At 48.2% G+C, this 57,671-nt stretch carries 47 protein-coding genes and 1 riboswitch (1 of these 48 running past the window's edge); of the genes, 26 read left to right on the top strand and 21 right to left on the bottom strand.

The window, feature by feature from the left end:
- Window positions 1–1,149, top strand: the 3' portion of a protein-coding gene (locus AC6R0R_RS12000; RefSeq protein WP_500626851.1) for a glycoside hydrolase family 32 protein. It extends 471 nt beyond the left edge of the window; 1,149 of the gene's 1,620 nt are visible here — the last part of the coding sequence; the start codon falls outside the window, past its left edge; its stop codon occupies window positions 1,147–1,149.
- Window positions 1,150–1,179: 30 nt separating this feature from the next.
- The gene (locus AC6R0R_RS11995; protein ID WP_500626850.1) at window positions 1,180–2,454 is read left to right on the top strand and encodes an EAL and HDOD domain-containing protein; all 1,275 of its coding nucleotides are present in this window, start codon (window positions 1,180–1,182) and stop codon (window positions 2,452–2,454) included.
- Between the two features lie 79 nt (window positions 2,455–2,533).
- On the opposite strand, the gene cscK is transcribed toward AC6R0R_RS11995, so the two are convergent.
- Entirely contained in the window at window positions 2,534–3,460 is a 927-nt protein-coding gene (gene cscK, locus AC6R0R_RS11990) for a fructokinase (RefSeq protein ID WP_500626849.1), read from the bottom strand.
- 190 nt (window positions 3,461–3,650) lie between these two features.
- On the opposite strand from cscK, the gene AC6R0R_RS11985 reads away from it, so the two are divergent.
- Window positions 3,651–4,655 carry a LacI family DNA-binding transcriptional regulator gene (locus AC6R0R_RS11985; RefSeq protein WP_500626848.1) on the top strand — a complete coding sequence of 335 codons (1,005 nt, stop codon included), beginning with the start codon at window positions 3,651–3,653 and terminating at the stop codon, window positions 4,653–4,655.
- Here the strand turns inward: AC6R0R_RS11985 and AC6R0R_RS11980 are convergent.
- Window positions 4,620–5,078 carry a hypothetical protein gene (locus AC6R0R_RS11980; RefSeq protein ID WP_500626847.1) on the bottom strand — a complete coding sequence of 153 codons (459 nt, stop codon included), beginning with the start codon at window positions 5,076–5,078 and terminating at the stop codon, window positions 4,620–4,622. The genes AC6R0R_RS11985 and AC6R0R_RS11980 overlap by 36 nt on opposite strands.
- Before the next feature lie 38 nt (window positions 5,079–5,116).
- Window positions 5,117–6,457: an MATE family efflux transporter gene (locus AC6R0R_RS11975; protein ID WP_500626846.1), complete on the bottom strand. Its 1,341-nt coding sequence runs from the start codon at window positions 6,455–6,457 to the stop codon at window positions 5,117–5,119.
- 137 nt (window positions 6,458–6,594) lie between these two features.
- On the opposite strand from AC6R0R_RS11975, the gene AC6R0R_RS11970 reads away from it, so the two are divergent.
- Complete coding sequence (locus tag AC6R0R_RS11970; protein ID WP_500626931.1) at window positions 6,595–7,548, top strand: LysR family transcriptional regulator; 954 nt, start codon at window positions 6,595–6,597, stop codon at window positions 7,546–7,548.
- 18 nt (window positions 7,549–7,566) lie between these two features.
- Here AC6R0R_RS11970 and AC6R0R_RS11965 read toward each other — a convergent pair whose 3' ends face one another.
- The 4 genes from AC6R0R_RS11965 to AC6R0R_RS11950 all read right to left on the bottom strand — a co-directional run bounded on the left by AC6R0R_RS11965 (window position 7,567) and on the right by AC6R0R_RS11950 (window position 12,915).
- The gene (locus tag AC6R0R_RS11965) at window positions 7,567–8,523 is read right to left on the bottom strand and encodes an AEC family transporter (RefSeq protein WP_500626845.1); all 957 of its coding nucleotides are present in this window, start codon (window positions 8,521–8,523) and stop codon (window positions 7,567–7,569) included.
- 187 nt (window positions 8,524–8,710) lie between these two features.
- The gene (locus AC6R0R_RS11960) at window positions 8,711–10,339 is read right to left on the bottom strand and encodes a polysaccharide lyase 6 family protein (RefSeq protein WP_500626844.1); all 1,629 of its coding nucleotides are present in this window, start codon (window positions 10,337–10,339) and stop codon (window positions 8,711–8,713) included.
- Between the two features lie 143 nt (window positions 10,340–10,482).
- Complete coding sequence (locus tag AC6R0R_RS11955) at window positions 10,483–12,264, bottom strand: sodium:solute symporter family transporter (RefSeq protein WP_500626843.1); 1,782 nt, start codon at window positions 12,262–12,264, stop codon at window positions 10,483–10,485.
- A 510-nt stretch (window positions 12,265–12,774) separates the two neighbouring features.
- Window positions 12,775–12,915, bottom strand: coding sequence for a hypothetical protein (locus AC6R0R_RS11950; protein WP_500626842.1), 141 nt, complete (start codon window positions 12,913–12,915; stop codon window positions 12,775–12,777).
- Between the two features lie 326 nt (window positions 12,916–13,241).
- Between AC6R0R_RS11950 and AC6R0R_RS11945 the strand changes: the two genes are divergently transcribed.
- The 5 genes from AC6R0R_RS11945 to AC6R0R_RS11925 all read left to right on the top strand — a co-directional run bounded on the left by AC6R0R_RS11945 (window position 13,242) and on the right by AC6R0R_RS11925 (window position 19,144).
- Window positions 13,242–13,397 (top strand): hypothetical protein, encoded by a 156-nt coding sequence (locus AC6R0R_RS11945; RefSeq protein ID WP_500626841.1) that lies wholly within the window; start codon window positions 13,242–13,244, stop codon window positions 13,395–13,397.
- Window positions 13,394–14,503 (top strand): alginate lyase family protein, encoded by a 1,110-nt coding sequence (locus AC6R0R_RS11940; RefSeq protein ID WP_500626840.1) that lies wholly within the window; start codon window positions 13,394–13,396, stop codon window positions 14,501–14,503. Before AC6R0R_RS11945 ends, AC6R0R_RS11940 begins: the two co-directional genes overlap by 4 nt.
- 60 nt (window positions 14,504–14,563) lie before the next feature.
- A complete protein-coding gene (locus AC6R0R_RS11935) occupies window positions 14,564–16,492 on the top strand; it encodes a methyl-accepting chemotaxis protein (protein ID WP_500626839.1) in 1,929 nt (642 codons plus the stop codon).
- An 820-nt stretch (window positions 16,493–17,312) separates the two neighbouring features.
- Window positions 17,313–18,032, top strand: coding sequence for an oligogalacturonate-specific porin KdgM family protein (locus AC6R0R_RS11930; RefSeq protein WP_500626838.1), 720 nt, complete (start codon window positions 17,313–17,315; stop codon window positions 18,030–18,032).
- Window positions 18,033–18,109: 77 nt separating this feature from the next.
- Window positions 18,110–19,144 (top strand): polysaccharide lyase family 7 protein, encoded by a 1,035-nt coding sequence (locus AC6R0R_RS11925; RefSeq protein ID WP_500626837.1) that lies wholly within the window; start codon window positions 18,110–18,112, stop codon window positions 19,142–19,144.
- A 45-nt stretch (window positions 19,145–19,189) separates the two neighbouring features.
- Here AC6R0R_RS11925 and AC6R0R_RS11920 read toward each other — a convergent pair whose 3' ends face one another.
- From AC6R0R_RS11920 to AC6R0R_RS11905, 4 genes are all read right to left on the bottom strand, one after another.
- Window positions 19,190–20,068 (bottom strand): DMT family transporter, encoded by an 879-nt coding sequence (locus AC6R0R_RS11920; RefSeq protein WP_500626836.1) that lies wholly within the window; start codon window positions 20,066–20,068, stop codon window positions 19,190–19,192.
- A 30-nt stretch (window positions 20,069–20,098) separates the two neighbouring features.
- On the bottom strand, window positions 20,099–20,815 hold the full coding sequence (locus AC6R0R_RS11915; protein WP_500626930.1) for a 3'-5' exonuclease: 717 nt from the start codon (window positions 20,813–20,815) through the stop codon (window positions 20,099–20,101).
- A complete protein-coding gene (locus AC6R0R_RS11910) occupies window positions 20,815–22,683 on the bottom strand; it encodes a DUF294 nucleotidyltransferase-like domain-containing protein (RefSeq protein ID WP_500626835.1) in 1,869 nt (622 codons plus the stop codon). The genes AC6R0R_RS11915 and AC6R0R_RS11910 overlap by 1 nt, the downstream gene beginning before the upstream one ends.
- A gap of 209 nt (window positions 22,684–22,892) precedes the next feature.
- Window positions 22,893–23,612 (bottom strand): FadR/GntR family transcriptional regulator, encoded by a 720-nt coding sequence (locus AC6R0R_RS11905; protein ID WP_500626929.1) that lies wholly within the window; start codon window positions 23,610–23,612, stop codon window positions 22,893–22,895.
- Window positions 23,613–24,148: 536 nt separating this feature from the next.
- Between AC6R0R_RS11905 and AC6R0R_RS11900 the strand changes: the two genes are divergently transcribed.
- Together AC6R0R_RS11900 and AC6R0R_RS11895 are read left to right on the top strand one after the other, a co-directional pair.
- Complete coding sequence (locus AC6R0R_RS11900; protein WP_500626834.1) at window positions 24,149–24,859, top strand: FadR/GntR family transcriptional regulator; 711 nt, start codon at window positions 24,149–24,151, stop codon at window positions 24,857–24,859.
- A 75-nt stretch (window positions 24,860–24,934) separates the two neighbouring features.
- On the top strand, window positions 24,935–26,290 hold the full coding sequence (locus tag AC6R0R_RS11895; protein WP_500626833.1) for an MATE family efflux transporter: 1,356 nt from the start codon (window positions 24,935–24,937) through the stop codon (window positions 26,288–26,290).
- A 23-nt stretch (window positions 26,291–26,313) separates the two neighbouring features.
- On the opposite strand, the gene AC6R0R_RS11890 is transcribed toward AC6R0R_RS11895, so the two are convergent.
- From AC6R0R_RS11890 to AC6R0R_RS11860, 7 genes are all read right to left on the bottom strand, one after another.
- The gene (locus AC6R0R_RS11890; RefSeq protein ID WP_500626832.1) at window positions 26,314–27,045 is read right to left on the bottom strand and encodes a BUD32 family EKC/KEOPS complex subunit; all 732 of its coding nucleotides are present in this window, start codon (window positions 27,043–27,045) and stop codon (window positions 26,314–26,316) included.
- Window positions 27,046–27,294: 249 nt separating this feature from the next.
- Complete coding sequence (locus tag AC6R0R_RS11885) at window positions 27,295–28,788, bottom strand: tripartite tricarboxylate transporter permease (RefSeq protein WP_500626831.1); 1,494 nt, start codon at window positions 28,786–28,788, stop codon at window positions 27,295–27,297.
- A 9-nt stretch (window positions 28,789–28,797) separates the two neighbouring features.
- A complete protein-coding gene (locus AC6R0R_RS11880; RefSeq protein WP_500626830.1) occupies window positions 28,798–29,241 on the bottom strand; it encodes a tripartite tricarboxylate transporter TctB family protein in 444 nt (147 codons plus the stop codon).
- A 65-nt stretch (window positions 29,242–29,306) separates the two neighbouring features.
- Window positions 29,307–30,233 carry a tripartite tricarboxylate transporter substrate binding protein gene (locus tag AC6R0R_RS11875; RefSeq protein WP_500626829.1) on the bottom strand — a complete coding sequence of 309 codons (927 nt, stop codon included), beginning with the start codon at window positions 30,231–30,233 and terminating at the stop codon, window positions 29,307–29,309.
- A 23-nt stretch (window positions 30,234–30,256) separates the two neighbouring features.
- Window positions 30,257–30,730, bottom strand: coding sequence for a hypothetical protein (locus tag AC6R0R_RS11870; protein WP_420378181.1), 474 nt, complete (start codon window positions 30,728–30,730; stop codon window positions 30,257–30,259).
- A 341-nt stretch (window positions 30,731–31,071) separates the two neighbouring features.
- Window positions 31,072–33,225, bottom strand: coding sequence for a heparinase II/III domain-containing protein (locus tag AC6R0R_RS11865; protein ID WP_500626828.1), 2,154 nt, complete (start codon window positions 33,223–33,225; stop codon window positions 31,072–31,074).
- 22 nt (window positions 33,226–33,247) lie between these two features.
- A complete protein-coding gene (locus tag AC6R0R_RS11860; RefSeq protein WP_500626928.1) occupies window positions 33,248–35,413 on the bottom strand; it encodes a heparinase II/III domain-containing protein in 2,166 nt (721 codons plus the stop codon).
- Window positions 35,414–35,724: 311 nt separating this feature from the next.
- Here AC6R0R_RS11860 and AC6R0R_RS11855 point away from each other — a divergent pair, with 311 nt between their 5' ends.
- From AC6R0R_RS11855 to AC6R0R_RS11805, 11 genes are all read left to right on the top strand, one after another.
- Window positions 35,725–36,060, top strand: a complete 336-nt coding sequence (locus tag AC6R0R_RS11855; protein WP_334550598.1) for a cupin domain-containing protein — start codon at window positions 35,725–35,727, stop codon at window positions 36,058–36,060.
- 31 nt (window positions 36,061–36,091) lie between these two features.
- Window positions 36,092–37,024 (top strand): 2-dehydro-3-deoxygluconokinase, encoded by a 933-nt coding sequence (kdgK, locus tag AC6R0R_RS11850; RefSeq protein ID WP_500626827.1) that lies wholly within the window; start codon window positions 36,092–36,094, stop codon window positions 37,022–37,024.
- A gap of 58 nt (window positions 37,025–37,082) precedes the next feature.
- Window positions 37,083–37,706, top strand: a complete 624-nt coding sequence (locus AC6R0R_RS11845; RefSeq protein WP_334550595.1) for a bifunctional 4-hydroxy-2-oxoglutarate aldolase/2-dehydro-3-deoxy-phosphogluconate aldolase — start codon at window positions 37,083–37,085, stop codon at window positions 37,704–37,706.
- Between the two features lie 188 nt (window positions 37,707–37,894).
- Window positions 37,895–39,976, top strand: a complete 2,082-nt coding sequence (locus AC6R0R_RS11840) for a DUF4962 domain-containing protein (protein ID WP_500626826.1) — start codon at window positions 37,895–37,897, stop codon at window positions 39,974–39,976.
- Window positions 39,977–40,270: 294 nt separating this feature from the next.
- A complete protein-coding gene (locus AC6R0R_RS11835) occupies window positions 40,271–42,019 on the top strand; it encodes a sodium:solute symporter family protein (RefSeq protein WP_500626825.1) in 1,749 nt (582 codons plus the stop codon).
- Window positions 42,020–42,309: 290 nt separating this feature from the next.
- Window positions 42,310–45,627, top strand: a complete 3,318-nt coding sequence (locus AC6R0R_RS11830; protein ID WP_500626824.1) for a PAS domain S-box protein — start codon at window positions 42,310–42,312, stop codon at window positions 45,625–45,627.
- A 14-nt stretch (window positions 45,628–45,641) separates the two neighbouring features.
- Window positions 45,642–46,667 carry an HD domain-containing phosphohydrolase gene (locus AC6R0R_RS11825; protein ID WP_500626823.1) on the top strand — a complete coding sequence of 342 codons (1,026 nt, stop codon included), beginning with the start codon at window positions 45,642–45,644 and terminating at the stop codon, window positions 46,665–46,667.
- Between the two features lie 193 nt (window positions 46,668–46,860).
- Window positions 46,861–47,838, top strand: coding sequence for an isopenicillin N synthase family dioxygenase (locus AC6R0R_RS11820; RefSeq protein ID WP_500626822.1), 978 nt, complete (start codon window positions 46,861–46,863; stop codon window positions 47,836–47,838).
- A gap of 135 nt (window positions 47,839–47,973) precedes the next feature.
- Window positions 47,974–48,213: a hypothetical protein gene (locus AC6R0R_RS11815; RefSeq protein WP_487902401.1), complete on the top strand. Its 240-nt coding sequence runs from the start codon at window positions 47,974–47,976 to the stop codon at window positions 48,211–48,213.
- 203 nt (window positions 48,214–48,416) lie between these two features.
- Window positions 48,417–49,685 carry a GGDEF domain-containing protein gene (locus tag AC6R0R_RS11810; RefSeq protein ID WP_500626821.1) on the top strand — a complete coding sequence of 423 codons (1,269 nt, stop codon included), beginning with the start codon at window positions 48,417–48,419 and terminating at the stop codon, window positions 49,683–49,685.
- 143 nt (window positions 49,686–49,828) lie between these two features.
- Entirely contained in the window at window positions 49,829–50,749 is a 921-nt protein-coding gene (locus AC6R0R_RS11805; RefSeq protein ID WP_500626820.1) for a dienelactone hydrolase family protein, read from the top strand.
- Window positions 50,750–50,815: 66 nt separating this feature from the next.
- On the opposite strand, the gene AC6R0R_RS11800 is transcribed toward AC6R0R_RS11805, so the two are convergent.
- On the bottom strand, window positions 50,816–52,297 hold the full coding sequence (locus AC6R0R_RS11800; protein ID WP_500626819.1) for a carboxypeptidase M32: 1,482 nt from the start codon (window positions 52,295–52,297) through the stop codon (window positions 50,816–50,818).
- A 205-nt stretch (window positions 52,298–52,502) separates the two neighbouring features.
- Here AC6R0R_RS11800 and AC6R0R_RS11795 point away from each other — a divergent pair, with 205 nt between their 5' ends.
- Window positions 52,503–53,144: a LysE family translocator gene (locus AC6R0R_RS11795; RefSeq protein ID WP_500626818.1), complete on the top strand. Its 642-nt coding sequence runs from the start codon at window positions 52,503–52,505 to the stop codon at window positions 53,142–53,144.
- 111 nt (window positions 53,145–53,255) lie between these two features.
- Here the strand turns inward: AC6R0R_RS11795 and AC6R0R_RS11790 are convergent, their stop codons facing one another.
- A complete protein-coding gene (locus AC6R0R_RS11790) occupies window positions 53,256–54,626 on the bottom strand; it encodes an alanine/glycine:cation symporter family protein (RefSeq protein ID WP_500626817.1) in 1,371 nt (456 codons plus the stop codon).
- A gap of 102 nt (window positions 54,627–54,728) precedes the next feature.
- Window positions 54,729–54,836, bottom strand: a riboswitch (glycine riboswitch).
- A gap of 325 nt (window positions 54,837–55,161) precedes the next feature.
- A complete protein-coding gene (locus AC6R0R_RS11785) occupies window positions 55,162–55,500 on the bottom strand; it encodes a YggL 50S ribosome-binding family protein (protein ID WP_500626816.1) in 339 nt (112 codons plus the stop codon).
- Window positions 55,501–55,717: 217 nt separating this feature from the next.
- Here AC6R0R_RS11785 and AC6R0R_RS11780 point away from each other — a divergent pair, with 217 nt between their 5' ends.
- The 3 genes from AC6R0R_RS11780 to AC6R0R_RS11770 all read left to right on the top strand — a co-directional run.
- Window positions 55,718–55,876, top strand: a complete 159-nt coding sequence (locus AC6R0R_RS11780) for a hypothetical protein (RefSeq protein ID WP_487902409.1) — start codon at window positions 55,718–55,720, stop codon at window positions 55,874–55,876.
- A gap of 17 nt (window positions 55,877–55,893) precedes the next feature.
- On the top strand, window positions 55,894–56,625 hold the full coding sequence (locus tag AC6R0R_RS11775; RefSeq protein ID WP_500626815.1) for a chromosome partitioning protein ParA: 732 nt from the start codon (window positions 55,894–55,896) through the stop codon (window positions 56,623–56,625).
- Window positions 56,626–56,774: 149 nt separating this feature from the next.
- The coding region (locus AC6R0R_RS11770) for a diguanylate cyclase domain-containing protein (protein WP_500626814.1) at window positions 56,775–57,671 on the top strand (897 nt) is incomplete at its 3' end.

Raw genomic sequence — 57,671 nt, 5'->3', positions numbered from 1 at the left:
GATTGGTTCGACAGTCATGGCGTATTCTCGGGTCATGCGCTGAGTGATGATGAGACATTAATGCTGTTCTACACAGGTAACACCCGGATTGATGAGCAGCGGGATCGGCACACCACGCAGTGTCTTGCGACTTCAACCGATGGCATTCATTTTATCAAGCATGGCCCAGTGATTGAATCGCTGCCACCAGGCGTGACTGCCCATATTCGCGACCCCAAAGTGATACGTCACCAGCAAGAGTGGTTGATGTTGCTCGGCGCGCAAACCACCGAGCTGAAGGGTCGCCTGGCGGTGTATCGCTCTGATGACTTGCGCAACTGGACTTTCTCCGCTTTGCATGGTGATGAGTTGGGCGATTTTGGTTATATGTGGGAGTGTCCTGATTGGTTTGATCTCGGTGGGGAGACGTTCGCTGTGCTTGGCCCGCAGGGGATCGAATCGTTCTCGCCTCTCAATACCATTCCACACCATAACGGCATTGCCCGCGCATCATGGGATGGTCAGCAATTGCAGTTGGCGGATTTTGTACACCTAGATTACGGTTTTGACTTCTATGCGCCCCAAACGTTGTTAACACCTGATGGTCGACGTGTCATGTGTGGCTGGATGGGCTTACCTGATGAGGTGGATCAGCCATCCAGTGACCACGGTTGGGTTCATCAACTGACGGCGCCACGCGAGCTCACTTACAGGGATGGGAAATTGTATCAATGGCCTGTTGAAGAATTGATGCAGCTAATGATAATCTCCAGTACATTAACATTGTCTAATGTAACTCAGCGTCTCGACGTAAACAGCTATCAACTAGAAGTTGAACTGCAATGGGGGCAGACGTTAAACCTTTTCGAAGGTCATGGGCAAAAGGTAGCTTTGACTGCAGACGCCAACCACCAACGGTTAGTACTAGATCGCCGTGAGACGCAAAACCGCGCTCAAGATGAACGTCGAGAAGTACCGCTGACCAGTGATAGCGTTCGTTTACTGATTTTAGTCGACACGTCCAGTGTCGAAATATTCATTAACGGCGGTGAGGCGGTGATGACCTCAAGAGTGTTTGTCGATGCTCAGTCAACGGGCATTTCGGTGACGGGAGCGGCAACCCGTGCTGAACTGAGATATATAAACCAAACGACGGAGCCATTTGTTTAGCGGTTCGTCGAAGTTGATAAAGGGCGACCAATGGCAGTATCGGAATACCTCGCACCGAAGGAAAAACAAGATCAGGGTCCAGCATCCGCAAGTTACTCATTTATAGCACGACAGCCCATTTTAGATAGTAATCGAGAGATTCATGCCTTTGAACTTTTGTACCGTGACGGTGAGCATAACGGTTTTCCGGTGCATATGGACTCTTCTTTGGCTACACGAAAGCTGCTTGCGGAGCACTTCCTCAGTTACAAAGCGAGAGTGTTGGAATCCTACAAAGGGTTTGTCAATTTCAGCCAAAGTTGCTTGATAGATGGTGTTCCTTTTGACTTTCCCAGCGATTCTTTAGTGGTGGAAGTATTAGAGCAGTGTCAGCCCGACGAAACGTTGTTTCAAGCGCTGAGCAAGCTTAAGAAAGCAGGCTATACCATCGCATTAGATGATCATGTTTTCGATTCGAACTGGCAACGGTTTTACCCCCTTATCGATATTATTAAAGTCGACATTCAGCAAACCTCCATGCCCAAAAGCGCGCTAATGATTGAGGGTTTAAAACATCTCGATATCACGTTTCTTGCGGAGAAGGTGGAGACAAATGAGGAGTTTGAAAGGGCTAAAGCGTGTGGCTTTACACTTTTTCAAGGCTACTTTTTTACTAAGCCGGAAATCATAAAGAGTCGAAAAATTAACGCGTCATTTACCGACTTGATGTCGTTATCTGAGAAACTCTCTGCAGATATTATTGATTTTGACGAAATCAGCCAGATTGTGGCGAAAAATCCGGTCCTATCACTTCAACTTCTGAATTTCATCAATGGTAGTTGCAAGCTTCGTGCGCCGATTCAATCCGTTAAGCAGGCAGTCGCTTATCTTGGTGAAGACAAGTTGAAGAAGTTTGTCACTTACGTATTGATCTCCTCACTCGCGCCCGGAAAACCAGAAGCTTTGTTTCTCATGTCATTACACAGAGCAAAAATGGCGGAATTACTGGTGCATTATATGCGTCGATCAAGCTTAAAAAATCTTGCATACCTCTGCGGTTTACTGTCTCTGATCGATGGCATTCTCGATATAGATATGCGTGAAGCTTTGCAGTATATCCACTTAGATAGCACCATTAAGCAAGCATTGATTTATCGAAGCGGGACTTTGGGGCAGTTAATTGATTTATTTGAATATATTGAAGCGTCAGAGTGGGATAAGATCGATCAGATTCGTCGATCCCTAGACGTGAATGACCAAGATATCATTGGCTGCAATGTTGAGGCGTCAATGTGGCTTAATGAGCTTTCAGTGCAGCCCGATTAGTATTTCTATCAATGATCATTATATCGCCCCATCTGCTCAGAAGAGCCAAACGGGGCGATGAATCCTCCATCAAAGGCGCTTAGAGTGCAGTGATATAATCGCGTAGCGCACTTTCGGAAGGCAGTGCGGTCATCGCGCCTTTTTGGGTTGTAGCGAGCGCACCACAGCCATTGGCCCACTCAACGGCATGATGAATAGCCTCTTGGTTATCCCATTGATCGTATTGAGAGAGTTTAGCCAGTAGGCCGCCCACAAACGCATCGCCTGCGCCTGTGGTATCGATGGGTTGAATTGCCTTTCCAGCTTGTAGGGTCTGTGTTCCCTCAAACACCACTAACGCACCTTTCGCGCCTTGCGTGACGACCACCAAGCGGTTGTTGTAACCCTTAATCGCCTCTAATCCGGCATCGAGTGAGTGGGTCTGTGTGAGGTACGTCAGTTCATCGTCAGAAAACTTAAGCACATCTGCCAGCCCAAGCGCTTGGCAAACAACCGGTATAATCTCACTAGGGTTAGCCCACACTTCTTCTCGCAAGTTGGGGTCAAAACTCACATAGCCCCCGGCGTGTTTAATTCGACGCATGGCTTCCAAGGTACTACTGCGGCTCGGCTCATTCGCCAGTGCAATAGAGCAGACATGCAGCCAATCTCCGGCAGCAAACTCAGGAATATCGCTGGGGATCAAGAACTGATCGGCGCTGGGTTTGACCATAAAGGTGAAGCTGCGCTCACCGCTGTCGTCCAGATCTACGATGACAGTCGATGTGCGCTGTTCTTCATCAAGCCGCATGCCTTGTGTGTTGACCTTTTCTGCGGTTAAGGTCTCTTTCATAAATCGGCCCAGTGGGTCGTTTCCTACACGGCCGAAAAATCCACTCTTGCCGCCTAATCTTGCGATGGCAACCGCCACGTTTGCGGGGGCACCACCCGGGCATTTTAAGTAGGTGGTGTCGGAATCTGGAATCAGGTCAACAACCGCGTCACCTGTCACCCAAATCATGCTCATGTTCTGTTCCTCGCATAAATAAATACTGGCCTATTATAAAGCTAAATCGGTTTAGCTAAACGCTAAACGGATTGTTTTGTGGTTTAGATCGTTTAATTTCTGACAAAAATCGGCCCAGGTAGAGTAAAGATAGTATTTCCTTCCCAGCGGGGTAAGATAAGGTCCGATTTTGAGGAAAGAAAGGCTGAGGGTGATGAGCAAAAGGCTCAAATTGGCAGATATCGCTGCGTTGGCAGGGGTGTCGAAATCGACGGTGAGTTTTGTGCTTAACGGACATGCAAAGAAACACCGAATTCATGCAGAGACGGTTGAAAGAGTACTAGCGGTAGCCAAAGCACACAACTACGCCCCCAATTTGTACGCACGTGCGTTAAAATCAAGTCGTACCTACAGCGTCGGCTTAGTGATTCCCGATATCCTCAATATGGGGTTCGCCACTATTGCCAAAAGGCTTGAGCAGCTAAGCCGAGAAGTGGGCTACCAACTTTTGATAGTATCTTCAGAAGACGATGCCGATATGGAGCAAACCGTCATCAAACACTTGCTGGAGCGCCAAGTAGACCTACTGCTGGTGGCCAGTGCAGCGAAAAATGCCGACTTTTTACTGGATGTGAATCAACACACGCCCGTCATCACCTTTGACCGCGTATTTGAAGACAGCTCACTTTGTGGTGTGAAAAGTGATGCGACTGCCGCCACAAAGCAGGTGGTGGCAAAACTGTGTCACGAGCGCAGCGAGTGCGTTTATATCGGCGGGCAGCTTACGCTCTCTACTAGCCAAGAACGATTTGAGGGGTATCGACAAGGATTAATCAGTGCAGGGCTCGATTATCAGCCAGAGCATGTGTTGATCAAAGATTATCAACCTCAAAGTGGCTATGAGCTGATTGAGCAGGCGCACCAGTCTATGGGCCGCTTGCCCCAAACGGTTTTTACCGCCTCATATTCCATTTTGGAAGGCGTGCTCCGTTATCTCAGTGAACACAAGCTATTGAATGCCGACATTCGTCTCGCGACATTCGATAACTATTCAATCCTTGATTGTTTACCGCTGACGATCGATTCCATTGAGCAAGATTGTGAGCAAATTGCACTGGCACTGTTTGAGTGTGGTAAACAGTTACTTGAGAGTGATGAGCCCCTAGAGTTGCAGCGTAGCCTAGCGGCCAAAATCCATTATCGAGATACCCGCTGACGTAAAGCGGCAATCTAGGTGCTGTTTATCACTTTGATACCACTCGGCGGGCATGGCGTTTAGCAGGCCCGCCTTTTTTAATCGGTTCTTTTCAGCTTTGGTGATGACAACAAAATGCAGCAAACTTTGTAGTAGTCGCCTTAGCAGCGGTTTGGTCAACTCACCGTCTCGCCAGTTACGTTTGATCTCACCCACCACCACGGCATAAGGGACGACAGGTTCTAGCTCACACCCTTTGATGTGGTTGACCTGCAAAGAGCGAGGGGTACTCGCGCGCAATTGCTCCCAGTCTGCTTTTCCTTGTCTCGTCACTAAACCGTGAGCAAGGCAGTAGTAACTGAGTAGAAATCGTTCGATGTGCATCCAACGCTCAGCCGATACTTCCAGCCAGATGTGTTCAAACTCAATATCAATATCGGTCATGATTTGGGACATTAGGGTGAAAACCGCGAGTGTAGCGATTAACTGACCGCGTGCGCAAGTTCAACGGTTTGACTCTGCTTGCGTATCGCCGCCATCAATTGTGCGAGCAGCAGTACGCCCGTCACCGCTAGACCAATGCCGATGCCCGCCCAAATCCCTTCGAGTTGATGGTGTTTCATCAACAGCCAAGCTGCAGGCAGACCGAACAACCAGTAGCCGAGCGCGGTCATGATGGTCGGAGCAATCACGATCTTCATGCCGCGCAGTAGATTGATCGCCAGCAGTTGCCAAGCATCAACAACAAACGACAGCGCCACGACCCAGAGCACTGAGACCAACAAGGCGCTGAGGTCTGCACTCAAATTAAATAGATGAGCGATGCCTTCTGGCCAGAGCATAAATCCGCCTGCCAGAATGACGCTAGCCACGGTGGTGATCGTAAAGCTACGTATGGCGGTTTGTTTAATGCCGCTATAGTTCTGCGCACCAAAATCTTGGCCTACCAGTATCGCGGCGGCTTGGGAGAAGCCGAAATTGACGTTCCATGTAAAGCTCAAGCATTGCAGCAGAATTTGATGCAGTGCAAGAGCACTGATGCTGATGGCGCCTGCCATCAAGGTACCGCCATAGATCAAGCCGTGCTCAAGCAAGGCTGCAATGGCGATAGGTAATCCCATAGAGAGTAGGGGAATCATGAGCTTGAGCGAGTACTCATCACGATTTAGCCAAGGGGCATACGGGCGATATTTTTCACTGCTAAAGACCCAGTAGCCATAGCCAAGCATAACACTAAAGGCAGAGAGCGCCGTGCCTGCGCCTAGACCAGCGAGACCAAAATCGAAGGTAAAAGCGAGGAGGTAGCTGATGGGCACATTGAGCGTGACGGTGAGCAGAGACATCACTATGATTGAACGCACATTGCCGAGCGCGCTTGTTAGACCACGCAGTACCAGGAGGATCAAAGAGGGCAGCATCGCCCATTTTAAGGTATTCACGTAAGTCATGGCGAGCTCAACCAGTTCGTCGGGCTGCTTGGCGTAACTCAGTAAAGAGGGTACCAATTGGAAGGCGACCATTAATAGCACAGAGAGCGTGAGCGAGAGCAGCACCGCGCCTTTCACCGCGAAGCGAATTTGTTGGTTGCCATACTCCGGGCGAGCAATTCTTTGCCCATAAGCAATCGCAATCAGGTTTGCCACACATCCAACGGTGCTGCTGGCGACGATAAAAACAAACGAGTAGACCGACGCGCCTAAACCGCCAGCGGCGATGGCGGTCATACTCAGGCGTGACATCATCCAGACATCCGTCAATACCAGTGCCATCGCAATCAGTTGCGACACGATAAGGGGCAGCGCCAGTTTTAAAATGGTATTCATAATGTTCTCGATCTTGGCTGTGTGCTGTCATGATTTTGTTCGTGATCTCTATCACGCTAAGTTAGTGGTTGTTGATCTGGTTTTCAAATGACATTTATGTCACTCTGCTATGATATGAAATCATGCGAGTAAAGAGTGTGCACCCTTACCCGAATCTCCCGTATTCTCATAACGCGCTGAAAGTGTTCGAGTCAGTGGCAAGGTTGATGAGCTTTACCAAAGCGGCGCAAGAGCTGCATGTGACGCAAAGTGCAGTAAGCCGTCAAATCAAGCAACTGGAAGATGATCTCAATTCATCCTTAATTGTTCGTGAGCATCGGGCGATATCATTGACGCCGCGCGGAAAAGAGTTGTTTGAGGTGCTGCGTAAAAACTACCAGTCCCTCTCTCATTTGATCGCATCTTGGCAGGCGCCGACAAGAAAACGAATTGTGATTAAAAGTGCGCTCAGCTACGCAACGCGCGTCTTACTGCCCAAGGTGGAAATGCTCAATCAACGTTACCCCGATCATGAGGTGGTGATCATTCCCTCTATTGAGGAGGACCCAGACTTGAGCCATGAAGATTGCGATTTGCTTATCATCAACACCCAGCGTCGTGAGCAGTATCAGGGTCAGAAAGGGGTCACCTTTCTGCGTGATGAATACATGGCACCAGTCTATGCACAATCGATGTCTGAGCGTCGGATCACCCAACAGGATGTACTCAGCTTGCCCCACCTTCATGCCACATTGGAGCATCAAGATTGGAATATCTGGCTGAACAACGCGGGGTTAGATGGCGAGAAACAAGGTCGCGATACTGTGTTCTTTAGTTTGGATTTGGCCCTCAGTGCTTGCTTGTCCGGCCAAGGCGTGACCGTCACGGATTTGTTGTTGGTCTTGCCGGAGCTGCAGCGTGGTTTTTTACAATGCCCCGAAGGGTTGGCGCTGCAACATAGCCATTGGTGTTACTTTTGTTACCGGAATCAAGGTGACCCATTAAGTGAAGAAATCTTGGAGTGGCTGGTGGCACAAACAGAGCAAGAGAGGTCACTGCTGCGCCGCCTGGCTCATGAGCACGGTTGGGGATTAGAGAGCGTCACCTTATAAGTGTCATTGGCAACGGCGTTAAAACGCATCAAGGCCAATCAGAATCATGACACCTAGGGTACATGTGAACGTTGAGACGACAGTCGTCAAGGCGATGATGTTGGCAGCAAGTGTTGCGTTACCTCCCATTGAGCGCGCCATTACATAACTGGCGGCGGCCACCGGAGAGGCGTTCATAAAGAACAGTATCCCCAGCTCTACTCCGCGAAATCCCCACCAATAGCCAGCACCTGTGATGGCGATAGGGGCGAGCACCAGTTTGTAGCCGGTTGCAAACCAGGTTGGCTTTTGATCGCTCTTCATCGACGATAGATTGAGCGACCCACCAGTACAGAGCAAGGCCAAAGGGAGCGTCATACGCGCTAAATAGTCACCAGCGTCAACGGCGACCTTGGGGACGGGAATAGACAATAGATAAAACACCACGCCGGTGACAATAGCGATGATCAGTGGGTTTTTGGTCAGGGTTTTGACCATCACTTTTGCTGCCTGGGTGCCAGATGTCTGCCCGCGAGGGGTTAAGCAAATCACCGCTTGAACGTTATAGATAAAGGTTGTAGCCGCGACGTAGAGCGCAGCTTGTGCGACGCCTTGATCGCCAAAGGCGTTGGCCACATAAGCAATACCTATGATGGCGGTGTTGGCGCGATAGCCACCTTGGACAATCACCCCTTTATCCGCTGAGCCAGCAAAAGCACCATTGACGGAGAGTGTGGTGAAAATGAAAAATGCCACACTGGCAATGGCACCAAAGCCGATAAATCGCCCGGCTGAGACGAAGTCGTGATCGGAGACCACGATACTCAAAAAGAGCATGGCAGGTAGGCAGACTTGAAACACTAGCTTTGACGCGACATCGATAAAATTGTCGTTGATTAAACCGATGCGCTTAAACGCCACACCCAATACCAGCATCAAGCAAATAGGGCCGGTAATGGAAAGTGAGAACTGTAACTGACTAACAATGGCGTCCATGCATGATCCGATTATGAAGAAATAAGTGGCAAAGAATCCACAACATAGCGATTAGTTGGCGAGATCACAATAGTGGTATCTTACCAAGGTGAAAAACAGTCAAGCCTGGTGCTCTCACCAGGCTTGTTAGGTGCAGAAAGCGCGCCCGATGGGGCGCAGCTTGTTTGCTTGAGTGTCTCAATATGGGTTACTTAAGTTTTACCGCATTGATGAGTCGATAGCTCGGGCCTGCGACCTCAGCGGTGATCACGCTCAGCGATTCAACGTTCGCACCTGCACCTTCGTAGGCATAAAAGCCACCAATTTGTGTTTTGCTTGGCAGCGTCGCACTGTAATCATCGATCTGTTCTTTAGCCGTGACTGTGCCGGCGTAGAATTCATTGTGATAGGTCGCGTTGACCAGTGGGTGTTCATCGGTCGCTCGTACACTCACAAACTCTGGATTGCGCGTATTGTCGACCACGTTTGAGTCGAAATCGACATCTACGCCTGTGTAGATGGTATCGACGACGTCATTGTTAAACAGGCTCACGCGGTGCGTTTGATTGCCATAGACCATGCCCCACTCAGTATCCACTAAGGTGTTGTGGTGAATCTGAATATTTTTCGGTGTCCACTGCTTGTTGAGTTCTTTCCCTTTGACCGCTTGGTCCAGCACTTCACCGTTCGCCACATCAATGATGCCCGTGTTGATCACGACACCGCCGCGCAAATCGGCATTGCCCTCTATCAATCCATCACGTCCACGGGTACCTGAGATGTAATTATTGCTGATCACATGGTCTTCGTCATAAATGCGAATGCCGCCAGTCAGCAATTTCTCATTACCGACGATGATGTTGCTGTCGACAGTGTTGGCTTTACCGTGACGCAGCGAGATCAGTGCTGCACTTTCAAAAATGGTATTGCGCGCAATGGTGTTACCGCCAGATTTGATGGAGATCAGCTCTCGCTCACCATCCATATTGATCAGCAGGTTATCGACAAACTGAGAGTTCGAAGGCCACTGAGACGATTTAGAATCACCAATGCGAATCGCTTCCCAGCTATTGCCGTTGTAGCGAATGGCTTCTTTGATATCCAACTCATTGAACTGATTCTGTTGCTGATCGAGGAAAATGTTATGGGCGATCAAGTGGTTATCCGGCGTGTCGTCTTTTTGAACGCCGATTAACGTGCCACGCTTTTGCTTACCTTCAAATTGGTTGTTGATGACTTTACCGTCTTTGCCCCATAGTGATAACCATAGGTACTTCGGGTACTCAGAGCGGCGTTCATCTGGCTCATACGCATAGTCATGGTTGAAGTAGTAGAAGGTTGAATTTTGCAAGGTATTGCGATCGCCCATCATACGTACTGCACCAAAGCGCTCGGCTGGACCACCTTCCGTAAAGACCAAACCATCAAGAGTGATGTCGTCACCTTCAAGGACAAACTGCACTAAGCCTGTAAGCCACGCGCTGCCTGCTTGCTCTGTGTTGATGGTGATGTTGTTGGCAGAAATCGTGACGACACCAAGATCTGCATATTTGCCAGCAGGCAGAGTGACAGTGTCACCATCTGCTGCATTTTCCAGTTGGGCTTTGAGTGTTGCGGTCTCTTGCGCTGAATGTTCAATCAACGCACTGCCGTCAACGCTATCGAGTCTCGTTGTTGAAAGAAGGTAGTCTCGGGTCAGCGTGTGTGCAGAGATATCCGACGTGGCGGGTGTGGGTGCATCTAGGGCTAGCTCATTTGATTGTGTGGTCGTGCATGCTGTCAAAGTAACAACAGAAAGAGAGGCGGCAATCACGCCCGCCAGTAGAGTTTTTTTCATTGTTGAACTCGTCTACTTTGGGTAAGGAAACATACTCAAAGCGTCTTATGTGATGGAGCAAAATGGGGGTGACACAAAACGCCTTGAGTATGTAAGGCGGCCGAAGCCGCCTTGATTAAGAGAGTTACGCCGAAAGAGAGCGTTTATGCTGTCGCAGATTTTGACTCTTTTTTGTCTTCAACGCTCTGATCGACCGCTTTGACCAGCAGTAGACCAACACCCATGACAATGGCGCCGCAGAGAATAAAGATGAAGCGTCCCCATAGCGGGTTAGGCAGTAAGAACATCGCCATCACACCCACACCCGCTACTGCGATAAGAGAACCCAGCATACGACGTTGTTTGTTGTCGAGTTTCTTCTGTTCCGTTGACTCAGAAACCAGTGGTGTTGCCAAGTTTTCGAAGAACTTGTCGACGTTCTTCTGGCGCTCTTCAGAAAGAGGCTTGTAGAACAGGGTAGTGAGGATAAAGAAGCCGCCTGTAAACACTAGGTGTCCAATCAGACCAATCGCCACTTTCAAGTCAGACCATTCACGACCTGTTAGTGGTTCAAGGTTGAACCAGTTTGCGACCATTTCTGCATTGATCACAAAGCCCACGTAGTAAGAGACGATAGCGCCGACAACCAGCGTACCCCAGCCAGCCCAGTCCGGAGTTTTCTTGATAAAGAAGCCAAGGAATGCAGGGATAGTCATTGGGAAGCCAATCAAAGCACCTACGTACATCATGGTATCAAACAGGCTCAAACCTTTGAGTGAGTTGATAAATAGTGCAACGAGAATGATCGCAATACCGAAGAAGGTAGAAGTCAGTTTCGATACAAGCACCAACTCTTTCTCTGTCGCGTCTTTACGCAAAATCGGTTGGTAGAAGTTCTTAACGAAAATACCAGAGTTGCGGTTGAGGCCAGAGTCCATGGATGACATGGTCGCAGCGAACATCGCCGCAATCAGTAGACCAACCATACCCGCTGGCATGTACTCTTGCACAAAGTAGAGGTAAGCAAAGTCACCCGCTTTCTTGCCTGCTTCAGGGTATTGCATCGCTAGGTCGACACCCTGACCGGCAATAAACCAAGACGGCATGAACCAAATCAGTGGACCCATTGTCATCAAAATGCACGCCAGTAGAGCGGCTTTCTTCGCATTTTTGGAGTCTTTTGCTGCCAAGTAGCGGTAAGAGTTCAACATGTTGTTGGTGATGCTGAACTGCTTGAAGAAGATAAAGAATGCCCAGATACCAAAGATGCTTAGGTAGTTGAGGTTGTTACCTGAAACAAACGACGCGCCTTCTTGTACCGGGAAGTTGCTGACGATCTCACTCACGCCGCCACCTTGGATAACCGCTACAACCGCACACGTCACGGTCACAGCCATAATGATCACCATCTGCATGAAGTCAGAGGCAATTACCGCCCAAGAGCCGCCGGTGACCGACATCACCAATACAACCAGACCAGTAATGATAATGGTGGTGGTCATATCAAAGCCGAAAATACCAGAAGCAATGATCGCTAGGCCGTTTAGCCAAATACCGGCTGAAATAACGCTGTTTGGCATACCAGACCAAGTAAAGACTTGCTCGTTGAAGTTACCAAAACGCATGCGAATCGCTTCAATGACCGTAACAACGCGAAGTTGGCGGAATTTCGGTGCGAAGTAGAGGTAGTTCATCAAGTAGCCAAACGCGTTGGCAAGGAAGATAACGGCTACCGCAAAACCGTCTGCGTAGGCTTTACCCGCCGCACCGGTGAAGGTCCAAGCACTGAACTGCGTCATAAACGCGGTCGCGCCGACCATCCACCACAGCATGCTGCCGCCCCCGCGGAAGTAGTCACTGGTGTTACTAGTGAAGGTTCTGAACATCCAACCTATCGCAATCAAGAATAGGAAATAGATGCCAACAATAATTGTATTGAGTTCCATCTTTTGACCTTTGTAATGTTATGTAATGTCACCTCACTATGTTATCTAGCTCTTTGTTCATTTGTACTACAATAACTCAAAAATGTGACCGATGATCGAAGAGTGATGGATTAATAAATCATACAAGTGATCGAGATCGAATCTCTAAATATTCAATGATCGCGATAGAGTTGGAGGTTGCTCCATTGGAGTTAAATTAAAACAGCGTTTTAATTGTATGATTTAAATTAGGGGGGAGAATAGGATAAAAAAACGCCCACATATTGCCTGTAATATGTGGGCGCAAACGGTATGGGTACCGTCTGGATAATCACCATCGTCGTTACACTTAAACCAGTGATACACACCAAGACGCAAAGACGGAACGGGGGTGAGCGATGTCCTGTCTTTTGAACCGTGGTTGCAGCACCAGATCTTCGAGCGTTTAAGCTGCCGGAGCGAGGCTGTGTCCAGAAAATATTATTGTTAATTAGGTTGGGAGCGAACTTAAAACTCACTTCGCTGCTTGTTTCACTGAGTGGAGAGCATCGACAATGCCAATAACACCTTCGAAACAAACAGCAATAATACGGTTGCGACCATCATCACACGTGCAGTTAATACCAGCGTTCCAATCAAACTTGCTTTGAGCATGGTGGTCAAAGTTTGCATTGTTTGGTCGCTATTCCTGCCTTAGTGCGTTGTTCAGTCGTCTTTTTTGCTAACTGTTCAACATCCAACGCTGCGTATAGTAATGTATGACTATTAAAAATGAAATTGTTTTTTATAAAAATCAAATCAATCGCACATTTTGTTTTCAGTGACGATTCGCCACTTCTTGTCATCACCCCTTACAATCAGTCACTTAGCAAAATCAAAGCCCAAATGATGATGGGTCTGTCACTGCTTTGTTACCAAAATCGGAAATGAATCACAGAAACATTTTACTTCCTTGTTAGTATTTTAATACTACAAATAAGTAAAAAACAAGGAAAAACATGAAATTTAATGTGAAACCTCTACGTCTTGCCGCTATCGTGTCGACGGCTCTGTTAAGCAGCCAAGCGTTGTCAGCGAATTTTGTCTTTTTGGATCAGGATGTCATCGAAAAAATCGCGCCGTTCTCCATTCCCAAGAGGCACCGGATTCGATGAAAGTGGCGTATCAACGTCTGCTGGAAGAAGCGGAATTTGCGATGCAAGACGGACCTTTCTCAGTCGTTGATAAGGGAATGACACCGCCAAGTGGCAGCAAGAATGACTATTTGAGCATTAGCCCATATTGGTGGCCAGATGACACTAAAGCTGATGGCTTACCTTGGATACGCCATGATGGCAAAACCAACCCAGCGTCGAAAACTAATGAGACAGACTCAAGACGAATTGGCCACTTTACCCGTTCGGTTAGAGCGCTGGCGCTGGCTTACTACTTCAGTCGAGAAGAGCAATATGCTCAAAAGGCAATCGAATACATTCGCACTTGGTATATCGACCCTAAGACCAAGATGAACCCCAATGTGAATTTTGGTCAGGGTGTCCCGGGGCGCGCTGACGGACGTCGAAGCGGAATTATTGATACACGCACCTTGGCCGATCGCATGCTCGATGCCATCGCGATTGTTTCGACATCGTCCGTTTGGACCGAAGGCGATGAGCAAAGCATTCAACAGTGGTACAGCGATTACTTAGATTGGCTCATCGTTGATGATTTGGCGGGTGGACCAAAGGGTGAAGCTTACGCACCGAACAATCATGGTACTTGGTATGACTACCAAGTCGGTGGTATCGCCTACTTCTTAGGCAATGAAGCACTGACGAAACAGATGGTGCAAAAAGGTAAGATGCGCGTCGACACCCAATTTGACGCCGATGGTTCACAGCCGCACGAAATCTCTCGCACGCGTGCTTATCACTATCACTATTTTAGTCTCGATCCATTGGTTGGCCTGGCCCAGCTTGGCGATAAAGTCGGGATTGACTTGTGGCACTATCAAAACGACAAGGGCGGTTCATTAGTTAAGGGCATTCAACTGATGGCCAATTACCACGATCCCTCCGCCCCTTGGCCTTACACCGCTAAAGATAACCCTCGACGTGTTGAGCGCATGACCCCCCTTTACCTCAAAGGCGGCATCGCCACGGGCAACCAGGAGTGGGTCAACCTCGCCAAGCAAACTAACTTTGATGCCCATACGGTCAAGAAAAATCTTGCCGAAGTCTGGGCTCAACGGGACATTGAGTTGCTTTACCAACCTTACTAGTCATGTTTCGGCCTCTAATCGAGGCCTTTTTGTTGTCTATTCATTATACGGTACATCTTCATGTATAAACGGTTAAAACTCGGCTTTAAAGCCAAACTTATGCTGACCGTCTTGACCACGGCGGCGGGTTCATTGTTGGTGACTCACTACCTGTCTTATCTTCAACTTAGTGAGCAGGTTGAACGTCGAATTGTCGCAGATATCCACACTGCACTTGATAAAAAGGTGAATGAACTCGAATCGAACATTGAAATAACGATCGATACGGTGGTTGCTTTGGCAAAAGAGTACGAAAGCGGTTATGTCGAAGACATTCGTAACGAAAAATTGGTCTATCTTGCGTATCAACTCGGTGGTATCGAGAAAATAATGGTGGGTTTTGATGATGGTCGTTCATTCACATCAAGGCCATCTGAAGAATCATTTCCGAATGGGATTGGTATCAAAAGTAAGTACGATCCAACTGCCAGACCTTGGTACAAGGAAGCCAAGAAAAAACGTGGACTCGGCTTTAGTGACGTGTTTTTCACAAAAAGTGACCGAAGTCCGATGATAGGTGTCACTTATACGTTAGATAATGGCGTGATTTTGGGAGACATCCGTTTCTCTGGTATCACCCAACAATTGACCGATCTTGAACGTGTCAATGGAGCACGAGCGTTGGTTGTGGATCAAAAAGGGTTGATTATTGCGTCGACGATTGATGGCGTCGCGGCACAAACCTCAATAGCAGGCAGTGAAATCGCGCCATACTTAGAAGGCTTGAAGAGCACATCACAAAATGGGGCATTTGTGCCGGCGGTGCTAGGAGATACTCAAGCTCTTATGTTTGCTACCTCCATTGACGTGGGGCAACATTCGCAGTGGCAACTTATCGCGGTGATGGATAAGGCAATCGCGCTCTCAGAACTTAGTTCAGCAAGTCGACACTCCTTCCTGACTATGCTCGCTGCCTTGTTGGTCACTATGTTTATCGTGTTAGTGTTGCTTCATCACATCTATCGACCCATCACGGACTTGAAAGTGTTGGTTAAAGACCTTTCCAGAGGAGAAGGCGATCTCACACAAAGACTCGATGTCAGAGCCCACGGTGATCTAGCAGAAATAGCCGACGGTTTTAATACGTTCATTTGCAATATTCAAAGTATGTTGCAAGAGCTCAGAAGTTCTACGCGTTCTTTGTCTAAGAGTACCTCTGAAATTGAGCAGAGCTGTCAATTGTCCCACTCGGTGTTACATACCCATTCTGGTGAAACGACCCAAATTGTGACTGCGGTGGATGAGCTCGCACAAACGTCAAAAGTCGTCGAGCAGCATTCGGAATCGGCGGCGACGACAGCCAATCAAGCGACGAAGTTGAGTGATGAATCCAAAGCGATCAACAGCGAGACTCGCACCCACATTGAAGAACTCGAAAAGTTGATTGGCAGTACGTTTCAAGATATCAACGAAATGGCGAACGAGGCTCAAAGTATCCAATCGATTGTAACAGTGATTGGCGGCATCGCGGAACAAACCAACTTGTTGGCATTAAATGCGTCTATCGAAGCGGCCCGAGCCGGAGAACATGGGCGAGGTTTTGCCGTTGTTGCTGACGAAGTTCGTGCGTTAGCTAACCGCACGCAAACGAGTACGTCGGAGATTGATTTTGCGTTAACCAAGCTAAGTCATAAATCGAGTAGCCTGGTTCTGTCGATTGAACAAACCAAAGAGCAATGTTTAGCCACGCGTTTAGAGATCGAACACGCAGTGGATATGCTTCACAAGCTAGATAATGAAATAGACATCATTAACCAATTTAATAGTCAAATTTCCCATTCTTCCAGCGAGCAAAATACGGTTATTCAGTCTGTGAATGTTAATATTCACAAGATCAATGATCTTGTGAATGAGTTAAACACCATCAGTGAAAAGCAAGTCAGCGAAGCTAGCAACATCCAGAGCTTAAATGGTGAGGTAGATACGTTAATTACAAGGTTCAAGATATAAATAAGCTTTGTGGAATCGTCAGTGTGGCATATGACCATACCAAGTGATGACCAAGCTATCATTGATTCTTAGTGAACTAGGGTGCATCTCAGATGCGCCCTAGTTCACTAAGTACATGACCCACCTACACATAATTCTGCTGACTTGATCGATCTTGAAGAGCGACGACCTAAAAAGCTCCGGGAGGGATTATTGCAACTTCCACTTGGTGTTTATCTGTTTGAATTACGCCCATATGAACGATGTAAAACCAGATTTACTTGTTAGATAGCATGCATGACAAAGGTGGTATCAAATAAGAATTATTAGCCGTTGATTTGAATAATTAAAACTCTTCCTCGTACCCCGGAATTTTGTATCCAAACAAAAACAATCAACTTGATCTTAGGACTTTAAGTATAGCGACACGTTAAGCAACACTTAATACACGACTTACATTTGACTATAAGAGGAGCGTAGCTGAAATGCGGGGTCGTCTCATCAGTGCTTAACGTTGGGTAACCTAGAGTGTTCTCGAACTATGGGTAAGTACATTTACAAGTTATTTTTCCATAATTTTGTTCATAAATAACACAAAAAAAGACATATTTAGCGTTTTCACTCGTTTGTGATTTGCGCTATATCACAAAAAGACAAGTCAATAAAATAATAGGCTATATTATTAAATGTTTATATATCAGTATGTTACGTTTGTTTGGTCCTGTGATTTATTGACTTTAATAAAATCTATATCGCGTAAAGTGAATTTCATCACGGATCATTTCTGAACTTTTCTAAATAATATAATCATACATTAACACAAAACGATAAAGGTCTGACAATGAACAAAGTATCAAAAGTCTCTGTAATTCTCGCCAGTGCTCTAGCAGCGGCAAGCGTATCGGCAGCTTCGCTCGATGTGCGACAGGAGTACAAACACGATAGCGGCGATTATGCGAGCCGAGTCAAAATGAGTGGCTCAACAGGCAACCACTACTTTGGTGCGGAAACCAAACAGAAAGGGAAGCCTTTCTCTGACTGGCAAGCAGGGGATAATGAGATTGAATACGGTTATAACTTCAACCTAGATGATCATTGGCGTGTAACAGTGGGAATGCCAGTAACATTCGGTAGTGATAATGTTACTTATAAACCTCAAGTACGTGTTCAGTATAAGTTTGACTCAGGTATTACGACGAAACTTCGCTACCGCCACGAGTTCCGTGATTATAAAGAAGGGACATTGAAAGAAGGTAGAGATGGTAACGAGCACTCTTCACTTAACGCTAGTAAAATTACTGGTAACGTCGACTACACATGGGACACATGGCAATTTGGCTTCGAAGCGAACTACAAAGAAGACTTCTTCAATGACGAGTGGTCAGTAGGAAATAAAGATGGCAAGTACGAGTGGGACTTCAATGTGAAGATTGGTTATAAAGAGTCTGGGTCTGCTTGGAGACCATACGTCGAGTTCGGTAATGTGCAATGCAACAGTTCTTGTGATGACAGCACAGACCGCCAACTACGTAGCCGCGTAGGTATTACTTACAGTTTCTAATTCTTATCAAATACCTAATTTGCTGGGCCCCGCGTGCCCAGCTTTTTTTACACTAAGAATGAGACTAAGAGATTAACATGAAAAAGTTACCACTCAGCGTACTGACCACTGCCATTCTACTCACGTCAACACCCAGCGCTTTTGCGCAGTCCTCACCAAATCCAACGTTCGGTGAATCAGTGCAAACATTGCTTGATAACCTAAACCCAGAAGTAAAACCAGGGCAAAACTTCGACTTAAGTAACTGGAAAATTACCTTACCGATGACGGAAGAAGAGGGGAGCCGCAAAGGAAAAGCGGCAGAAATCCAGAAAGATAAGCTATCGGATTATGAGCATTCAGAATGGTTCTATACCGATAAAGAAACTGGCGCTATGGTGTTTAAAGCGCCCAACACAGCGCCAACCACACCTAACAGTAAAAATGCGCGCAGTGAGTTAAGAGCGATGCTTGCTGATCATTACGGGGAGCCTAAAAACAACTTCGTCGTCGCATCGCATCCTCAAGCCGACGAGTATGGCTCAATTGGGGGGCGTTTGAAGGCGACCTTAGCTGTGGATTGGGTGAGTACGAGTGGTGATCACAAAAAGAACGGTGCATTTGCGACTGTGATTGGGCAGATTCATGGCTCAAAGAATGAGCCACTAAAAATCATTTACCGAAAATTACCGGAACACAACTTGGGTTCACTCAGCTGGAACTACGAACTGAATCCACCGCTTGAGCAGCAAAAATCAAAACTGCGCAAAGATATTCGACACGATGTCTTTGGTCAGCACAATCTGCGTCAAGGTGACCCAGAGCCAGTTGATGGCATTGCGCTAGATGAAGTCTTTTCTTATGAAGTGATTGTCGAAGGTGACATGATGACGCTCAACTTTGTCAAATCCCCGGGATTAGACAATGAAGAGACGAAAAGCGTCACCATCGATTTGACCGCGGGTCAGTACCAAGGGCATGAAATCGACCAGGGTTACGGTAGCGACTGGATGTACTTTAAGGCGGGATCTTACAACCAGTGTAATACCGGGTCGTCTGGCTGCGCTTATGGTGGTCCAGACTCAGAAGACTATGCACAGGTACGATTCTATGAGCTAGTCCTCGACCAGTAATCGATAAAAAGAGGTGGTCTTCCCACCTCTTTTTATACTCCATAGCTAAACCGCTAAATCAACGTCTCTTCTCTTTCCTCTTATCCAACGTTTCCAACGTATTGGCATCATTGGAACAATAATCAGTATTATCCCTAGCGCTGTGAACAAATCAGGGATTTCATCAAACCACATCACACCAAACAGAGTCACGAAGGCAAGGCCAGAGTATTCGGCGAGCGCGATTTGGCTGGCGGGGGCTCGGCGAAAGGCTTGTACAACAAGGGCATGATAGCTCAGCACAAACAGGTTGATCGCTACAATCCAGCCTACGTGGTGCCATTCGATAGGTTGCCACTCAAGGTAGGCGATGACGGCAGCGATGGGCAGAGTCATCAAGGTGGTCCAAAACAGAGTGCACACCAAGGGCTGATTTTGAGGCATACGTCTGATGAGAATGTTACCCACCCCCATGGCGAGCGCACTGCCTAGCGCGATGATGGCCGCCCAGTGAAAGTGCTCCGGGCGCAAGACAATCAAAACGCCAATAAAGCCCAGTAGCGTGGCAAAAACTTTGCCCGCGGAAGGGCGCTCTCCCAAAAATACGATGGAAAGCGGCAACACTAACAGTGGCCCAACGTAGAAAATCGCATTCGCGGTCGCCAAGGGCAGGTGAGTAATGGCCACCATGGCACATGCGCTTCCCAATAAAATCAATTGTGCGCGCCAAAAGGTAATGCCATCACAGCCCATTAGACGGCGCTGCTTGGGGAGTGACCACCAAAAGGGCAGTAGCAGAGTGAGGCTAATCAATTGACGGAGGAAGACATATTGAAATGTCGGGACTTCACCATTGAGGATTTTTAACGATACATCAGACAGTGAAGCGAGTAAGTTTGCGCCAACCAGCAGGAAGATGGCGAACGAGACATCATTTTTTTTCATACAGTGTGTTTAAGGTGCGGGAAAACCGAGTTAATGACTGAGTTTATACAACTGGCTCAGCGTCACCGTTTTGTGGGAAGCGATGCGTTTTTTCTGCGCCAATAAAAGTTCTGCCGTGGCGACCGCATCCGTGAGGGCGTTGTGGGCGAAATATTCGGGTAGTTGATAGCGTTGTCGTGTGGCTGAGAGCGACACGTCGATCTCTTCGTGGTGATTGATCGCTTTTGCCATCTTCTTTTCGATACACAAGGTGTCGAGCCAGGTGAGAGGAAAAGCGTTCAGGCCAAATGACTTAGATAAGTAACGATTGATGAAATTGCTTTCTACCATACAACCGTGCGCGACGAGTATTTTGCCGTGTGCGGCTTCAAAGAAGGTGTTCATCGCATCATGAATCGAAATGCCATCTTCAAGCATTTGTGGCGTAATGTGGTTGATGACTGCTGTCTCGGCTTTGATTTGCGAACGGCTATTAACATAGTAGTGGTGCGCCGAGGTCATATCGATAGACTCGGCGGAGAGCGTGACCCAACCAATCGACAAAATTCTATCTACTTCACTGTCTAAGCCCGTCGTCTCAAGGTCGACAACCAAATAGTCGTAGTCACTTGCAAGCGTCGACAAATTGAGTTCAGGTTGTTTCACCAACGGGTAAAACACATCGGCGAGACGAACATTCGCAAGGTAATGCTCGCGCGCTTTAATGTGATGGGACAGCGGATGGAAATAGCGATTAAAGAGCTGAATCATCGTGAGCCAAACCTTATCTTCGCTCCGTCTTGTAGCTCAGAAACGATACGGAACGCATCTTTTAGGTGATTGCGCTCGAAGCTACCGAAGCTGTCGGGGTTAATGTGGTTGTCTGCTATCTCACCGCGTTTGAGCGCTTCCACTTGATGGCTAAAGCGAAATGAGAGAATAAACTGATAGGCACGCAAGATGTTCTTATATGAATCTTCACTCATGATGCCTTTTTCAAACGCGGCTTTAAAACGCTCGTCGGTTGCAGAGACATCAGACTCCACCGCTAAACCATAGATTCGTGCCAAATCAATGATCAAGTTAATGGCGTACTTCTTAATATTGAGTGTTTTCTTGTTCTCGCCGGATTTTTCTAAAACGAGCTTGTTGAAGATGCCGAGCGGTGGGTTGGTTTGTACCGAATCATTGACTAGGATACTTAAGAAAGCATGGTTCTCACGGATGTTGCGATGCAACTCATCACGGAGGATCTGCTCAAACTCTTTGTTGCCGTAGACGGTGCGAATCTCCAAGAACACGCTGATATTCAGTAGGCGCTCATATTCTGGATTCGCGACCCACTTTTTGTAGTAGTGCTTCCAAACGCTCAGCGGCTGGCACCATTTGGGCGTCGCGGCCATGTACTTGCCAGGGCATAAGGGGTAACCACAGCTCGCTAATCCATTGGAGACCATCATCGCCATGTGTTTAAAGTAGATTTTATCACTGTCGGTGGCGTCGTCGGCGAGAACGATCGCACTGTCTTGATCCGACAGCATGTGAACCTCATTACGTGCATGAGATCCGGCCACCAACCAAGAGAACTCACATGGCGGCGGTCCCAATTTGTCGATAGCAATTTGAATCAAACGGCGCGTATAGGCATCCATGATCATTGTCATGACTTTGCCGATCACTTCTGGTGCGACATGGCCCTCGACCAGAGCTTCGAAAATTGCTTGTCTTTCCGGTGTGTAACTGGCCAATGTCTTGATACTGCCTGAGTATTTAATCTTTTCAATCAAGAAGATGGCTTGCACGCGGTGGTTTTGCACCAAGTGGGTGGTGGTAAGCAAACCGACCACTTTGTTGCCTTTGACCAAAGGCAGGTTACGGATGTTGAACTGCATCATCATAGAGGCAGCGTGCATCACAAGATCATCTGGGCTGATGGTCAGCGGCGACAGTGTCATGACTTTGGAAATTGGCTCATCGGTGCTAACGTCCTGTGCGATGACGCGTTTGGTCATGTCACGGTCCGTGATGAGACCTACAATTTTTTCGTCCTCGTAGATCACCGCACACGGCGAGCGTTTGATCAGCATCTCTTTGGCAATTTTCTTGATGGAATCTTTAGCATCACCAATCGCAACGCGACCACTGGCAACTTCAGAGACCTTCTTGATAAAGATGCCTTTCTCTTTGTTTGACCACACCACGTCTAATGCAGATTTAAGCCGCACTTGAGCTTGGGAAGCAAAGTGCTCTGCGCATTCAGGGTGTGCCTTAAACAGAGCCTTCAGGGCTGAGTGAGGCACGATGTAGAGCAGGGTGTTTTCTAGCGCAATCGCTTTGTAGCCTTTATCGCTGTTACTATCGACATCTTTTGAGAGGAAGGTAAAACCAAAAATATCTTCAGCTTCGAGCTTGGCGCGCAAGACGCCATCTTTTTTACGTTGCTCCATTGAGCCGGTGCGGATCATGTAGAGGGATTTTTCTTTGCCCTCCTTACATAGATCCACGGTGTCTCCTTTGCACAAATAGGTAATCTGAACATTCCCAGCCAATTCACGCACTGCGGTTTTAGGCAGCTTATCAAAAGGGTCAATTTGCGCGATAAATTGGACAATATTGGGCAGTAAAGATTCGGTCATGAGCGATGTGAGTCAACGAGTCAAAATGAATTGTCTTATCATAGCCCCTATTACTGGATGAAGTCCAAATTTAAGTCAGACTTTGCCGAAATTTTGGGAGGTTAGGCGAGATAGAAGTGCGCTAGGCTTGCAGTAAGTTGGATGAGTTGTGTTGAAAACGACAAAGCCCTCGCATCGGCGAGGGCTTTGAGTTTAATATGTGCTAGTGATCAGTTCACTGCTGCGAGGCGGTGCTTCGAATCTTGCAGGTGAACGATGGACGCTTGACGCGCTTTGTCTGGGTTGCCCGCCATGATCGCATCGTAGATGTGGCGGTGCTCATTGATGCAAGTGCTGCCTTCCTCTGACGAGTGCGCAATAAAGTTGACAAACATGGTGGTCAGAATGTTACCAAAAGGCAGGTAGAAATCATTACCTGTTGCGTTGAAGATCAGGCTGTGGAATCGCGTATCCACTTCCATCCAGCGCTCTTGGTCAAACACGTCAGCTTCGGCAATCTCAACCATCTGTTGGAAGGTCTCGGAAAGTTCAATGCGCTCATCGGCCGACGCATGGATGGCGGCAAGTGCGCACGCTTCGGGTTCAATGGCACGGCGCAGCCCCAAGAACTGTGAGCAGAACTGGTCAGTGTCTGTTAGTCCATCCATCCACTCAATCAGTTGAGGGTCGAGGAAGTTCCAGTAGGCACGATTGACCACTCTGGTTCCGACTTTAGGTCGTGACTCAAGCATGCCTTTCGAGGTCAGCAATTTGACGGCTTCGCGCAGGGCAGTGCGGCTGATGCCAAATTGTTCACATAATTCCATCTCACCAGGGAGAATAGAGCCTTGTGCCAATTTGCCAGATAAAATGCCTCGAGCGATTTCTCTCGCGACTTGTACGTGCAGGCTACGTTTTGAACCTGCGATTGAGTTAAAAGCTCCAGTCATCATATTGCTACTTCTTCGACCTGTTTCAATTAAAAATATAAGTATTATTTAAGCCTAAATATAACACTCTTCTCACCATTGACCAACCATTGCTTTTGCAAAGCACGATTGACTCACACTCTTTGTGCCATAAAGGCTCGCGCGATCATTCAAAAGGCTCAATCTAGCACGTAGAGCGGGTCGATTTGTGTCTGTTTTTTGCGCCTTTTTGTGACTAAATGCGTGTTAAATCGGCGCATTATTTCTTGAGTTTGAACTGGTTCACAAATATTAAATGAAACAGGGGTTTATTTTGTTAGGTGGTTATTTTGCTGATAAATTAAGTTGTTAAAAATTGATATTATTGTATTATTAATGGTGTTTGGTGTGTTTTTCTCTCCACGCAACCCTTCGTCTGACCCAAAAGTCGACGCTGACTGGCTTTTTATAATTCAAGCGTTCTTCTCGCTGAGAGTGTTTCGATTATATCATTGTGTCTGTGCTCACTATGGCCTTGTCGTGAACCTGGTCATCATTGGGTGCATCGGGAGTACTGTATGGCGACATTTACCTCAGTCGAGGATTCAAGCCGTAAAATTCACGTTCAAGTCGCGCGGCAGATCGCTCGGCGCATTTTATCGGGGGGATTGCAGCCTCTGGAAAAGCTGCCTTGTGAGCTGGAGATGTGTGACATTTTTGGTGTAAGTCGAACCTCGTTACGTGAGTCGATCAAACTCTTGTCCGCCAAAGGGCTTATTGAGTCCAAACCCCGGGTAGGAACGCGAGTTCAAGGGCGTAATAATTGGCATTTTCTTGACCCTCAGTTGATGGAATGGATCCAAGATTTAGAGGATAATCAACGTTTTCTTGCGCAGTTCCTCGGACTGAGAAAAGCGATTGAGCCAGAAGCGTGCGCCCTTGCCGCGAAACATGCCTCGGTCGCTCAGCGTAAAGATCTGTCTATTGTCTTTCAGCGCATGACCTTTGCGGCGCAGAGCCACAACATGGCGCAGTGGACAGAAAACGATCACTTGTTTCACCAACTGATTTTTCAGTCAACAGGTAATCAGTTTTTCTTGCCGTTTAGCAATATCCTCTCGACCATCTTCCGCGAGTTTATTGATGAGTCGGCAGAAGGCGGACGATTTTGTTTGGCCGAGCACCAACGCATTTACGATGCGATCATGGCAGGAAAATCGGATGCGGCGCGTCTCGCCTCTCAAACGCTACTGAATGATGAGAACCAGCGTTTAGCGCAAGCCGTTTGAAAAAGAATCACCCCAATAACGTCGCTTCGGTGACGTTTTTTCGTTTGTTTAAGCATTGGAAATCGAGTCGTCACCATGACCCTTAATCCTTACGTTCGCAAAAACCTATCGCTTGCTTGGCCCTTAGCACTCAATGCATTGCTGATGCAATCCATGCTGATGATCGACACCTTGTTGGTGTCACCGCTTGGTGAGATATCGCTAGCGGCGATGGGGATCGCGTTTACCATCGTCTCTTTCTTGCTCGGGATTCAAATCTCATTGGCCAATGGCTCGCAATTGGTGCTCAGTCGCGCGTTTGGCTCTGGTCAAGAGAGTGCGCTGAATAAGGGCTTCTGGGCGGCGATTTTGATTAATGGCTGTATTGCTGTGCTGTTTTTAGCCTTGTTGTCGCTCGCAGACAGTGCGCTTATTAGTGCGCTGACCAATGATGACCTTTTAAAGCAAGAAACCGCGCGTTACTTATCGGTGGCGAAGTACATTGTGGTCATCAACGCGGCGACGCAGGTGATGATTGCCCTCTTTAACGCACTGGGGAAAACCAAGTTGCCGTTTAAAGGGTACTTACTTGAAGCGCCCATTAACGTCGCGGTTTCATACGCGATGATTTACGGTATGGGATCATGGCAAGGCGTTGGGGTACAAGGGGCGGCAATCGGAAGCTTAGTGGCGATTACTGTTCGGCTACTGTTTCTCGTCCTTTGCTTACAGCGCAGTCATGTGCGTCTCTCGCTGCGCACCTTGGATGCGTCATTGCGGCGCAACGCTATCAACCACTTTAAAGAGATCTTTCCCGTGGCGGCTAATGTCACTATGCTGATGACGGGCGCAACACTGTACATGCTGACTTTTTCGCAGTTGCCGCTTTATTCCTACGTGGCGATCACCATTATTATGCCTTGGGTTAAGGCGGGTAATCAGTTCATCACGGCGTGGGCCGTCTCATCGGCTATTACCATTAGCCAAGCGATTGGGTCTAAGCAGTTGGATGACTTACGTAAGAACGTCGATGTCAGTATTGATGTCGCGGTGGCTATCTCGGCATTGTCTTGCTTGGCCTTTTTAGGATTAAGCGTTCTTTTGCCCCATTTGTATTCCAATTTGGATCCCGACACGTACCTTGCACTGGCGGTGATCGCACCTTTGTATATCTTCCTTCCGATTGTGCGCGGTTATAACACCGTGCATGGGCAGGTTTTGCGTGCGCTGGGTAAAACCACTGAGGTATTTAAGATCAACTTTACGGGGCAATGGGTGATTGCGCTGCCGCTGTGCGCTGCCATCGTGCTGTGGCTAGAAGGCAGTATTTTCTGGGCCTTTGCTGTGATGCCACTTGAAGAAATCGTCAAAGCGTGGCCGTTTAGACGCTTAGCCAGACGATCTTTGGATGAGTTTGATGCAGAAAAAGCCAAGCAATTGATGTATGACTAGAGCGCTTGTAGATGATGAGCGTACTAACGAAGTGCGCGACTCAACAGGCGCTCAAGTAGTAAAAGCTGGCGTGACAATCGGTTCGATTTAAACGTCAGCACTAACTTGGCTATCCAGCGATTGTAGGTGAGAAAGCGTGCGACAACGGCTAGGCTTTGCGCACTGCCTTGTCCCACTTGCTGCTGCCACTCAGTAAGGAGCGCCAAACGTGTGGCTTGGCTGACTCGCTGTAAACGATAGGAGTCGAGTAAAAGCAAGAGCACATCGCGCGTGCGCAGTGCCTGGCAGGCAGAGAAGCGCGACTCTTCAAAATCAATGTAGGTCACCTGTCCTGCGTCATTGATCAAAATATCCCGCATCGCTGGGCGACCATGAATCATGTCTTGTTGGTGAAAGGCAATCAGCCCGCGCATCGCTTTGCTTAAGCGCTGTTTGGGTGAGACAGTGTGCGACTCGGTCAGAGGCTGGCCAGCACACTCGGTAACAAACAACCCGCGTCCTTGCATCACGACGCGAGGCACCGGGAGTGACCGTTTTGCCGCCTCAATTAAGTGACTTTGTTCAAGCAAAAAGCGCGTTTTGGTGTCGAAGCCACTGTGTAACTGCCAAGTTTGGCTTTTTTCTGACAGCGTAATCAGACGATTGAATAGGCGGTTAAATGGATTACGTTTGTTCTCACCACAGAATTTCATCCAGTAGCGCTTATCGTGTTTTTCCAATTGATAAATAAACGTTTTTCGATGTTTAAAGCCCATAACCGTACCTATTTGAACGCGCAGAAATCTTATCAACTAGCAACGCAAATAGAAGAGAAGTATTACTCTAATTTATTAATAATAAGCTAATTAAATCAGTCGTTTAATTGGTTTGGCGCGTTGCGCGGTGAGTATAGCAAAATCCGGCGTTGTTGATGACGAATAACGGCTATTCCAACTTCGCATAATGTAACAAACTGTGGTGTGACGACTCCCAAGCAGGCTTGGGAGTCTGGGGAAGGGAAAAGCTTACTGGTGCGCGGATTCGAGTTTGGCTTTCTTTTTCATCTTCATTGTTGAGTAGACAGAGAAGATGGCCAATAAGACAAAGCCAAGGGCGATTGGACGTTCATAGAGGAATGACCAGGAGTTATCGTACATCAGTAGAGCTTTTCGTAAGTTCGTTTCGGCCATAGGACCAAGAATGATGGCGAGTAAGATGGGTGAGGATGGAATATCAAGCTTACCCAATACAAATCCAAGTAGGCCAAATGCAATCGCAATACCGACATCGAACATCGAGTTGTTGATGGCATAGGCACCGACGATCGATAAGAAAATGATGATGGGTATCATTAAAAGCTTCGGCACTTCGATGATGCGACAGAAAAAACGAATGCCAACTAAGCCGACGATGAGCATCACTACATTGGCGACCAACATCGAGCTAAACACACCGTAAACGACATCTGGATTTTGCGCAAAGAGCAGTGGACCCGGTGTGAGGCCTTGCACTATCAAGGCACCGAGTAGTACGGCGGCGACCGCATCGCCGGGTACACCAAGCGTCAATAGGGGGACCAATGCACCGCCGGTAACACCGTTGTTTCCAGCCTCTGCGGCGGCGAGACCTTTCACTGAGCCTTTGCCAAATTCATCAGGATTTTTCGAGACCCGTTTGGCTTCGTTGTAACAAACGAAGGCCGAAATGTCGGCACCCGCACCGGGAACAGAACCAATGGACGTGCCAAGCACGCCGCTTTTCACCGCGGTCGGCATCATCTCTTTTAAATCAGATCGGCTGAGCAATGTGTGGTCGAATTTGGCGATTGAGGCACGTTTCTCATGGAGGAGTTTCTCAATTTGATTGATGGCCTCAGACAGAGCAAACAGGCCAATCAGAACCGGAATGACGTTCACGCCACTGTATAAATCCATCACGCCAAAAGTGAATCTGGGTACGCTGCTGATAGGGTCTAAGCCTATCGTAGAGACCAGTAGGCCAATGGTGCCAGCTAACAACCCTTTAAGAATATTTTGTGCCGAGACACTGGCGATGATGGTTAAGCCAAACAGGGCGAGGGCGAAATATTCCGGCGCGTTGAAGCGCAGGGCGAAATTGGCCAATAGGGGCGCGATGGCTATCAAGACTATGGTACTGATCAATCCACCAATAAAGGACGCGACAGCTGAGATACTGAGCGCACGGGCGGCCTGGCCTTTGGCCGCAAGTGTATGCCCATCCAACACCGTCGCGGCGGAAGCGGGTGTACCGGGCGTCTTAAGTAAAATCGCCGCGATAGAGCCGCCGTAAATACCCCCAATGTAGACGCCGATAAGCATCACCAGTGCCGGAGTGGACTCCATGCCGAAGGTGAAAGGCAGTAAAATGGCGACTCCCATCGTCGCGGTCAATCCCGGTAGGGCACCAAGTACAATACCGCCGACAACGCCGAAAATCAGCACCGGCAATACAGCAGGGCTAAAAGCCGTCAAGAGGCCGTTAAACAGATGTTCTAACATACGCCCTCCTTAGTAGAAGTAGCCGTCGGGCAAAGCAATGTAAAACACTTCCCCAAACAGATAGTAGACAGAAAAGACAAATACCCACGCCACGGCATAAAAGAGCGGTTTTTTCACTCTAAAGCAGATGAGGTAGAGGGTGAACGCGAGTAAGCTGGCATACAAATAGCCGATCACGCTGATGAGCGCGGCATAAGTAATGAGAAAGGCCAAACCGAACCACGCCATTTTGGAGAAAATCGGCGCATCGTTAGACGCGGTGGTTTTGAACTTGTGTTGAATAATCAGCGCAACGCAGATGACGATTTGCATCACAGCGATCACACTCGGGAAGAATTGTGCGTTGACGCTCGCATCTTGAAATCTCGGTTGATCAAACTGAGTGATGACGGCAAGAGTCAGTGCGCTCAATACAATCATGAGAGAAGGGAAAATTACATGACGGTTCATCATAGGGACACCTCGATACAGCAAAAAATGGGAGCCTCAAGAGAAGGCTCCCAATAACTCGACGTCGATCAGTTGATGAGTGTGCTCAGTGCTTTGGTATCGTCTTTGACGAACTGAGTAAACTCTTCGGCGTTCATGTTGTGGATAGTCATCGCACCTTTTTCCATGAACTGTTTGAACTCAGCAGATGCCATTGCTTCATCAAAGGCTTTACCTAAGGTCTCAATGATTTCATCTGGCGTGTCTTTTGGCGCGCCAATACCACGCCATGTTCCTGTTACCACATCAACGCCTTGTTCTTTGAGGGTTGGGACATCTGGAATGTACGAGATACGCTCATTAGACATCACGCCGAGCGCTTTAAGCTGACCTGAACGAAGCTGCGCAATCGCTTCTCCTGGCGTAACCATAGTCACGTCGGTGTGGTTACCCAATACGGACGGGATGGCTTCCGCTGCACCGTTGTAAGGAATGGCGTTTAACTTGATGCCTTGGTCTTTTTCTAGAGCCATTAGGTAGAAGTTTGGCGCTGCGGTGGAGGCAAACTTCACGACGCCATCGCCTTTTTTGGCTTCGGCAATCAGATCGTTGATGGTGTTGTATGGGCTGTCTTTGTGCACCAACACAACCGCAGGGTCAAGGTTGACCAGACGGATCAATTTAAAATCGCTCGCGTCGTGTTGCATGAGCCCCATTTGAGGTAAAGACGCAATTTCGCGTGTTACGACCGTCAGTGTGTAGCCATCGGGACGTTGTTGAGCACCAAAGCTCATGCCAACGGCACCGGCACCACCAGTACGGTTCATCACGGCAATGTTTTGACCGAGAATATCTTTGGCAGAATTGGCCAAGGTACGACCTACGGCATCCGTACCGCCACCCGCGCCAAAGGGAACAACAAGTCGAATGTTTTTGGTCGGATAGTCGGCGGCGATAGCGCTCGCTGACGCCATAATGCCTGCGGTAACCAGTAGAGATTTCAGTAGTTTGTTCATAGTCTTAGACCTTCTCTTCACGTTCAGTTTCGGTAAGTTTGTGTAGGGTTGTTGCTTTTATTGTTTTGGTACTCGCTCATGCACAGTTGCTCAAATGCGACGGCTAGCCATCCGCTGATGAGCATGTCGTACCATTGTTCGACGCCGCTGCACGCGACGACGACATCGCCGTATACGAAGGAGCCAAAGAACAGCAGATCCTCCGATTGAAGTGATGATGTGTGCAGGGTTTGGTTGACCAGGTTAGGTTGACCGCTGCGCCATGCTTGTTTGGCTTTATTGCGGGCAAATTGGTCAAAAGGAATGGTCCACTCATCTGGAGAGCCCAGAGAGGTTTGGTACAAAATGGCCTCTTCGAAGCTTGCCTCCCAAGGTTTGAGCCTTGGGTCCATGATCACTATGTGCAGCTCCTGACGATTTGTTCGCTCAAAGAGCTTGTCTATAGCGGGTTTGACAAGTTCGACGGCATCTTTAGCTATGGATACGTGATCCTTCATCATGGGCATTAATTCCGTGTTACGTCCTAATCACAAACAAATGATATTGTATTATTTTAATGGTGAACAACGAGAAGTTGGCCTAGTGTTATTTTGATCACTATCGAGAGTGCTAAACAGTGCTCCAGCTCAGATATTTAAAGGATTAAAGGAAGATTTTAGTGATCGCGAGCACGATGAAATCCTCATCATAGGTATGGTTATTTTTGTCATATGATAACTTGTAAATAAAAAGCCGAGCGGGATGCTCGGCTTTGATCGTAGTTAGATTTTTACATCAATAAGTCCATGTGAGAGAGGGGCGCTCAGTCGGTGGAGCCAACGAGCGAACCGAACACGGTCTAATCAATTTGGGCAAAGGCACCCTGCCATGTGTAGGCAGTACCATTAAATTCAACACTATGCTCGCCATGTTGTGCCTGTTCATCAAGGTTACAAATGGCGTAGTGGTAGTGATTACCTGACGTTGTATCGATGCGAATCACAGTGCCGACTTCATTGTGACCCACCACGGTCACCGCACGGACAAGACCACGTGCATTGACGGATTGTTCAAACTCTTCGTTGAAGTAACCGTGTGTCTCAAGGACGGAGGCAAAGACATGATCTTTTGCACTTTGGCGATGAATTAACGCGGGTTCACTGCGTAGGTTGAAGTCAGGATCGTTGGCGCCGAGACGAGCAAAAATCACTTCGCTGTCAGCATTCGCACTGGTGACTAACGTGTAGTAGCTGTTTTTCACTAGCCAACTGACCAGCGCGCTGCCTTCAACTTTACCTGAGCCTAGGTTCCAAAGGTGCTGATAACCGTCAGAATCGCCAAGCGGCTTGAGTGTGGAGTGTGTGTTGTATTCAAAGTCGGTACGAATGATCTGGCCGCTGTAGTGCACAGGAAGGTCGTACTGGTTCTCCTGCTCTGATTCGATTCGATAGACATCAATCACCAGCGGTTTTTCAAACTCAGGCAACTCGGCAAGTAGGATGCTGCGCTGCATCTGCGTACCGTCATAGTAATCACGGATACGACCACTCATGCCTTGCAGTTTGGCGTTGTCGATGTTGAAGAAGTGTTTCTCACCAAATTTTGACTCTGCTAGGGCAGTGTTGAAATTGTTCTGCGTTTTCTGATTCACAGTCACGGTGTTGTGCGCGACCGTTTGTTTGCAGTATGACTTGTTTTCCGGGATGTAGCGTCCACCAAACTTAGGCTCGACATTGACCCATCGACCGTAGCCGTAATCGTGCAGGACCTCAACGCCGCGATTGAATACGCTCAGATGCAAACCATCGTAGTGGCCATGATCGAGCGCTGAGTGGTATTGGTGATCAGAGCCGTGTTGCCCAAACCAGATCAACGCCATGGTGTCGTCGTCATGCGCGTCGCGGTGACGCAAAATACCAAGACCCCCTTTCTCACCTTGTGGGCCGTCGGTAATGTATAAGCTGCCCCAGTTGAATGGCTTGATGTCGCTGGCATTCGCAACCGCATCAGAGAGCGTTTTACCTGAGATGTGGACCCATACGTCCTGCTGGTGGTTGGCCATCGCGAGCAAGGTTTCGTTCTGTTCATAACGATGGAAGCAAACAGACGTCGCCATCACCACGCCTTCATCATTGATAGAGATGGTTTTTGACGAGTCGTTGCACGCTGGCAAAGTACCGTCTGGGAACGCGGTTTTGAACACTGCGTAAGACGTCGTCTTAATGACCGAGTTATTGAACTCGTAGATGCCAATCTCTGGCTGACGGCGCTCAATCGCTTCGGCGAACAGGTAAATAGGACGCAGTGAGAAGCGGTGGTAGTAGGGGCCTTCCATGTAGTAGCCATCTGGCGAGAATAGTTGATCAAGCTGTGCTAAGAAGCCGCCGCTGACCTTGTCCAACTTCAGACCATACAGTGCTTTATCAACCGAGGCTTGATCGTTAATGGCATAACCACAAATACCGACCGCAGCCACTGCCCAAAGACCGTGGTTGTGAACGATATCAAAATCATGGCCATAGGTGACAACAAACAAGTCAATCATCTGCTTGAAGAGATCGTTTTCGATCAGCGCCTTTTGCTCTTCCGATAGTGTCTGGTAGACACAAGAGTAGGCGCACGATGCGTAGAGCATCCACATGTTTTCATTCAGTGTCTGGTGAAAGATCTTGCCTGGTGGGTTGGTATCTTTACTGACATTGCTCTCAAGCGTTGGGTACACGTTGGCGTAAGCGGTAAGCATATCGACAATGTAGTCACGATATTTATCTTCTTGCGTGATGAGAAACAAACGGCCCGCCAAATCCATGTGGATATAGTTCTGCTTGTGACGGTTATGCTCATAACCGCCACCTTCACCATGACCAGGGACTTCAATGCCAACCTGTGTCATATATTGGTCGGTTTTTTTGATGTCGCGCGCCAATGCGCGTCCTAATAGGCTATCCGTGCCAAGTGCTTTACGTAGTTCAGCTGCTTCCTCAACATTCATTAATAGAGGTTGATAGCTCATTATGTTGTCTCCTGACCGATACTTAGTTTTTTGGGGTGATGTCTAACGCGTAGGCACCGTTCCAGCTGTAAATGTTTGCATTCTCTGTGTCCGCCACTTGGTGGGGCGTACTCTCAGCCACGTTTTGCTGGTGGCTGACCATCAAGGTGATTTCATGTAGGCGGGTGCGGATCTGCACAACGCTCCCCATATCGCTATTGCCAACCACTTGGATGGACTCCACTTGGCCTCGAGCATTGACCGACTGTTCAAATTCTTCATTAAAATAGCCGTGCGTTTCAAGCGCAGAGGCAAACACCGTCGACGGGCCTTCACTTCGAAGCAGAAAGGCGGGTTCGCTACGCAAATTGAAACTAGGGTCATTGGCCCCTGTGCGCGTAAAGATCAGCTTGTTGCTCGAATTTGAACTCGCGCCAACCCAAGTGTAGTAGCTGCTGCCCTGAAGCCAACTGACCAATGCACAATCTGCGACTTCTCCTTCCGCCACGTTCCATAGGTGCTGATATCCGTGGCTGTCGCCCAGTGGGTGCAGCTCTTGATGGGTGTGATACTCCACGTTGCTACGAATGATTTGACCTTGATATTGGTGTGTATAGTCGTAACTGCGCAGCGTATTGGCTGGGTCCGGTTGGTTGTCGATGCGGTAAAGGTCAATCAAGAGTGGCGCTTCTAGCTCGTCTAGGCTGAGTAAAAAGACACTGCGCTGCATGTCGCAACCATCTACATGCTCGTTGGCGAATGCACTCATGCCCTTTAGTGTCTCTTGAGTCGCATCGAAAAAGTGTGGCGTCCCGCTGCGAGCGTCTGCACGGTCGACATCGAATTGGTTCTGGCACTGCTGATCAACGGTGACTAGGTTATGGGCAACGGTCTGGCGAGCATAGGACGGGTTTTCGGCTAAGTAGCGTCCACCAAACTTAGGTTCAACGTTGACCCAACGTGCAAAACCATACTCACGCAGCACTTCTTGACCACGATTGAACAGGGTGATGCCAAGGGTATCGAAATGGCCATGCCCCATACCGTGCATGCCATAATTCATCACAAGTTGGGTCACATCGCCACTTGGATCTTGCATGCGGATAAAGCCTTGTGCACCTTGATCGCCGTTTGGACCTTCACACAGTTCAACACTGGGCCAGTAAGGTAGACCAATCTCGCGCTGCGCCTGAGCCTTTTCAAAGGCATTGGAGAGTGCCAAACCGCAAGGATGCATCCAAACGCCTTGTTGAATTTTCGCCATGCCTAGAATGTTATCGTCCAGACCATAATGCGCGCCATAGATGCTCACGGCGACCTGCACACCTGCATCGTTGATGCTCATGCTTTGCGAGGCATCATTCAGAGCTGGGAACACCCCATTGGGGTAAGCGGTTGCCAATAACGCTTGCACGGTTTTACCCACCACACCGTCTTTATAGCGGTAAATATCGACCTCAGGTAGATGCCGGTGGATGATCTCCGCAAACAGCACTAACGGTCGAATAGTAAAGCGAGAGTAGTAAGGCCCCTCAAGGTAATAACCCGATGGGGAAAAGAGATGCGATACTTGATCTAAGAATCCACTGGTCGCGTTTCTATCGCGGCCATAGACGGCCATCTCCAAGTACTCAGGTTTATCAATCGCGACGGCGCACGCTCCGACCGCGGCGACAGCCCATACACCATGATTATGAATATGGTCAAAACGGTGTGCATACTTCTCCGTACTCATTTCAATCATTGGCACAAAGAGGCGATCTATAATGCGCGTTCTTTGCGCTTCGCTCATGGTGTGAGAAACACAGGAATAGGCAATGCTGGCAAACAGAAGCCAGCCATGTTCATTAAGGATCTGGTGGAACAATCGTCCAGTGGGGTTGGTATTCTTCTGAACTTGATAATCAAGCGTTAAATAGGTATCCGCATAGCCATCGAGTAAATCACGAACAAACGCCGCGTAGCGCTCATCTTGTGTGACCAAAAACAAGCGTCCAGCGAGGTTCATGTAAGTGTAGTTCTGTTTGTGGCGATTATGTTCGTAGCCACCGGCTTCACCGTGACCGGGTACTTCAAGGGGTAAGCGCATAAACGCTTCAAGTTCACGACAGTGTTTGTCGATGGTCTTGCCCATTAAGCTAGGCTGACCCACTTCCTGGCGTAGGAGTGTCAGTTCATCTTGCGTGAATAAGAGCGCGTTCATCGTTATGTCCTCGTCACCTTTGGGTGTAGCAGAGAAATTATTTGCCACATAAAGTAATACAATATTGATTATTATGGTAGGGTAGAGAGGAAAAATGATGAGCGAAATCACTGAATTCGCATTGAGGACCTGAATTAACGGGCCAGAACATAGAGATTTACTCGACGTTTTCTTGTTCGATAATTGATGGTGAAATAGTTGAAACGTAGTTTCATTTTTGATTTGTGTCACACTTTTGGTTTGTATTGTATTACAATTAATCTCACTGAGGTATGATGTGAACCAACAGCACTACGCTAGATTTTAGGAGCAAAACGATGAATCCATTTTTTCTTTTAGACGATCACCCTTGGGAAGACATTGGCGGCGGGATTAAGCGCAAAATTGTTGGCTATACTGACGACTTGATGGCGGTTCACCTTGAGTTTGATAAAGGTGCGATTGGCCACCCTCACGCTCACGAAATTCACGATCAAATCGGCTACGTAGTGAAAGGCAGTTTCGAAGCAGAAGTGGACGGCGTGAAAAAAGTATTGAAGCCAGGCGATGCGTACATCGCACCGAAACACTTTGTTCATGGCGCGGTTGCGCTCGAAGAAGGCAGTATCCTGCTAGACGTCTTTAACCCTGCACGTGAAGACTTCCTGAAGTAATTCATTGGCAGTTCAATTGCTAAGGTAAACAATGAAAATGATTAATGTTGCTATCATCGGCGAATGTATGGTTGAGCTTCAGAAGAAAGAAGGTGAACTAAAGCAATCATTCGGTGGTGACACACTAAACACCGCACTCTACCTCTCTCGCTTGACCAAAGGTCACGATGTAAACACCAGTTACATTACGGCACTGGGTGAAGACTCGTTCAGTACTGAGATGCTACAGGTTTGGCAAGAAGAGGGGATCGATACGTCAAACGTGATGCGTATTCACGGTAAAAACCCAGGTATGTACTACATCGAAACCGATGACACTGGCGAGCGTTACTTCCACTACTGGCGTAACGAAGCGGCAGCGAAGTTTATGTTCGAGCAGCCTGAGTCTAAAGCGTTGATTGATGCGCTGTTTGGCTTTGACGCGGTTTACCTAAGCGGTATTACGCTCGCGATTTTGACCCCAGTGGGGCGTGAGACGTTGATCAACTTCCTAGCGCAATACAAAGAGCGCGGCGGTCAAGTATTCTTCGATAACAACTATCGTCCTAAGCTATGGGCAGACCAAGCTGAAGCGATTGAGTGGTACTCGAAGATGCTGTCTCTGACCGACACTGCGTTGTTGACGTTTGAAGATGAGCAGGCATTGTATGGTGATGAACACCTTGAAGAGTGCATCAAGCGCACATCGGAAGCGGGCGTAAAAGAGATCATCATCAAACGTGGTGCGCAAGATTGCCTCGTCGTTGAAGGTGAAGAGGCGAACTACGTCGCGCCAAAACCGGTCAGCAACGTGGTTGACACCACAGCAGCAGGTGATTCATTCAGCGCCGGTTTCTTAGCGAAACGTCTGACGGGCGGTAACGCACAAGAAGCAGCATTCAACGGCCACTGCATGGCAGGACAAGTGATTCAGCACAAAGGTGCGATCATTCCTCGTGATGTAATGCCAGATTTACCTTTGTAATCGAATGAATAGTAAGCTCGCCTTTGTGCGAGCTTTATAACGAGAGAGTCTAAACATTATGACAACATTGAACGAAAAACTAGCAAGCCTGAAAGTGATCCCTGTTATCGCCATCAACAAAGTTGAGCACGCGATTCCTCTAGGTCGTGCGTTGGTAGAAAACGGCATGCCTTGCGCAGAGATCACGCTACGTACTGAATGTGCGATTGAAGCGATCCGCGTGATGCGTAAAGAGTTCCCGGACATGCTGATCGGTTCAGGTACCGTTCTAACGAACGAGCAAGTGGACGCGTCTATCGATGCGGGCGTTGATTTCATCGTTAGCCCAGGTTTTAACCCTCGTACCGTGCAATACTGCCTAGACAAAGGCGTGGCGATCGTTCCTGGCGTGAACAACCCAAGCCTTGTTGAGCAAGCGATGGAAATGGGTCTTCGTACGTTGAAGTTCTTCCCTGCTGAGCCTTCAGGCGGCGTACCTATGCTAAAAGCATTGACAGCGGTTTACCCAGTTAACTTCATGCCAACGGGTGGCGTTAGCCTTAAGAATGTGGATGATTACCTATCTATCCCTTCTGTACTAGCGTGTGGCGGTACTTGGATGGTACCAACGAACCTGATGGACGAAGGTAAGTGGGACGAGCTAGGTGCACTAGTGAAGGCGGCGGTTGCGCACGTAAACTAAGCCGATACCAAATCGATGATGAAAGCGAGCCGTGTGCTCGCTTTTTTGCGTTTCTGAGCTGTCGATTTGTTTTAGGTCACGGAAATGACAAAAAAGGCCATTTTTCGCGTTTTAAGGTTTAATTGTCCTACAATAAGATTTATATTATTGCCCATACCCTTTAAACCCTCACTACAAAGAGAGTTAACATGAGCAACCAAAAATCTCTTGATGCGATCAGGAAGATGAAGCTGGAAAATGACACTTCAGCAGGTAACCTTGTCGATCTACTCCCAATCGAAGTACAAAAGCGCGATTTTGATTTGTCGTTCCTCGACAACCTAAGCGAAGCGCGTCCACGTCTTCTTGTTCAGTCTGCGGATCTAGACGCGTTTAAAGCCGCGGTACGCGCAGATGAATCTCACTGCATGTTCGACGACTTCTACAACAACTCTACGGTTAAGTTTTTAGATACGGCTCCATTTGAAGAGCCTCAACCTTACCCAGAAGAGACGGTAGGCAAAGCTTCTCTATGGCGTCCTTACTGGCGTCAAATGTACGTTGATTGCCAAATGGCGCTTAACGCGACACGTAACCTTGCCATCGCTGGTATCGTTAAAGAAGACGAAGAGCTCATCGCGAAAGCAAAAGCTTGGACTTTAAAACTCTCGACTTACGATCCAGAAGGCGTCACTTCTCGTGGTTACAACGACGAAGCCGCTTTCCGTGTAATCGCAGCCATGGCTTGGGGTTACGACTGGCTACACGCTTACTTCACTGATGAAGAGCGTCAGCAAGTTCAAGACGCACTAATCGAGCGTCTTGACGAAATCATGCACCACTTACGCGTGACGGTTGATCTACTGAACAACCCTCTAAACAGCCACGGTGTACGTTCAATCTCTTCTGCTATCATCCCAACGTGTATCGCGCTTTACCACGATCACCCGAAAGCAGGCGAGTACATCGCATACGCTCTAGAATACTACGCAGTACACTACCCACCATGGGGCGGTGAAGACGGAGGTTGGGCTGAAGGTCCTGACTACTGGAACACGCAAACTGCATTCCTAGGCGAAGCATTCGACCTATTGAAAGCCTACTGTGGCGTAGATATGTTCAACAAGACATTCTACGAAAACACTGGTGACTTCCCACTATACTGTATGCCTGTTCACTCTAAGCGTGCGAGCTTCTGTGACCAGTCATCAATCGGTGACTTCCCAGGTCTAAAACTGGCTTACAACATCAAGCACTACGCAGGTGTTAACCAGAAGCCTGAGTACGTTTGGTACTACAACCAGCTTAAAGGCCGTGATACTGAAGCACACACGAAATTCTACAACTTCGGTTGGTGGGACTTCGGCTACGACGACCTACGCTTCAACATCCTTTGGGATGCACCAGAAGAGAAAGCACCGTCAAACGATCCACTGTTGAAAGTATTCCCAATCACTGGTTGGGCTGCATTCCACAACAAGATGACTGAGCGTGATAACCACATCCACATGGTATTCAAGTGTTCACCATTTGGTTCTATCTCTCACTCACACGGTGACCAAAACGCGTTCACTCTGCACGCATTCGGTGAAACGCTAGCAGCGATCACTGGCTACTACGGTGGTTTCGGTGTAGACATGCACACTAAATGGCGTCGTCAAACGTTCTCTAAGAACCTTCCTCTATTCGGTGGTAAAGGTCAGTACGGTGAGAACAAGAACACGGGCTACGAAGGTCACCAAGATCGTTTCTGTATTGAAGCGGGCGGTAACATCACTGACTTCGATACAGAATCAGAAGTTAAAATGGTTGAAGGTGATGCAACAGCATCTTACAAATACTTCGTTCCAGAAATCGAGTCTTACAAGCGTAAGATCTGGTTTGTGAAGGGTAAAGTATTCGTAATGCAAGACAAGGCTGCTCTATCTGAAGAGAAAGACATGACTTGGCTAATGCACACTACATTCGCAAATGAAGTGGCTGACAAGTCGTTCACTATCCGTGGCGAAGTAGCACACCTAGACGTGAACTTCATCAACGAGTCTGCCGACAACATTGAATCTGTTAAGAACGTTGAAGGCTTCGGCGAAGTTGACCCATACGAGTACCAAGATCTTGAAATTCACCGTCACGTTGAAGTGCAGTTCAAACCATCAAAACAGCACAACATCCTAACGCTTCTTGTGCCAAACAAGAACGCCGGTGAGCAAGTGGAAGTCTCTCATAAGCTAGAAGGGCAGTCGCTGATTCTTACCGTTGATGGTGAGACTGTTGAAATCTCGCTGTCTTAGTATAGTCTGTAAGTAGTTAAAAAAACCCAGCGTAAGCTGGGTTTTTTATGTTTAATTGTATGACTTTTTTGGGGTGTCGTTGTCGGGAGTACTCGAAGTTGTACCTTTGCATCATTCTGCGCTATGTATTTGTGCTCTGTATCTTGCTTATGTATGAAACTAAATAATCGTTTGCAAATAAAGTGTGCGATCAAATCTGTTTTAGATCACACAAAAGGCATATTGTAGTACAAATGGATTTGTGTTCGGGTATGCTTGTCACAAGCTAATGTTATTAATTTTAAGGCTGAAAAAATGACCATTGATACTCTTGTTGTTCTTGCCTATTTCTTCTTTTTAGTCGCGATTGGGTGGATGTTCCGTAAGTTCACCACCTCAACCAGCGACTACTTCCGAGGGGGCGGTAAGATGTTATGGTGGATGGTAGGAGCTACCGCCTTCATGACGCAGTTTTCAGCATGGACGTTCACAGGAGCCGCAGGACGCGCGTTCAGCGACGGTTTCGTCGTTGTTATCCTATTCCTTGCCAACGCGTTTGGCTATTTCATGAACTACATCTATTTTGCGCCAAAGTTCCGTCAACTTCGTGTTGTTACGGCAATTGAAGCCATTCGTCAGCGCTTCGGTAAGACGTCAGAGCAGTTCTTCACATGGGCAGGTATGCCAGATAGCTTAATTTCAGCAGGTATTTGGCTGAATGGTCTTGCTATTTTCGTAGCCGCTGTCTTCAACATCCCGATGGAAGCCACGATCGTTGTGACGGGTCTGGTTCTCATGCTGATGGCGGTGACAGGCGGTTCTTGGGCGGTCGTTGCCTCTGACTTCATGCAGATGCTCGTTATCATGGCGGTGACCATCACTTGTGCAGTCGCGGCGTACTTCCACGGCGGCGGTCTCACCAATATTGTTGCGAACTTCGAAGGCGACTTCTTTGTGGGTAACAACCTAAATTACATGAGCATTTTTGTGCTTTGGGTGGTATTCATCTTCATCAAGCAGTTTGGTGTGATGAACAACAGTATCAATGCATACCGCTACCTATGTGCAAAAGACAGTGACAACGCTCGCAAAGCAGCAGGTCTTGCTTGTGTACTTATGATTGTTGGTCCACTAATTTGGTTCCTACCTTCTTGGTACGTAGCGGCGTTCATGCCGGACTTCGCTGACCAATACGGTAGCGTAGGTGGCGATGCAGCTTACCTAGCATTCGTACAAAACGTAATGCCTGCAGGTATGGTGGGTCTACTAATGTCAGCAATGTTTGCGGCGACCATGTCTTCAATGGACTCAGGTCTCAACCGTAACGCGGGTATCTTCGTGATGAACTTCTACAGCCCAATTATGCGCCCTCATGCGTCTCAGAAAGAGTTGGTTGTGGTAAGTAAAGTGACCACTATTGTGATGGGCTTTGTCATCATCGGCATTGGTCTGTTTATCAACTCACTTCGTCACCTAAGCCTATTTGACATCGTACTTAACGTGGGTGCTCTGATCGGATTCCCAATGTTGATCCCAGTACTACTGGGTATGTGGGTTCGCAAGACGCCAGACTGGGCTGGTTGGGCAACGCTAGTGGTCGGTGGCTTCGTCTCTTACTACTTTGGTATCTCGCTAAAAGCAGAACATATCGAGAACTGGTTCGGTATGGAACAAGCATTGACTGGTCGTGAATGGGCGGACTTGAAAGTGGCACTGAGCCTTGCGGCGCACGTAGTGTTCACTGGTGGCTTCTTCTTAGCGACAACCTTGGTGTACAAAGGACGTTCGCCAGAGCGTGAAGCGGAAGTAGAAAAACTGTTCGAAAACTGGAATACGCCTGTGGTGGCTAACTCAGAAGAGCAGCAGAACCTCGATACTAAACAACGTGGTATGCTGGGCAAACTGATCAGTGTTGCCGGTCTTGGTATCCTCGCGATGGCATTGATTCCAAATGAATTCACTGGACGTCTGCTGTTCATCTTGTGTGGCACCATGGTTCTGACCGTTGGTGTGCTCTTGGTCAACGCATCGCGCGCGCCACAGCAGCAGTTTGTCAACGAATAACTCCTAAATTTGACCTTTTGGTCATCAAAAAGCCGCAGAATTCTGCGGCTTTTTTGCGTTTTAGGGGGAGTGTAAAGATCGGAAAATAAACAAAAGTGATTGAAATAGCTGTCAAGTTTTTAGATAAGCGAGATTCCACTAATAATTAAGGGTTATAAATGCCTACACATTTATTAATACAAATAGTACCTTATGCATCCAATAGTTGATAAAAATATCATTACAAAAAGTGGGTGCTTTCCCTCATGCTCGATAGGTTATTCATAACAGAAGTTGGCTCATATACGTTGATGACAGGAACCTACGTTCCTTGGTTGGTTTTTGTCTCCATCTTTCTCGCGATGATGGCGTCATTCTTTGCACTGAGACTCGCCGCTGCCGCTCGGCACATCGTTACGCCATCACATAAGCAGGTGGCGTTGATTTCTGGTGCTTTCATTATGGCGGGGGGGATTTGGAGTATGCACTTTGTCGGCATGCTCGCCTTTCAGATGCCCCATCACATGAGTTATGACACCTTACTCACATTGATATCGCTTCTTCCTGCGGTGTTAGCCAGTTATTTGGTACTGCGATCGTTGATCAACCAGCGTGATTCTTATCGGCTTATTCTGCGCAATGGTGTGGTGGTAGGCGCGGGTATTGGTGCCATGCACTATATCGGAATGGAAGCCATGGAAATGGGGGCCATGCTGCGCTATGACCCGAATTGGTTTAGTCTGTCGATTGTTGTCGCGGTCGGATTGGCCATTGTCGCACTCTCCGCGCGCCGCCTACTTAAGCATTATTTCCCCACCATGCGTTCATTTCATATCAACTTGGTTAGCGCTGCGATCATGGGATGCGCCATTTCAGGTATGCATTACACCGGCATGGAAGCGGCGCGCTTCATTATGCTCGAACCTCATTCTATGATGATGGCCCCGCAGGATTTGCACGAACAGTCTTTTATCGCCATCGCCGTCTCCATTGCGACTTTGCTTATTTCCACCTTAGCGGTGAACGTCAGTTCACAGCTGCGCTACCGACAGTTATTAACCGAGAAAACCGCCAGTGAATCTCGATTGCAAGCAATCCTCGATACCGCGACGGACGGGGTGATTACCATTGATGCGAAAGGCGTCATTCAAGGTGTGAACTTTGCCGCAAGCCGAATTTTCGGTTGGCAAGAGCATGAATTGCTCGGGCAAAACATTTCCAAATTAATGCCAGCCCCTCACAAGCAAGCACACGATGGCTATTTGGCTAATTACCTCAGAACGGGCGAGAACAAAATCATTGGTGCGCCGCGCGAAGTTTATGCGCAGCACAAAAAGGGCCATCAATTTCCAGTGCGCCTTGGTGTAGGGAAAGTCCACCTAGCGCATGGTGATACATTATTTGTGGGCTTTATCGCGGACATTTCTGAACGTAAAGCGATGGAAGTCAAGCTGCGTGACAGCCAAGAGCGATTAACCTCTTTGATGCGTAATATCCCCGGCGCGGCTTTTCGACGCTGTTTTGACCCAAAATGGAGTCCGATTTTCCTCAGTGATGCCATCGTGGAGCTCTGTGGCTATCGATCTGAGGAGTTCCTTCAAGGAAACATAAGCTTAGCGTCACTGATTGTTGAAGAGAACGAGCAGTCGGTGCGTGACACGATCGCCGCCTTGACCAGCGACAAGCAAACCTATGCTGTCGAATATCAGTTGATTGATAAATCGGGCCAACCTGTATGGGTGCTTGAAAACGGCATGGTAGTGCGCGATGAAGACGGCACCATATTGTGGATTGATGGTGTGATGATCAACATCACCAATCGCAAAGAGATGGAGTCTGAACTGCTCAATGCAAAACGCATTGCCGAAGAAGCGGTCGAAACCAAAGCGGCATTCTTGGCCAATATGAGTCACGAAATCCGCACGCCCATGAACGCAATCATCGGCTTTACCAATATTTTGCTCGAATCACCAATGGGTAGCGAGGACAGACGTCACCTGGAAACCATATCCAACGCGTCTCGCTCTTTGCTTCATCTTCTCAATGATATTCTCGACAGCGCTAAGTTGGAAAAAAGCAAGCTCGAAGTCGAACCTGTGGTGTTTCATCTTGCGGATTGTGTCGATGGCGTCATCTCTACGTTATGGCTTAATGCGAAAAACAAAGGCATTGAGCTCAACCTACATATTGATGATCGCGTGCCAGCTATTGTCTTCGGCGCAGAAGACCGCATCCGCCAAGTACTGATGAATTTAGTGGGCAATGGCATCAAGTTTACCGAAGAGGGGAGCGTCACGCTTAACATCGGGCCCACTGAGCAGAGCGATGTGATGCGTTTTAGCGTGATGGATACCGGTATCGGCATAGCACCTGACCGGGTTGAGGCGATTTTTGATCCTTTTACGCAAGCCGATGCTTCCATGAGCCGTCGTTTCGGTGGTACGGGGTTAGGGACCAGTATTTCCAAGCAGTTGGTTGAACTAATGGGTGGAGAGATTCATGCCACCAGTGAACTCGGAAAAGGAAGCTGCTTCTACTTCGAACTGCCCCTGCCCAAAAGTGAAAGGCTGCCGCGCGCGGACGTTCACTCGCAAGTGAAGCTGCCAAGCCAGCGAGTGTTAGTCTGTGACGATATTGAACAAAACGTGACGCTGCTTTCTCTGCTTCTTGAACGAGCGGGTCATCAAGTATGGGTCGCGCGCGATGGTGTTGAAGCGGTCCAGCAATACCAAACGCACGAGATTGATTTGATATTGATGGACTTACAAATGCCGCGCCTCGATGGCCTACAAGCAAGCCGTCAGATTCGTCAATGGGAACGCGAGCAAGACAAACCCCCTGTTGCGATTATTGCTCTGACTGCGAGTGTCTTGACCGAAGACAAGCGCCAAGCGCAGGAGGCGGGCATGAACGGCTTTGCCAATAAGCCGGTTGATTTTAACCGTTTGAGCGCAGAAATGGCGCGCGTGTTAAAGGTTGAATCACAGGTCAGTATCCCATCGTCGCCCGCAGAGCCGTCTGGCAAAGAGAGCCGTGATCAGGCGATGATTCATTGGCAGAAAGCGCTGACACTTTGGGTGGATGAGGCGCTCTACTTAGCGGAACTTGGCAAGATGCTGGACAAGCATGAGGGGCTACCGAGTGCCTTGGCGCAGTCACTGCAAAACCAAGACTGGCGGGCTGTGCGTTCGCAAGCCCATGCACTCAAAGGCGTGTGTGGCAACTTGGCTTTAATGGCGTTGCACCAACTCTTTGCCCAGATAGAGCACGCCGCTATACAGCAAGATCACGCGAAAGCGCTGCCATTGATTGGCGATCTGTCGCTCTGTTGGCACAAGGTCAAGCAGGAGCTTGATAGCCGCATTGCACTGAGTCAAACCGATACCCAAGTTAAAGAAATAACGCTCGATGACGCGTTGCCTGCCAATGAGATTGAGCGTCTATTAACAGAGTGGCGAGCGGCGACTCACAGTGGTGAGTTACGTGAGGATATTGGTGAAACGCTTCGCAGTCGCGCGCCAGACAAACTGCAAAAGCCGATCATCGATGCCATGAACGCGATCGACGAGTTTGAATTTTCCAAAGCCAGCGAGCATATCGACTTGGCGTTAACCTACCTAGCTGAATAAGGAACGCTGTGACGATGACATCATTAACGCCAGAGCCCCTCACACGTCATAACCCAGTGATGCGTTCGGTGCCAAGATTATTGGTCGTGGACGATGAACCCGCGAACTTGAAAGTGATGAAACAAGTACTGCACAGCGATTATCGGCTCTCGTTTGCTCGCAGTGCCAAAGACGCATTAAGTTTGCTCGAGCAAGAGAAGTTTGACCTTATTTTGCTTGATGTGATGATGCCAGAGATGACGGGGTTTGAGCTTTGTCAGCAACTGAAAGCGACCCCCGATAAGGCAATGATTCCGATCATTTTTGTCACCGCGCTCAGTGACAGCATTGATGAGGAGACCGGTTTTAACCTCGGCGGAGTCGATTACATTGTTAAGCCTATTGTCCCTGCCATTGTGCGCGCTCGAGTCAAAACGCAGCTGTCTATGGTCAAAATTGATGTACTCAAAGCGACGCAAATTGACTTAATTCAGCGCTTAGGCCGCGCCGCTGAATACCGAGACAATGAGACCGGGATGCATGTACTGCGCATGAGTCATTATGTGAAAACCCTGGCGCTTGCGATCGGTTTTGATGAGGAAGCGGCAGACGAACTGCGCATGGCGGCATCGATGCACGACATTGGAAAAATCGCGATTCCAGATCGTATTTTGCTCAAGCCGGGTCGATTGGAACCAGAAGAGTTTTCGTTGATGCAGACGCATGTGGAAGCAGGGGTACGAATCTTGGAAAACCCGCGCTCTCCGCTTATCGCCCTCGCTCAAAGTATTGCGCTTAACCACCATGAAAAGTGGGATGGAACCGGATACCCTCAGGGATTAAGCGGTGAAGCGATTCCGATAGAAGGACGCCTAGCGGCAATTGCGGATGTGTTTGATGCCCTGACCAGTGAACGCCCATACAAGAAAGCCTGGCCGGTCAGTGATGCTGTCGCCCTAATTCAAGAGCAAGCCGGAAAACATTTTGATCCACAACTGGTGCCCGTATTTATGGATCAGTTACCGAATATTCTGGCTATCAAAGAGCGGTTCATCGATTGATGTCGGCTCGCTATATGTTTCCTCACTTTGGTGCAAACACAATCCTATTCGGCAGTTTGTGGGGCAAGTATCACTTGGCTTCGCTTTCGCTTTCATCTAAGTGATTGATATAATTAGATAAAGAAAAGTTGGCTTGTTGGTCAGCTTTTTGCTCACTCCTTGCAGAGTCAATGACACACTGCAAGGAGCATTCATGTCACTTCCTATTATCGATATTTCTCCGCTCAACTCTGATGATCGCCGCGACTGGGGCCCAGTCATCGATCAGATAGATCAAGCTTGCCGAGAGCTCGGCTTTTTTTATGTAGTAGGACATGGCATTCCTCAAACTCAGTTTAATCAGATTGAACACTATGCACGCTCGCTGTTTTCCCTACCGCAAGAGGAGAAACAAGCGATATCGATTGAGCACAGTATGAATCACCGTGGGTGGGGGCGCTTGAGCGCCGAGAAACTCGATCCACTCGGCGAGTTGGATTGCAAAGAGTCGTTTGATATGGCGCTCGACCTCTCACCCTATCATTCGCAAGTTGCGCGTTGTCCGAAGCTTTATGGCCCCAATCAATACCCCTCGATTGAAGGTTTTACCCAGGCGATGAATCAGCATTACAGCCTTACGTTAGATGTCGGCCTTAAGTTACTGAAAGCGATGGCAATTGCACTGAATGAGCCAGAAGATTTCTTTACCCAATATTTTACGTTACCTATCTCTGTGTTGCGTATGTTGCACTACCCAAGTCAAGAACCTTCAACCAACACGGTGGGCAATGGCGCGGGAGCCCACACGGATTACGGCTGCATCACATTACTCTACCAAGATTCGAGCGGCGGCTTACAGGTGCTGAATAAGCAAAATCAATGGATAGACGCCATGCCCGTCGAGGGAAGCTTTGTCGTGAATATTGGCGATTTAATGCAGCGCTGGACGAATGATATTTATCGCTCCACTAAGCATCGAGTCGCGAGTCCGAGCAATGGCAAGACGCGTTTTTCCATGCCATTTTTCGTCGAGCCAGATTTTGACACCCCAGTCACGACGCTAAAGTCATGCCTCGCTGAAAAACAAGGGCAGGGCGGCTACCCTTTGATCACGGCTGGGGATTGGATCTTGTCACGCTTTGCGGATACCTATGAGTACCGACGTGAAGGGACACTCAGCACAGAACGTTGACTTTGGTCTGGAATTTTTAACTTTCTATTGGTTTAAATTTAATTGTAACAATCAGAGACTACGCTTTCTGCAAAATTTAACACTGCCAACGAGCAGTGACTAACAACGTCAATCCGAAAAATATAAGAAACCGTTATGCCAAGAACACCACACCCAGCCGACATGGAAATCATCAAGTTGCTTCAGCAGCAAGGTTGTATCAAGAGTGAAGCGATGCAACGCCTCAAACGCGAGGTGTATCAACTTCAACCTGAAGAGATTTCTAAGGTGAAAAATTACGCCGATCATTTTGGTCTCCGTGCGAAAGAGCAACTTATTGATGAAATCCTAGAGTTGCGCCGTGATGAGCTACTGACTCAGTTGGCGGAGGCGTAAGCCTAGGAGCCGAGGTTTGGCGATTGCAGTGGTGGACGTTGTACAGCATAAATGTGAAACCTGTCGCAAATGTGACGTCACTTTGAAATATGCCAAAAAGTGATTGAAAAGATGAATATTTCTTGAGTGTAGAGGTAGCGATTGCTAGGTTTGGACTTAGCGTTTTCATACAGGGACATCCTGGGTCTTAAAAGGAAGGCATCGTGCTACTTACCTCATTGCCTATGTTTATCGCATCAAGCATCAGTTTAGTGCTGAGCTTCTTTTTTGTGATGCTGTATAACCGGCTTCAATCTCGTTACGAGGAAAATGTTCATTACTATCGAATATTTTCCTTAACCGCTTTAGCTAGCGGACTGTTCCTTGGTGCGTTTGGCATTATGCTGAACGTTAGCGACAGCCTGGTTCTGCTGAATATTTTTAACCGAGTCGCCATCGTGACTTCAATGTTTACGATTGTACTCGGCCTGCATTTTTACATCGCTTTCTTTGACTATAAGGCTCCGACCCCATTGAAGATTGCCTACGCGATATGTGGTCTGTTTTCATTGATGGCGGTGGTACCGAGTCCATACTTTCTGGACAACCAATTTTACGTGACATCCAGTTACTACACCGGACTTGTGTTTGGTCCTCTGTTTGAGCTTTGGGGTGCGTGGATATTACTGCTAGCGATGTATTGTATGATCGTTCTATTTCGCGTTTACCTAAGGCAAAGGGCTAAGCGACAAGAGGACGATTTGCGCACGTTAAGAATGTTGTTGGCCGCCAGTGCGATTTGGATGTGCACTGGCGTCAGTGATACGCTGACCGCGATAGAAGTGCTCGATATGCCACCCTTGACTTGGATAGGCTCGTTCCTGCTGACTTGCTGCATTACGTGGATATTGGTCCTCCATATCGACGAGCTATACAGTGAGCGCCAAGAGCTCAGCACCCGTCTGATGTTTGACCATCTAACACAAGCGTATTCGCGTAGTTATTTTGAAATTCGTTTGGCCGATGAAGTGTCACGCAGTCGACGGGCGAGCGAACATCGTTTTTATCTCTGTATCTTTGATATCGATGATTTCAAGGCGATCAATGATCATTATGGGCATACGAGCGGTGATGGGCTACTTAAGGACATCGCCCGTATTACTCGAGATACGATCAGACCGACAGACTGTTTTGCTCGTTTTGGAGGTGATGAGTTTGTGATACTGCTGGCTGGTTTATCAAATGACGAAGAAGCCGTGTCCATTGTCGAGCGAATTCGCCAGCGCATTGCTCAGACGGAATTTGGGCAAGATGGGGGACGCTTTCACGCTTCCTGCTCGTTTGGAATTGTCAGTAGCGTGGGTCCGCAGTTGCATTCAGAGGATTTGCTCAATGACTTGCTCACCTATGCTGATGAAGCCTTGTACCAGTCGAAGTTCCAAGGTAAAAACGTGACGAGCTTGGCAGCGATACCAGTCGCGTCTACTGTGTAAAGTTATGTAAATAACACTCGTTTTTGTCCAATAGCGACTATCTTACTTCTTGAACGATCGTTTCAAAAGACGAACGTTATCAAATAACTATTGCTTCAAGTAACTATCGCTTCAAGTAATAACAGTCAATGAGGAAGATAAGGATGTCAAACATCATCGGTGAAAAGGTCACAGCGCCTGTGGCGCCTAAAGCAATTCCGCAAGAAGCATTTGATTGGTACGACGAATACGCACATGGATTGATAGACAGACGAGAATTCATGAGACGTCTCTCTGGTCTTGTCGCATTAGGCTTTACGATGTCAGTCTTAACGTCAGCACTGACACCGAACTATGCACTGGCAGAGCAGGTGTCGTTTAACGATCCCGCAATCAAAGCCAGCTACGTCAAGTTTGACTCACCGAATGGTTACGGTGAAGGGCAAGGGTATTTGGTCGTGCCACGAGAGTTGACAGGCACCGCGCCTGTTGTACTGGTTGTGCATGAAAACCGTGGGCTTAACCCCTACATTGAAGACGTCGCGCGAAGATTGGCCGCGAAAGGCTTTATCGCCTTTGCTCCCGATGCACTCTATCCGTTGGGCGGTTATCCAGGAAACGACGATGAAGGCCGCGCGATGCAAAAGAGTTTAGATAGAGAGAAGATTGAAGCGGACTTCCTAGCCGCTGCGAGCTTTTTGAAATCGCATGAGCTAAGTAACGGAAAATTAGGGGCGGTCGGTTTTTGTTTTGGCGGCTACATAGTCAATATGCTGGCTGCGACCATTCCTGAGCAGTTGGATGCAGGGGTGCCTTTTTATGGTACACCTGCAGCGGAATCTTTGATCCCGAAGGTGAAAGGGCCATTGATGATTCAATTTGCGGGTCTTGATGAGCGTGTCAACGCCACTTGGCCGGAGTATGAGAAAGCGCTTAAGGCCAACGGGGCGAACTATCAAGCCTACGTTTACGAGGGCGTGAATCACGGATTTCACAATGACTCCACCGGACGTTACGCCGAAAAAGAGGCCGAGCTTGCTTGGCAGCGAACATTGGAGTTTTTTGAGCAACATCTTAAAGCGTAAAGAGCACACAAAAACGCCGTCACAGGGTAAACCCTGTGACGGCGTTTCATTTTACGTGAGTACTATCTACAGGTATCGACTTCTCAGGTGATTTTGGAAGAACTGAGCGTTCAACACTTCGCCTGTTGCCGATTTAACCAGCTCATCGGTTGTCAGTAAGCTGCCCTTGCTCCAGATGTTATCGCCCAGCCAAGTAAAAATAGGCGTGAGATCACCAGAGTGAATGGCTTCACCCACATCCACAGTTTTCTTCATCGCTGCCATAAACTGCGCCGCGTACATGGCTCCTAACGTGTATGATGGGAAGTAGCCGAAGGCGCCATCGGTCCAGTGAATGTCTTGCATGCAGCCATTTTTGAAATTACCGGCGGTAGAAAGGCCGAGATACTGACGCATTTTTGTGTCCCAGAGCTCTGGAACATCTTGGTGGGAAATATCACCATTGATCAAATCACGCTCGATCTCATAGCGTAAAATGACGTGAGCCGGATAGGTGAGCTCGTCGGCATCAACCCGGATAAAGTCTTTTTTGACGCGAGTATAAAGCTTTTGAAAGTTCGCTTGACTAAAAAGCGACGTATCGTGTCCGGAGAAGTGTTGGGTGGCAAGTCGCGATAGATGGGCAATAAACGCATCACTGCGGCCCACTTGCATTTCGAAAAACAGTGATTGAGACTCATGAATACCCATTGAGCGAGCTTCGCCTGACGGCAATCCTGCTAGCGCTTTGGGTAAACCTTGCTCATAACGGGCGTGGCCTGTCTCGTGAACGATGCCCATGAGCGATTGTACAAATTCGTTTTCATCGTAGCGGGTGGTAATTCGCACATCTTGCGGTACACCACCACAAAAAGGGTGGACGCTCTCATCCAATCGGCCATGGTCGAAATCGAATTGCAGTAGTTTCATCACATCCAGCCCGAGCGCTTTTTGTTGCTCGGTGGGAAAATGGCCTGTTGGGGTGAGGTAGTGCTCAGAAGCCTGCTTTTCGAGCACCTCATCGATCAAGGCAGGTAGCCAGCTTTTTACATCGGCAAACAGCGTATCGAGTGACTCTGATGTGGTGCCCGGCTCGTAAATGTCGAGCATCGCATCATACGGTGTCGATCCGTTGGCATCGGCACGAATTTGCGCCTCTTCTTTCGAAAGTTTAACGACTTCTGCCCAGTTTTTCTCAAACCCGATCCAGTCGTTGTGGCCACGCTGGGTACGCCAAGCGTGTTCACATTTCGAGCCCGCTAGGGATTTGGCTTGCACCAGTGCTTCAGGCAGCAAATTGGCTTGTTGCCACTGGCGTTTAAGCTCTCGCAGTGTGGCGCTCTCTTCAACGCTGAGCGTTTCTGTTTCTGCTTCGGCAAACCAATCCGCGAGCTGTGGCTGGGTATGCAATTGATGAATATGCACGGATAGCTCGGCCATTGCCTCTGAGCGAGCTTGATTGCCTCCGCTCGGCATCACTGCCGCTTGGTCCCATCCACAGATGGCCGCTAAGTGATTAAAACGAGAAATTTTTTGGGAATGCTGTTTGAGTTTGTCGAATGCGCTCATGACCACACCTTAGGTGACTGGGAAAACCAAAATCTTAACAACCTCCTCAGCATTGACCAAGGGGTTTGCGTTCAATAATTGCAGCAAGAAGCATAATCATTGCCTATGTTGGCGCCCTTGCTATAAGATGGCGATCTTTCCTGAGATGACCTGGTTATATCTCGCGCTGACTGGAGCCTCTGCTCCCCAATAATAAGGACCTGCAATGATCAACAATATGGAAGCGTTTTTGGTCGCCATCACCATTTTGACGTTAACCCCAGGACTCGATACTGCGCTTGTGATTCGTAACTCGTCGCGTGGCGGCTTTTCCGATGGTGTATTAACCAGTTTGGGGATTTGCTCGGGCTTGTTTGTCCATGCCACCTTTTCTGCGATTGGTATCTCGGCGGTCTTGGCGCAATCGGCTGAGCTATTTAGTGCGGTGAAAATGGTCGGCGCGGCCTATTTGATTTGGCTAGGTGTGATGTCCATTAAGGGGCTGTTCAATGGCCAATTGGATGCGGGGATCGCGGTGCAAACGGTGGCGCACACCAAAGCCACGGCGTGGCGCTCACTGCGAGAAGGCTTCTTGTCGAACGTGCTGAACCCTAAAACGGCGGTGTTTTATCTGGCGTTTTTACCTCAGTTCATCAATCCAGAGGGTTCTGCGTTTGTGCAGTCATGTGTGATGGCTGCGATCCATTTTGTGATTGCGATGGTGTGGCAGTGTGGTTTGGCGGGCGTGCTGACTCGGGCTAAATCTCTGCTTCGCAGTACGCGTTTTAATCGCTGGATGGAAGGGACCACCGGCGCGGTTCTTATTGCGCTTGGTGTTAAACTGATGATTGAAAAACCGCAGATTTAAAGAGAATTTAATCTATACACAATGTATTAGAAATCACAGTGGATTAGAAATGAAAAAGCCCGCGCTTGCTAGAGCGCGGGCTTTTTGATCACGTCACCTTACACGGTCGTCTTACGCGGTGGTTTTGGCACTGCTACCCACCGACAGCGCAGCAAAGTACTGTTTAGTCTCTTCGACCACAATGTGGCGCAACGCAATCAAGCCGATAAGGTTAGGAATGGCCATGAGTCCGTTGACGATGTCGGCGATGATCCAAATCATATCGAGGTGAAGGAACGCACCAGAAGCGACCAGAGCGACAAAGATGACTTTGTAAGGCAGTACAGCCTTAGTACCTAGTAAGAACACAACGCAACGTTCGCCGTAGTAGTTCCAGCCCAAAATAGTCGTAAAGGCGAAGAAAATCAGGCCAATGGAGACGAGCAATGGACCTAGCGTGTCGGCGTTAAGTCCGACGGCAAAGGCGTGAGTAGTCATGGCCGCACCAGCAAAATCGCTTTGCCATGCGCCAGTCAGGATCAAGGCAAGGCCCGTCATAGTACAGATGATGATGGTGTCAAAGAAGGTGCCGGTCATCGAGATCAGACCTTGCTTGACGCAAGAGTCGGTCTTCGCTGCTGCGGCGGCCATCGGTGCGCTACCCAGGCCAGATTCGTTGGAGAACACGCCGCGGGCAATCCCAGATTGAATCGCCAGCATAATGCTTGCCCCTAGGAAGCCGCCTGTCGCTGCGGTTGGTGTAAAGGCAGAGACGACTACCAATTCAACGGCAGCGAAAAGCTGATCAGAATTCATGATGATGACACTCAAACACGCCATCACATAGAACAGCGCCATCATAGGCACCACTTTTCCTGCTACTTTCGCAATCGACTGAATGCCACCTAGCGTTACAAAAGCGACCAATAGCGTCAGTACGACCGCCGAGACCTCACGGGATACGCCAAACGAGATTTCAGAAGCATCCAAAATGGCGTTAACCTGCGGGAAGGTACCGATACCAAAACAGGCGACACCGAGGGCGAAAATGGCAAACAGTACGGCTAAGGTTTTAGAACCGACACCATATTGCAAGTAGTACATCGGTCCGCCGACCATCTGGCCTTTATCATCCACTTTGCGGTATTTCACTGCGAGTAGACACTCAGCGTACTTGGTGGCCATGCCAAATAGGGCCGCCAACCACATCCAAAATAGTGCGCCGGGACCACCTAGTTTGATGGCGGTGGCGACACCAACGATGTTGCCCGTACCTATGGTGGCGGACAGGGCGGTACAAAGCGCAGCAAAGCTGGAAATATCCCCTTGCTTGCCGGAGTCTGATTTGCTGAACACCATTTTCAGTGCCGTGGGAAGGTGTCTAAACTGGAGCAAGCCTAAACGAAAAGTAAAATAGACACCGGTACCCACCAACAAAATCAGCAGGGGCGGTCCCCAAACGAAATTGTCGATAGTGATCAGTAAAGATTGTAGGTTATTCATGGGTTCCCCTTAAATTGATAATGCTTAAATAAGGAGAAGAGGGAAAAGCCGAGATCGATGTTCTCAAAAACGATAGACAGGAAGCTACCGAATAACGGGTCTTTTCACTCCTCTGTCCTTTTGCCTGAGAGTTTCACCTAAAAATAGGCTTGCTCCTTCGGCGACCACTTTCTACAACAAGGTAGAGCGGTTCTCTCCAGAGGTTCCTCCAACTACAGTCCTCGCTACCTAAGTAGCACCTGAAATAGTTAATTCTTCGGCGGGTTATCTTAACTAAATGTTAAAATTTAGTTATTAACCACTCTCCTGCAGTCTTCGTCGGAACAATTGCTCAATGTGTTGAGCAAAAGATGGTCAATAGTTCTGTGCTATTAACGCGAGAACTGTAACACTTTTTTTTGTGAGATCAAGCGTGTTTTTGCACTTGTGATCGTTTTAAGAGGGGAGGGCGCTGAAAACGCTGAAAGTATGGTGAATTGACGGCAAAAAAAATAGCGCTCAACTGCGCTATTTTTGAACAATCAAAGATGAAAGCTTAGAAGTAGTTGGCATCTACCAGCTCGCCGACCTCCACGTTGGTCACTTCTTCGCGTTTTTCTAGCCACGCGCCAACCAAAGCTTGCTGCTCAGCCGTCGCATTGCCGTAGCGGGCCACACTGCATAGGAAACCGTCGAATGTCTCAAGGCCACCGCCGCCGAAGCACAAACCAAGGCTGTCGATGTAGTCAATAAAATCATCCACAAACTGGTCGTAGCGGTCGAAATCTTGAATGTTGGTTTCACAACGAATCTCGAAACCCAGCACGGCAAATTCGCCGAGGAACAATTTCTTTTGAATACGACGCTTTTTCTTCTCTAACTGATACGGTTTCATGTTTATCTCCCATTTGGTGTCGCGCTCTTTATACCCCAAAAGTGCAGCTTGCCCAAATGAATCACTCATAAAAGGCATTAAGCGCGGATAATTTGCGCACTCACCTAAGTAAACAGAATAAAACTACCGGACGCTGACCAAAACGCGCGAAAAAATGGTATAAATGAAAAGGTTATCAAGTTGCCCCCAAGCATGTGGGTACAGCTAAGGAGAGGCTATGACAAGATTGTTAGCGATTGCCTTTTTGGTCGCATTGGCATTTGTGTTGATCCGCTATCGCACGAGCGAAAAATTGCAAAAAGCAGTGGTGGTGACGTTGATTTCAGGGTTTTTAATTTATACCGTGACACTCGTGATCACTGAGTTGATTCGCTAGTGGAGCAGGAGTCATACGTGAATAAACAGACAGACGTAGATAATGATGATGTGGTCGTTATCGAACAACGTGACAAGCGAACCTACCTCTATATTGCGATTGCCGGCATATTGGGTATCGCACTGGGAGTCTTAATTGGCTCGAGCGTGACGGCGTCAAAGTGGCAACAGACATACCACGCGTTGGAATCGCAGTATCAAACGCTTGTGTCAGACAAAAAACAGCTCGTGGTGACGGTGGAAGAAAAAGTCGCCAACGTTGACGTCGAAGTACAGCAAAAGCTGGAGCAAGCGATTGAAGAGCAAAAAGCGCAGTACGAGGCATCAATCGCTCAGCTAGAAGCGCAAGTGGCGGAGCTGGAAAAGGTCAACCAGTCCCTAGAGCAACAAGTCGGCGAGCAGAAATCACAGTTAGCGGATGTCGCGGGTGAAAATGCGCAGCTTAATCGCCAAGCCGATATGCAGGCAACCATGTTTGAGCGTTCGCGTGAGCTCTTCCAACAAGAACTGAGAGTCAAACAAGAATTAGCCGCATTGCAAAAAGAGCGCGACGAGTTGGAGCCCAAGTTGGCCTCACTGAAGAAAGCTTGTGACACCTTTCTAGAAGGCACCTCTTGGGAAGCGAAATCGGATGCGTGCGACAAACAAGATGCCGCCAATTCTCGTTTGAGCCAAATCAACCAGATGATTCGTGTCCATCAAATGGATCTTGAAGAGATGAAAGCGATGGCAGAACAGCTCGGGCTGTAAAGTTATCCCTACATTCATGTAAAGAGGAAGCGGAGAACCCCTTCCTCTTTTTTGTATCTGCTTGTTCGACAAAGGTATTGGATTGACGAAAAAGTGTGGAAATTATGCAACAAAGTCGCTATAAATTTTAAATCACCCACGGATTAGGGATGGCAGTGCAAGAGAATTCATTCAATCGGTCGATCGGAATTGCGATTAAAGTGGCTTATGTTCTCTCTATTGCCCTGATTTCTCGCACCCTGCTGCTCGAACACGAGATGGGCAGAGCGGCGTATTTACTCTTTCCCCTCTTAATGATTTATGCTTTGTTCACTCAATCTGAGCAGCGTAAGCGTATCTGCGCGCTGTTAGCGGCGAGCCTGATTTTTATCGGTGGGCTGATTGAGCCGTTAGAGATGGATGCCATCGAAGAGAGCTTCATTTTACTGCCACTCTGTTTCATCATCTTATTCCCCGGGTCGTTTTGGCCTCTGGCTATCGCGGCATTACTGATTGTCAGCTATCTTCACAGCCTAGATCCCGATGACTTTGACGAGTTTATCGAAGACGCCATAGAGGTGGGCGCGATCACCGTGTTTGCTACCCTGATGACGTATTACATCAAGAAAACCCAACAACAAGCGCTGGCCTTTAAAAAAGACAGCTTCACCGATTACTTGACCAAGCTGCCCAATATTAATGCCTTCTATGCGGCGGTATCGGCCATGAACGAGAGTAATGCACACTGTTTTGGGGTATTGCAGATTGGTCTGCACAATTTTAAAAGCGTCAATGACAAATTGGGCTATCGCAATGGTGATGAGCTGCTTCAATCTTTCGCCAGCCACATCAGTGGATTAATAGAAAACCAAGCCCAAATGTATCGCATTGCGGGCGATGAGTTCGTCGTGCTGGTGGAAAATGTCCATGTAGAGCGAAAGCTGCAAACCGTGCTAGACACCATTCTTACCAAACACAGCAAGCTGTTTGTAGTCGGTGACACGACCTATCGGCTGAATTTTTGTGTGGGGGTTGCACTGGCCAAGCACGCGAATGGTGTGGTGAGT

Source organism: Vibrio sp. R12-SW3-ISO1, from assembly GCF_059834005.1.
This window is presented reverse-complemented; position numbering and strand designations above follow the sequence as displayed.

What these genes read in the sequence shown, in the direction of transcription:
- AC6R0R_RS11995 (WP_500626850.1), top strand. Translation starts at nt 1,180, where the DNA reads ATGGCAGTATCGGAATACCTCGCACCGAAGGAAAAACAAGATCAGGGT.
- cscK (WP_500626849.1), bottom strand. Translation starts at nt 3,460, where the DNA reads ATGAGCATGATTTGGGTGACAGGTGACGCGGTTGTTGACCTGATTCCA.
- AC6R0R_RS11980 (WP_500626847.1), bottom strand. Translation starts at nt 5,078, where the DNA reads ATGACCGATATTGATATTGAGTTTGAACACATCTGGCTGGAAGTATCG.
- AC6R0R_RS11975 (WP_500626846.1), bottom strand. Translation starts at nt 6,457, where the DNA reads ATGAATACCATTTTAAAACTGGCGCTGCCCCTTATCGTGTCGCAACTG.
- AC6R0R_RS11965 (WP_500626845.1), bottom strand. Translation starts at nt 8,523, where the DNA reads ATGGACGCCATTGTTAGTCAGTTACAGTTCTCACTTTCCATTACCGGC.
- AC6R0R_RS11960 (WP_500626844.1), bottom strand. Translation starts at nt 10,339, where the DNA reads ATGAAAAAAACTCTACTGGCGGGCGTGATTGCCGCCTCTCTTTCTGTT.
- AC6R0R_RS11955 (WP_500626843.1), bottom strand. Translation starts at nt 12,264, where the DNA reads ATGGAACTCAATACAATTATTGTTGGCATCTATTTCCTATTCTTGATT.
- AC6R0R_RS11950 (WP_500626842.1), bottom strand. Translation starts at nt 12,915, where the DNA reads ATGCAAACTTTGACCACCATGCTCAAAGCAAGTTTGATTGGAACGCTG.
- AC6R0R_RS11945 (WP_500626841.1), top strand. Translation starts at nt 13,242, where the DNA reads ATGAAATTTAATGTGAAACCTCTACGTCTTGCCGCTATCGTGTCGACG.
- AC6R0R_RS11940 (WP_500626840.1), top strand. Translation starts at nt 13,394, where the DNA reads ATGAAAGTGGCGTATCAACGTCTGCTGGAAGAAGCGGAATTTGCGATG.
- AC6R0R_RS11935 (WP_500626839.1), top strand. Translation starts at nt 14,564, where the DNA reads ATGTATAAACGGTTAAAACTCGGCTTTAAAGCCAAACTTATGCTGACC.
- AC6R0R_RS11930 (WP_500626838.1), top strand. Translation starts at nt 17,313, where the DNA reads ATGAACAAAGTATCAAAAGTCTCTGTAATTCTCGCCAGTGCTCTAGCA.
- AC6R0R_RS11925 (WP_500626837.1), top strand. Translation starts at nt 18,110, where the DNA reads ATGAAAAAGTTACCACTCAGCGTACTGACCACTGCCATTCTACTCACG.
- AC6R0R_RS11920 (WP_500626836.1), bottom strand. Translation starts at nt 20,068, where the DNA reads ATGAAAAAAAATGATGTCTCGTTCGCCATCTTCCTGCTGGTTGGCGCA.
- AC6R0R_RS11910 (WP_500626835.1), bottom strand. Translation starts at nt 22,683, where the DNA reads ATGACCGAATCTTTACTGCCCAATATTGTCCAATTTATCGCGCAAATT.
- AC6R0R_RS11905 (WP_500626929.1), bottom strand. Translation starts at nt 23,612, where the DNA reads ATGACTGGAGCTTTTAACTCAATCGCAGGTTCAAAACGTAGCCTGCAC.
- AC6R0R_RS11900 (WP_500626834.1), top strand. Translation starts at nt 24,149, where the DNA reads ATGGCGACATTTACCTCAGTCGAGGATTCAAGCCGTAAAATTCACGTT.
- AC6R0R_RS11895 (WP_500626833.1), top strand. Translation starts at nt 24,935, where the DNA reads ATGACCCTTAATCCTTACGTTCGCAAAAACCTATCGCTTGCTTGGCCC.
- AC6R0R_RS11890 (WP_500626832.1), bottom strand. Translation starts at nt 27,045, where the DNA reads ATGGGCTTTAAACATCGAAAAACGTTTATTTATCAATTGGAAAAACAC.
- AC6R0R_RS11885 (WP_500626831.1), bottom strand. Translation starts at nt 28,788, where the DNA reads ATGTTAGAACATCTGTTTAACGGCCTCTTGACGGCTTTTAGCCCTGCT.
- AC6R0R_RS11880 (WP_500626830.1), bottom strand. Translation starts at nt 29,241, where the DNA reads ATGATGAACCGTCATGTAATTTTCCCTTCTCTCATGATTGTATTGAGC.
- AC6R0R_RS11875 (WP_500626829.1), bottom strand. Translation starts at nt 30,233, where the DNA reads ATGAACAAACTACTGAAATCTCTACTGGTTACCGCAGGCATTATGGCG.
- AC6R0R_RS11870 (WP_420378181.1), bottom strand. Translation starts at nt 30,730, where the DNA reads ATGAAGGATCACGTATCCATAGCTAAAGATGCCGTCGAACTTGTCAAA.
- AC6R0R_RS11865 (WP_500626828.1), bottom strand. Translation starts at nt 33,225, where the DNA reads ATGAGCTATCAACCTCTATTAATGAATGTTGAGGAAGCAGCTGAACTA.
- AC6R0R_RS11855 (WP_334550598.1), top strand. Translation starts at nt 35,725, where the DNA reads ATGAATCCATTTTTTCTTTTAGACGATCACCCTTGGGAAGACATTGGC.
- kdgK (WP_500626827.1), top strand. Translation starts at nt 36,092, where the DNA reads ATGAAAATGATTAATGTTGCTATCATCGGCGAATGTATGGTTGAGCTT.
- AC6R0R_RS11845 (WP_334550595.1), top strand. Translation starts at nt 37,083, where the DNA reads ATGACAACATTGAACGAAAAACTAGCAAGCCTGAAAGTGATCCCTGTT.
- AC6R0R_RS11840 (WP_500626826.1), top strand. Translation starts at nt 37,895, where the DNA reads ATGAGCAACCAAAAATCTCTTGATGCGATCAGGAAGATGAAGCTGGAA.
- AC6R0R_RS11835 (WP_500626825.1), top strand. Translation starts at nt 40,271, where the DNA reads ATGACCATTGATACTCTTGTTGTTCTTGCCTATTTCTTCTTTTTAGTC.
- AC6R0R_RS11830 (WP_500626824.1), top strand. Translation starts at nt 42,310, where the DNA reads ATGACAGGAACCTACGTTCCTTGGTTGGTTTTTGTCTCCATCTTTCTC.
- AC6R0R_RS11825 (WP_500626823.1), top strand. Translation starts at nt 45,642, where the DNA reads ATGACATCATTAACGCCAGAGCCCCTCACACGTCATAACCCAGTGATG.
- AC6R0R_RS11820 (WP_500626822.1), top strand. Translation starts at nt 46,861, where the DNA reads ATGTCACTTCCTATTATCGATATTTCTCCGCTCAACTCTGATGATCGC.
- AC6R0R_RS11815 (WP_487902401.1), top strand. Translation starts at nt 47,974, where the DNA reads ATGCCAAGAACACCACACCCAGCCGACATGGAAATCATCAAGTTGCTT.
- AC6R0R_RS11805 (WP_500626820.1), top strand. Translation starts at nt 49,829, where the DNA reads ATGTCAAACATCATCGGTGAAAAGGTCACAGCGCCTGTGGCGCCTAAA.
- AC6R0R_RS11800 (WP_500626819.1), bottom strand. Translation starts at nt 52,297, where the DNA reads ATGAGCGCATTCGACAAACTCAAACAGCATTCCCAAAAAATTTCTCGT.
- AC6R0R_RS11795 (WP_500626818.1), top strand. Translation starts at nt 52,503, where the DNA reads ATGATCAACAATATGGAAGCGTTTTTGGTCGCCATCACCATTTTGACG.
- AC6R0R_RS11790 (WP_500626817.1), bottom strand. Translation starts at nt 54,626, where the DNA reads ATGAATAACCTACAATCTTTACTGATCACTATCGACAATTTCGTTTGG.
- AC6R0R_RS11785 (WP_500626816.1), bottom strand. Translation starts at nt 55,500, where the DNA reads ATGAAACCGTATCAGTTAGAGAAGAAAAAGCGTCGTATTCAAAAGAAA.
- AC6R0R_RS11780 (WP_487902409.1), top strand. Translation starts at nt 55,718, where the DNA reads ATGACAAGATTGTTAGCGATTGCCTTTTTGGTCGCATTGGCATTTGTG.